The organism is Streptomyces exfoliatus (assembly GCF_000725545.1).
GTDB lineage: Bacteria > Actinomycetota > Actinomycetes > Streptomycetales > Streptomycetaceae > Streptomyces > Streptomyces exfoliatus.
In genome coordinates this window covers 1-56,857 of record NZ_JNZP01000004.1, presented here as the reverse complement: position 1 = coordinate 56,857, position 56,857 = coordinate 1, and the positions used below count along the sequence as shown (strand labels likewise).

Annotated in this window: 47 protein-coding genes, 3 tRNA genes and 2 pseudogenes (1 of these 52 cut by a window edge); 27 read left to right on the top strand and 25 right to left on the bottom strand. The window is 71.4% G+C overall.

Going from position 1 to position 56,857, the window contains the following annotated elements; genetic code table 11:
• Positions 1-1,149, bottom strand: the 5' portion of a protein-coding gene (locus IO20_RS0106540; protein WP_030550344.1) for an MFS transporter. The gene continues 252 nt to the left of window position 1, outside the view; only the first 1,149 of its 1,401 coding nucleotides appear in the window; its start codon is at positions 1,147-1,149; the stop codon falls past the left edge of the window.
• 160 nt (positions 1,150-1,309) lie between these two features.
• Here IO20_RS0106540 and IO20_RS0106535 point away from each other — a divergent pair, with 160 nt between their 5' ends.
• The 4 genes from IO20_RS0106535 (at position 1,310) to IO20_RS0106520 (ending at position 8,100) form a co-directional block, all read left to right on the top strand.
• Complete coding sequence (locus IO20_RS0106535) at positions 1,310-2,173, top strand: MmyB family transcriptional regulator (RefSeq protein ID WP_106978594.1); 864 nt, start codon at positions 1,310-1,312, stop codon at positions 2,171-2,173.
• A gap of 63 nt (positions 2,174-2,236) precedes the next feature.
• Complete coding sequence (gene dusB, locus IO20_RS0106530; protein ID WP_037634784.1) at positions 2,237-3,373, top strand: tRNA dihydrouridine synthase DusB; 1,137 nt, start codon at positions 2,237-2,239, stop codon at positions 3,371-3,373.
• A 356-nt stretch (positions 3,374-3,729) separates the two neighbouring features.
• Positions 3,730-6,441, top strand: a complete 2,712-nt coding sequence (gene ppdK, locus IO20_RS0106525; RefSeq protein WP_030550338.1) for a pyruvate, phosphate dikinase — start codon at positions 3,730-3,732, stop codon at positions 6,439-6,441.
• A 624-nt stretch (positions 6,442-7,065) separates the two neighbouring features.
• Positions 7,066-8,100, top strand: a complete 1,035-nt coding sequence (locus IO20_RS0106520) for an ArsR/SmtB family transcription factor (protein WP_030550336.1) — start codon at positions 7,066-7,068, stop codon at positions 8,098-8,100.
• On the opposite strand, the gene IO20_RS0106515 is transcribed toward IO20_RS0106520, so the two are convergent.
• The gene (locus IO20_RS0106515) at positions 8,070-9,230 is read right to left on the bottom strand and encodes an alkaline phosphatase PhoX (protein ID WP_030550334.1); all 1,161 of its coding nucleotides are present in this window, start codon (positions 9,228-9,230) and stop codon (positions 8,070-8,072) included. The genes IO20_RS0106520 and IO20_RS0106515 overlap by 31 nt on opposite strands.
• Positions 9,231-9,436: 206 nt before the next feature.
• On the opposite strand from IO20_RS0106515, the gene IO20_RS0106510 reads away from it, so the two are divergent.
• The 3 genes from IO20_RS0106510 (at position 9,437) to IO20_RS0106500 (ending at position 11,534) form a co-directional block, all read left to right on the top strand.
• Positions 9,437-10,483 (top strand): hypothetical protein, encoded by a 1,047-nt coding sequence (locus IO20_RS0106510; protein ID WP_030550333.1) that lies wholly within the window; start codon positions 9,437-9,439, stop codon positions 10,481-10,483.
• Positions 10,484-10,552: 69 nt separating this feature from the next.
• Positions 10,553-10,999 (top strand): group III truncated hemoglobin, encoded by a 447-nt coding sequence (locus tag IO20_RS0106505; protein WP_030550331.1) that lies wholly within the window; start codon positions 10,553-10,555, stop codon positions 10,997-10,999.
• A 121-nt stretch (positions 11,000-11,120) separates the two neighbouring features.
• The gene (locus tag IO20_RS0106500) at positions 11,121-11,534 is read left to right on the top strand and encodes a VOC family protein (protein WP_030217285.1); all 414 of its coding nucleotides are present in this window, start codon (positions 11,121-11,123) and stop codon (positions 11,532-11,534) included.
• A gap of 40 nt (positions 11,535-11,574) precedes the next feature.
• On the opposite strand, the gene IO20_RS0106495 is transcribed toward IO20_RS0106500, so the two are convergent.
• The 6 genes from IO20_RS0106495 to IO20_RS0106470 form a co-directional block, all read right to left on the bottom strand.
• The gene (locus tag IO20_RS0106495; protein WP_030550329.1) at positions 11,575-12,336 is read right to left on the bottom strand and encodes an SDR family NAD(P)-dependent oxidoreductase; all 762 of its coding nucleotides are present in this window, start codon (positions 12,334-12,336) and stop codon (positions 11,575-11,577) included.
• Positions 12,337-12,360: 24 nt separating this feature from the next.
• Positions 12,361-13,824, bottom strand: coding sequence for an MFS transporter (locus tag IO20_RS0106490; RefSeq protein WP_078946007.1), 1,464 nt, complete (start codon positions 13,822-13,824; stop codon positions 12,361-12,363).
• A 106-nt stretch (positions 13,825-13,930) separates the two neighbouring features.
• On the bottom strand, positions 13,931-14,515 hold the full coding sequence (locus tag IO20_RS0106485; RefSeq protein WP_030550325.1) for a TetR/AcrR family transcriptional regulator: 585 nt from the start codon (positions 14,513-14,515) through the stop codon (positions 13,931-13,933).
• A gap of 37 nt (positions 14,516-14,552) precedes the next feature.
• The gene (gene nirD, locus IO20_RS0106480; protein ID WP_030550323.1) at positions 14,553-14,912 is read right to left on the bottom strand and encodes a nitrite reductase small subunit NirD; all 360 of its coding nucleotides are present in this window, start codon (positions 14,910-14,912) and stop codon (positions 14,553-14,555) included.
• A complete protein-coding gene (nirB, locus tag IO20_RS0106475) occupies positions 14,909-17,461 on the bottom strand; it encodes a nitrite reductase large subunit NirB (RefSeq protein ID WP_425423699.1) in 2,553 nt (850 codons plus the stop codon). The genes nirD and nirB overlap by 4 nt, the downstream gene beginning before the upstream one ends.
• Before the next feature lies 1 nt (position 17,462).
• Positions 17,463-18,653 carry an NAD(P)/FAD-dependent oxidoreductase gene (locus tag IO20_RS0106470; RefSeq protein WP_030550319.1) on the bottom strand — a complete coding sequence of 397 codons (1,191 nt, stop codon included), beginning with the start codon at positions 18,651-18,653 and terminating at the stop codon, positions 17,463-17,465.
• A gap of 190 nt (positions 18,654-18,843) precedes the next feature.
• Here IO20_RS0106470 and IO20_RS0106465 point away from each other — a divergent pair, with 190 nt between their 5' ends.
• Positions 18,844-19,629 (top strand): sulfite exporter TauE/SafE family protein, encoded by a 786-nt coding sequence (locus tag IO20_RS0106465; RefSeq protein WP_030550317.1) that lies wholly within the window; start codon positions 18,844-18,846, stop codon positions 19,627-19,629.
• A gap of 4 nt (positions 19,630-19,633) precedes the next feature.
• Here IO20_RS0106465 and IO20_RS0106460 read toward each other — a convergent pair whose 3' ends face one another.
• The 3 genes from IO20_RS0106460 to IO20_RS0106450 all read right to left on the bottom strand — a co-directional run bounded on the left by IO20_RS0106460 (position 19,634) and on the right by IO20_RS0106450 (position 21,939).
• A complete protein-coding gene (locus IO20_RS0106460; RefSeq protein WP_030550315.1) occupies positions 19,634-20,251 on the bottom strand; it encodes a class F sortase in 618 nt (205 codons plus the stop codon).
• Between the two features lie 172 nt (positions 20,252-20,423).
• Positions 20,424-20,930, bottom strand: coding sequence for a hypothetical protein (locus tag IO20_RS0106455; protein ID WP_030217249.1), 507 nt, complete (start codon positions 20,928-20,930; stop codon positions 20,424-20,426).
• Between the two features lie 247 nt (positions 20,931-21,177).
• Positions 21,178-21,939, bottom strand: a complete 762-nt coding sequence (locus IO20_RS0106450; protein ID WP_030550313.1) for an aminotransferase class IV — start codon at positions 21,937-21,939, stop codon at positions 21,178-21,180.
• Positions 21,940-22,030: 91 nt separating this feature from the next.
• On the opposite strand from IO20_RS0106450, the gene IO20_RS0106445 reads away from it, so the two are divergent.
• Genes IO20_RS0106445 through cutA form a run of 4 tightly spaced genes read left to right on the top strand, consistent with a single transcriptional unit; the run spans position 22,031 to position 27,059 of the window.
• Positions 22,031-22,687, top strand: a complete 657-nt coding sequence (locus IO20_RS0106445) for an NADPH-dependent FMN reductase (protein ID WP_030550312.1) — start codon at positions 22,031-22,033, stop codon at positions 22,685-22,687.
• Positions 22,688-22,699: 12 nt separating this feature from the next.
• Complete coding sequence (locus tag IO20_RS0106440; RefSeq protein ID WP_030550310.1) at positions 22,700-24,433, top strand: ABC transporter ATP-binding protein; 1,734 nt, start codon at positions 22,700-22,702, stop codon at positions 24,431-24,433.
• Positions 24,430-26,334, top strand: coding sequence for an ABC transporter ATP-binding protein (locus IO20_RS0106435; RefSeq protein WP_030550308.1), 1,905 nt, complete (start codon positions 24,430-24,432; stop codon positions 26,332-26,334). The genes IO20_RS0106440 and IO20_RS0106435 overlap by 4 nt, the downstream gene beginning before the upstream one ends.
• Entirely contained in the window at positions 26,331-27,059 is a 729-nt protein-coding gene (gene cutA, locus IO20_RS42135) for a divalent cation tolerance protein CutA (RefSeq protein ID WP_030550306.1), read from the top strand. The genes IO20_RS0106435 and cutA overlap by 4 nt, the downstream gene beginning before the upstream one ends.
• Here the strand turns inward: cutA and IO20_RS0106425 are convergent.
• The 3 genes from IO20_RS0106425 to IO20_RS0106415 form a co-directional block, all read right to left on the bottom strand.
• Positions 27,046-29,151 (bottom strand): molybdopterin oxidoreductase family protein, encoded by a 2,106-nt coding sequence (locus tag IO20_RS0106425; protein ID WP_030550304.1) that lies wholly within the window; start codon positions 29,149-29,151, stop codon positions 27,046-27,048. The two genes, cutA and IO20_RS0106425, sit on opposite strands and share 14 nt — an antisense overlap.
• A 171-nt stretch (positions 29,152-29,322) precedes the next feature.
• Positions 29,323-30,012, bottom strand: coding sequence for a SanA/YdcF family protein (locus IO20_RS0106420; protein ID WP_051874482.1), 690 nt, complete (start codon positions 30,010-30,012; stop codon positions 29,323-29,325).
• 38 nt (positions 30,013-30,050) lie between these two features.
• Complete coding sequence (locus IO20_RS0106415; protein WP_030550299.1) at positions 30,051-30,773, bottom strand: aquaporin; 723 nt, start codon at positions 30,771-30,773, stop codon at positions 30,051-30,053.
• A gap of 260 nt (positions 30,774-31,033) precedes the next feature.
• Here IO20_RS0106415 and IO20_RS42130 point away from each other — a divergent pair, with 260 nt between their 5' ends.
• From IO20_RS42130 to IO20_RS0106385, 6 genes are all read left to right on the top strand, one after another.
• Complete coding sequence (locus tag IO20_RS42130; protein ID WP_051874481.1) at positions 31,034-31,258, top strand: GNAT family N-acetyltransferase; 225 nt, start codon at positions 31,034-31,036, stop codon at positions 31,256-31,258.
• 66 nt (positions 31,259-31,324) lie between these two features.
• Positions 31,325-32,245, top strand: coding sequence for a sirohydrochlorin chelatase (locus IO20_RS36285; protein WP_078946006.1), 921 nt, complete (start codon positions 31,325-31,327; stop codon positions 32,243-32,245).
• 35 nt (positions 32,246-32,280) lie between these two features.
• Positions 32,281-33,621, top strand: a complete 1,341-nt coding sequence (locus IO20_RS0106400; RefSeq protein ID WP_030550295.1) for a deoxyguanosinetriphosphate triphosphohydrolase — start codon at positions 32,281-32,283, stop codon at positions 33,619-33,621.
• A gap of 120 nt (positions 33,622-33,741) precedes the next feature.
• Positions 33,742-35,001, top strand: coding sequence for an NAD(P)/FAD-dependent oxidoreductase (locus IO20_RS0106395; RefSeq protein ID WP_030550293.1), 1,260 nt, complete (start codon positions 33,742-33,744; stop codon positions 34,999-35,001).
• 29 nt (positions 35,002-35,030) lie between these two features.
• Positions 35,031-36,929, top strand: coding sequence for a DNA primase (gene dnaG, locus IO20_RS0106390; protein WP_030550291.1), 1,899 nt, complete (start codon positions 35,031-35,033; stop codon positions 36,927-36,929).
• 53 nt (positions 36,930-36,982) lie between these two features.
• Positions 36,983-38,047: an RNA polymerase sigma factor gene (locus IO20_RS0106385; protein WP_245684885.1), complete on the top strand. Its 1,065-nt coding sequence runs from the start codon at positions 36,983-36,985 to the stop codon at positions 38,045-38,047.
• Here IO20_RS0106385 and IO20_RS0106380 read toward each other — a convergent pair.
• The 5 genes from IO20_RS0106380 to IO20_RS0106360 form a co-directional block, all read right to left on the bottom strand.
• Positions 38,044-39,231 carry a TerD family protein gene (locus IO20_RS0106380; protein WP_245684884.1) on the bottom strand — a complete coding sequence of 396 codons (1,188 nt, stop codon included), beginning with the start codon at positions 39,229-39,231 and terminating at the stop codon, positions 38,044-38,046. The genes IO20_RS0106385 and IO20_RS0106380 overlap by 4 nt on opposite strands.
• Positions 39,232-39,290: 59 nt before the next feature.
• Entirely contained in the window at positions 39,291-41,222 is a 1,932-nt protein-coding gene (locus tag IO20_RS0106375; protein WP_030550287.1) for an ABC transporter ATP-binding protein, read from the bottom strand.
• Positions 41,222-42,955: an ABC transporter ATP-binding protein gene (locus IO20_RS0106370; protein ID WP_030550286.1), complete on the bottom strand. Its 1,734-nt coding sequence runs from the start codon at positions 42,953-42,955 to the stop codon at positions 41,222-41,224. The genes IO20_RS0106375 and IO20_RS0106370 overlap by 1 nt, the downstream gene beginning before the upstream one ends.
• 107 nt (positions 42,956-43,062) lie before the next feature.
• Positions 43,063-44,502 carry an FGGY family carbohydrate kinase gene (locus IO20_RS0106365; protein WP_030550285.1) on the bottom strand — a complete coding sequence of 480 codons (1,440 nt, stop codon included), beginning with the start codon at positions 44,500-44,502 and terminating at the stop codon, positions 43,063-43,065.
• A 30-nt stretch (positions 44,503-44,532) separates the two neighbouring features.
• A complete protein-coding gene (locus tag IO20_RS0106360; RefSeq protein ID WP_030550284.1) occupies positions 44,533-44,844 on the bottom strand; it encodes a hypothetical protein in 312 nt (103 codons plus the stop codon).
• A 136-nt stretch (positions 44,845-44,980) separates the two neighbouring features.
• Here IO20_RS0106360 and IO20_RS0106355 point away from each other — a divergent pair.
• From IO20_RS0106355 to IO20_RS0106345, 3 genes are all read left to right on the top strand, one after another.
• A tRNA-Asn gene (locus tag IO20_RS0106355) sits at positions 44,981-45,053 on the top strand.
• Between the two features lie 5 nt (positions 45,054-45,058).
• Positions 45,059-45,131: transfer RNA gene (locus IO20_RS0106350), tRNA-Asn, on the top strand.
• 165 nt (positions 45,132-45,296) lie between these two features.
• A tRNA-Ile gene (locus IO20_RS0106345) sits at positions 45,297-45,373 on the top strand.
• A 490-nt stretch (positions 45,374-45,863) separates the two neighbouring features.
• Here the strand turns inward: IO20_RS0106345 and IO20_RS42125 are convergent.
• Both IO20_RS42125 and IO20_RS42120 read right to left on the bottom strand, forming a co-directional pair.
• A pseudogene (locus tag IO20_RS42125) lies at positions 45,864-46,014 on the bottom strand (IS5/IS1182 family transposase); the annotation flags it as partial.
• A gap of 113 nt (positions 46,015-46,127) precedes the next feature.
• A pseudogene (locus IO20_RS42120) lies at positions 46,128-46,382 on the bottom strand (transposase family protein); the annotation flags it as partial.
• A gap of 351 nt (positions 46,383-46,733) precedes the next feature.
• Here IO20_RS42120 and IO20_RS0106335 point away from each other — a divergent pair.
• Together IO20_RS0106335 and IO20_RS0106330 are read left to right on the top strand one after the other, a co-directional pair.
• Positions 46,734-47,099, top strand: a complete 366-nt coding sequence (locus IO20_RS0106335) for a hypothetical protein (RefSeq protein ID WP_157850740.1) — start codon at positions 46,734-46,736, stop codon at positions 47,097-47,099.
• Between the two features lie 200 nt (positions 47,100-47,299).
• The gene (locus tag IO20_RS0106330; protein ID WP_030550282.1) at positions 47,300-49,783 is read left to right on the top strand and encodes a tetratricopeptide repeat protein; all 2,484 of its coding nucleotides are present in this window, start codon (positions 47,300-47,302) and stop codon (positions 49,781-49,783) included.
• Between the two features lie 366 nt (positions 49,784-50,149).
• On the opposite strand, the gene IO20_RS40220 is transcribed toward IO20_RS0106330, so the two are convergent.
• Complete coding sequence (locus tag IO20_RS40220) at positions 50,150-51,496, bottom strand: hypothetical protein (protein ID WP_157850736.1); 1,347 nt, start codon at positions 51,494-51,496, stop codon at positions 50,150-50,152.
• Positions 51,472-51,654, bottom strand: coding sequence for a Dickkopf N-terminal cysteine-rich domain-containing protein (locus IO20_RS0106320; protein WP_030550280.1), 183 nt, complete (start codon positions 51,652-51,654; stop codon positions 51,472-51,474). Before IO20_RS0106320 ends, IO20_RS40220 begins: the two co-directional genes overlap by 25 nt.
• A 512-nt stretch (positions 51,655-52,166) precedes the next feature.
• Between IO20_RS0106320 and IO20_RS0106315 the strand changes: the two genes are divergently transcribed.
• On the top strand, positions 52,167-53,051 hold the full coding sequence (locus IO20_RS0106315) for a hypothetical protein (protein WP_030550279.1): 885 nt from the start codon (positions 52,167-52,169) through the stop codon (positions 53,049-53,051).
• A gap of 76 nt (positions 53,052-53,127) precedes the next feature.
• Here IO20_RS0106315 and IO20_RS0106310 read toward each other — a convergent pair whose 3' ends face one another.
• Positions 53,128-53,865, bottom strand: a complete 738-nt coding sequence (locus tag IO20_RS0106310) for an SCO6745 family protein (protein ID WP_051874480.1) — start codon at positions 53,863-53,865, stop codon at positions 53,128-53,130.
• Positions 53,866-53,944: 79 nt separating this feature from the next.
• Here IO20_RS0106310 and IO20_RS0106305 point away from each other — a divergent pair, with 79 nt between their 5' ends.
• Positions 53,945-54,850, top strand: a complete 906-nt coding sequence (locus tag IO20_RS0106305; protein ID WP_157850734.1) for a LysR family transcriptional regulator — start codon at positions 53,945-53,947, stop codon at positions 54,848-54,850.
• A gap of 100 nt (positions 54,851-54,950) precedes the next feature.
• On the opposite strand, the gene IO20_RS0106300 is transcribed toward IO20_RS0106305, so the two are convergent.
• Positions 54,951-55,391: an MmpS family transport accessory protein gene (locus IO20_RS0106300; protein WP_245684882.1), complete on the bottom strand. Its 441-nt coding sequence runs from the start codon at positions 55,389-55,391 to the stop codon at positions 54,951-54,953.
• Positions 55,392-55,642: 251 nt separating this feature from the next.
• On the opposite strand from IO20_RS0106300, the gene IO20_RS41220 reads away from it, so the two are divergent.
• Both IO20_RS41220 and IO20_RS41215 read left to right on the top strand, forming a co-directional pair.
• A complete protein-coding gene (locus IO20_RS41220; RefSeq protein ID WP_245684881.1) occupies positions 55,643-56,722 on the top strand; it encodes a hypothetical protein in 1,080 nt (359 codons plus the stop codon).
• The coding region (locus IO20_RS41215) for a DNRLRE domain-containing protein (RefSeq protein WP_245684887.1) at positions 56,623-56,857 on the top strand (235 nt) is incomplete at its 3' end. The genes IO20_RS41220 and IO20_RS41215, both read left to right, overlap by 100 nt.

Sequence of the window (56,857 nt, the reverse complement as noted above, 5' to 3'; positions counted from 1 at the left end):
GAGGCCCTGGCCGAGCCCCGCGACGGCCATCCCCGGCAGCAGCAGCCAGACCGAGAGGTCCGGCCAGGCGCGCCAGACGGTCACGGCGAGCAGTCCGATGCCGAGGGCCTGCACCACGCCGCCCGCCGTCACCACCCGCGTACCCCACCGCCGTACGAGCCGGGGACCCGCGAGCGAGGCCGCGAAGAACGCCACCGCCATCGGGGCGAGCGCCAGGCCCGAGACCACCGCGCCGAGCCCCAGGCCCTGCTGGAGCGCCACCGCGATCACGAACACGAAGCCGCCGAAGCCCATCGAGAGCGGCAGGATCAGCACGAGCCCGCGCCGCAGCGGGACCAGGCCGAGCAGGCTCGGGGGGACCAGGGGAGTACGCCCCGCGCGGTCCGCCCGCAGCTCCACCCGCCAGAACGCCCACACGGCGACCGGGAACACGGCCAGGGCGATCCAGGTCCACAGCGGCCAGCCGGCCGCCCTGCCCTCCGTCAGCGGGGCGAGCAGGGTGAGCAGCGCGGCGCCGAGCAGCAGGGTGCCCGGCACGTCCACGGGGGCCGGGCGCTCGGACCGGGTCTCCGGGACGGTGCGCAGGGCGAGGACCAGGCCCGCCACCGTCACCGGCACGTTCACCAGGAACACCGCCCGCCAGCCGGAGCCCGCGAGATCGGCGGCGACGAGCACCCCGCCCAGGATCTGGCCCACCATCATCGAGAGGCCCACGGTCGCCCCGTACAGACTGAGCGCCCTCGCCCGCCGCGGGCCCGACGTCGAGGAGTGGATGGTCGCGAGGACCTGCGGGAGCATCAGGGCCGCCGCGGCGCCCTGGGCCACCCGCGCCCCGACCAGGGTCCAGGCGCCGGGCGCGAGACCGCAGGCGAGGGAGGTCAGGCCGAAGGCCGCCATGCCGGCGAGGAAGAGCCGGCGGCGGCCGAAGAGGTCGCCCAGCCGCCCGCCGAGGACGAGCAGCACGGCGTACGACAGTCCGTACCCGGCGACGACGAGTTCGAGCAGGGCCGGTCCCGCGGCGAGGTCGTGGTCGATGGACGGCAGGGCGACGTTGACGACGGAGAAGTCGATCAGGGGGAGCGAGGCGCCGAGGAGCACGGTGAACAGACCGAGCCGGCCGAGGGCGGGCGTGGTGACGTGGCCGTCCAGGGCGGTCGTGCGGGCCGGAGAAAGCGGTGCGGGAGTCGGAGTCGTGGTCACCCCCTGACCATCCGCCGCCACTCAGCCTGGTACCAGAGTGTCTTTATCCTGGTACAACCACCACCTGGCAACGGCCTGAGGGCCCCGGCACCCTGGAGACGTGACGACGATGACGACGGCCGCCCCCGGCACCCGGCGGCACGAGCTCGCCGCCTTCCTCCGCAGCCGCCGCGAGCGCATCACGCCCGAACAGGTCGGCCTGCCGAGAGGGCGTCGCCGCCGCACCCCCGGACTGCGCCGCGAGGAGGTCGCCCAGCTCTCCGCCGTCGGCGTCACCTGGTACACCTGGCTCGAACAGGCCCGGGACATCCAGGTCTCCCCGCAGGTCCTCGACGCCCTCGCCGACGCCCTGCTCCTCGACCCGACCGAGCGGAGCCACCTCTTCGCCCTCGCGGGACAGGCCGACCCGCGCCCCGGCGCCGTCTCCCCGGCCGTGACCCCGGCCCTGCGGGCGCTCCTGGAGCAGCTGGAGCCCGTCCCCGCCGCCGTCCAGAACAGCCGCTTCGACTTCCTCGCCCACAACCGGACCTTCGGGCGGCTCTTCTGCGACCTGGACGCCCTGCCCCGCGAGGACCGCAACTCCCTCTGGCTGGCCTTCACGAACGACGACTTCCGGACGGCGGCCACCGATCTGCCGGAGCTCCTGCCCCTGCTCGCGGGGAAGCTCAGGGCCTCCATGGCCGAGCACCTGGCGGAGCCCGCCTGGAAGGCGCTGGTACGGCGGCTCGAAGAGGCCTCGCCGGAGTTCCGGGAGATCTGGGCCCGGCATGACGTGGTCGCCCCCGGCGGGCGCACCAAGGTCGTCCGCAACGCCCACGTGGGCCTGCTCCGGTTCGAGCACACCAACCTCTGGCTCGGCCCGACCCCCGGGCCGCACCTCGTCACCTACGTCCCGCTCGACGACGAGACCAGGGCCGGTGTCGAGCGGCTCCTCGGCATCGTGGTCCGCGAGCGGGCGGGGGTACGGCTGTGAGCTCGGCCATGCGCGGACGGTACGGCTGACGGAAGGCGGCCGGGGTGCGGGACAATGGGGTCCATGACCGCGTTCACCCCTCTTGCCATCGGGCCGCACATCGTGCAGCCGCCGGTGGTGCTCGCCCCCATGGCCGGCATCACCAACGCCCCCTTCCGTACCCTCTGCCGCGAGTTCTCCGGCGGCAAGGGGCTGTTCGTGAGCGAGATGATCACGACGCGCGCCCTGGTCGAGCGCAACGAGAAGACGATGCAGCTGATCCGCTTCGACGCGACGGAGCAGCCGCGCTCGATCCAGCTGTACGGGGTCGACCCCGTGACGGTGGGCAAGGCCGTGCGGATGATCGTCGAGGAGGACCTGGCCGATCACATCGACCTGAACTTCGGCTGCCCCGTCCCCAAGGTGACCCGGAAGGGCGGCGGCTCGGCCCTGCCCTACAAGCGGCCGCTGCTGCGCGCGATCCTGCACGAGGCCGTGACGGGCGCTGGCGACCTGCCGGTCACGATGAAGATGCGCAAGGGCATCGACGACGACCACATCACGTACCTCGACGCGGGCCGGATCGCGGTCGAGGAGGGCGTCACGGCGATCGCCCTGCACGGGCGGACCGCCGCCCAGCACTACGGGGGCACCGCCGACTGGGACGCCATCGCGCGCCTCAAGGAGCACGTGCCCGAGATCCCGGTCCTCGGCAACGGCGACATCTGGTCGGCCGACGACGCCCTGCGGATGATGCGGGAGACGGGCTGCGACGGCGTGGTCGTCGGGCGCGGCTGCCTGGGCCGGCCGTGGCTCTTCTCCGACCTGGTGGCGGGCTTCGAGGGCACGGGTACGTACGCGCAGCCGGGGCTGCGGGAGGTCGCGGACGCGATGGTGCGGCACGCGCGGCTGCTCGGCGAGTGGCTGGGCGACGAGGCACGCGGTGTCATCGACTTCCGCAAGCATGTCGCCTGGTACCTGAAGGGCTTCTCGGTGGGTTCCGAGATGCGCAAGAAGCTGGCGATCACCTCGTCCCTGGACGAACTGCGCGCTCAGTTGAGCGAGCTGGACCTGGACCAGCCGTGGCCGGTGGGCGCGGACGGTCCCCGGGGCCGTACGTCCGGAAACAACCGAGTCGTCCTGCCGGATGGCTGGTTGAAGGACCCCTATGACTGTGCCGGCGTGAGCGAGGACGCCGAGCTGGACACGTCCGGCGGCTGAGATGAGGGCATTCCTGGGGAGTGATCCTCGCCACCCCTGAGGGGGGTGCCGCTCACATGAGCAGGTTACGGCCGACTGCACCGCCTGAAGGGGTGGCACTGGGTGCCACCCCTTTTGCGTTCAAGACTTGAACGCAAATGCACGAATGCGCGCTCACGTGAGCGATGAAATACTGGTTTGGGTCAAGGAGCCTTCGGGCCGTGAAAGCGGAAGCTTCTGCTCGGTAACTTTCGAAGTGCTGGCGGACGGGTGGTTAAGACCGGGTGTCCGCTAGGCGTACCTCCCCAGAAGCCTTCGATCTGGGTATGTTCCTCGCCGTCAGGGCAGCCAACCGAGTCATCGAGGAGTCGGGACCCGTGTCGGAAAACAATGATCAGAAGTTCGTGTACGACTTCACCGAGGGCAACAGGGACCTGAAGGACCTGCTCGGTGGCAAGGGCGCGAACCTGGCCGAGATGACCAACCTCGGTCTCCCGGTCCCCCCCGGCTTCACGATCACCACCGAGGCGTGCAAGGTCTACCTCGAGAGCGGTTCGGAGCCTGTCGCGCTCCGCGACGAGGTGTCCGCCCACCTCGACGCCCTCGAGCAGAAGATGGGCAAGAAGCTCGGCCAGGCCGACGACCCGCTGCTGGTCTCGGTCCGTTCCGGAGCCAAGTTCTCCATGCCGGGCATGATGGACACGGTCCTCAACATCGGCCTCTCCGACGAGTCCGTCGTGGGCCTCGCCCGCCAGGCGGACAACGAGCGCTTCGCCTGGGACTCGTACCGCCGGCTCATCCAGATGTTCGGCAAGACCGTCCTCGGCGTCGACGGCGAGCTCTTCGAGGAGGCCCTCGACGAGGCCAAGGCCGCGAAGAAGGTCGCCAGCGACACCGACCTGGACGCCGCCGACCTGAAGAAGGTCGTCAAGCACTTCAAGAAGATCGTCAAGGCCCAGACCGGCCGCGACTTCCCGCAGGACCCGCGCGAGCAGATGGACCTCGCCATCGAGGCCGTCTTCAACTCCTGGAACACGGACCGCGCCAAGCTGTACCGCCGCCAGGAGCGCATCCCGGGCGACCTCGGCACCGCCGTCAACGTCTGCTCGATGGTCTTCGGCAACCTCGGCCCGGACTCCGGCACCGGTGTCGCCTTCACCCGCGACCCCGCCTCCGGCCACCAGGGCGTCTACGGCGACTACCTGCAGAACGCGCAGGGCGAGGACGTCGTCGCCGGTATCCGCAACACCGTGCCGCTGGCCGACCTCGAGTCGATCGACAAGACGTCGTACGACCAGCTGATGCACATCATGGAGACCCTTGAGACCCACTACAAGGACCTCTGCGACATCGAGTTCACCATCGAGCGCGGTCAGCTCTGGATGCTCCAGACGCGCGTCGGCAAGCGCACCGCCGGTGCCGCCTTCCGCATCGCGACCCAGCTCGTGGACCAGGGTCTGATCGACGAGGCCGAGGCGCTCCAGCGCGTCACCGGCGCCCAGCTCGCCCAGCTGATGTTCCCGAAGTTCGACGAGGACGCGAAGGTCGACCAGATCGGGCGCGGCATCGCCGCCTCCCCGGGCGCCGCCGTCGGCAAGGCCGTCTTCGACTCGTACACCGCCGTCAAGTGGTCCCGGTCCGGCGAGAAGGTCATCCTGATCCGCCGCGAGACCAACCCGGACGACCTGGACGGCATGATCGCCGCCGAGGGCATCCTCACCTCGCGCGGCGGCAAGACCTCGCACGCCGCCGTCGTCGCCCGCGGCATGGGCAAGACCTGTGTCTGCGGCGCCGAGGAGCTCGAGGTCGACACCAAGCGCCGCCGGATGACCACCTCCGACGGCCAGGTCGTCGAGGAGGGTGACGTCGTCTCCATCGACGGCTCCACCGGCAAGGTCTACCTCGGTGAGGTACCCGTCGTACCGTCCCCGGTCGTCGAGTACTTCGAGGGCCGGATGCACGCCGGCGCCGACGACGCCGACGAGCTCGTCGCCGCCGTCCACCGGATCATGGCCTACGCGGACCGCGTCCGCCGCCTCCGGGTCCGCGCGAACGCCGACAACGCCGAGGACGCGCTGCGCGCCCGCCGCTTCGGCGCCCAGGGCATCGGCCTGTGCCGCACCGAGCACATGTTCCTCGGCGAGCGCCGCCAGTACGTCGAGCGGCTGATCCTCGCGGACACGGACGCCGAGCGCGACCAGGCCCTCGAAGCCCTGCTGCCGCTCCAGCAGACGGACTTCGTCGAGCTCTTCGAGGCCATGGACGGGCTGCCCGTCACGGTCCGGCTGCTCGACCCGCCGCTGCACGAGTTCCTGCCCGACATCACCGAGCTGTCGGTGCGCGTCGCCCTCGCGGAGTCCCGCAAGGAGCCGCACGAGAACGACCTGCGCCTGCTCCAGGCCGTGCACCGGCTGCACGAGCAGAACCCGATGCTGGGTCTGCGCGGCGTCCGCCTCGGTCTGGTCATCCCCGGCCTGTTCACCATGCAGGTCCGGGCGATCGCCGAGGCCGCGGCCCAGCGCATCGACGCCAAGGGCGACCCGCGCGTCGAGATCATGATCCCGCTCGTCGGCACCGTCCAGGAGCTGGAGATCGTCCGCGAGGAGGCCGAGACGGTCATCGCCGAGGTCCAGGCCCGCACGGGCGTCGAGCTCAAGCTCGCGCTCGGCACCATGATCGAGCTGCCGCGCGCCGCCGTGACCGCCGGTCAGATCGCCGAGGCCGCGGAGTTCTTCTCCTTCGGCACCAACGACCTGACGCAGACGGTGTGGGGCTTCTCCCGCGACGACGTGGAGGCCTCGTTCTTCACCGCGTACCTGGAGAAGGGCATCTTCGGCGTCAGCCCCTTCGAGACCATCGACAAGGACGGTGTCGGCGCCCTGGTGCGCAGCGCCGTCCAGGCCGGCCGGGCCACCCGCCCCGACATCAAGCTCGGTGTCTGCGGCGAGCACGGCGGCGACCCGGAGTCGGTGCACTTCTTCCACGAGGTGGGTCTCGACTACGTCTCCTGCTCGCCCTTCCGGATTCCGGTGGCGCGGCTCGAGGCGGGCCGCGCGGCCGCCGAGTCCAAGGGCAGCGACAGCCGCTGAGCCCTGCTGACCCCCGGTTCAGGAGTGGCGGTCGGGCCCTCCTGAACCGGGATCCAGGTACGGCCGCCGGATCCTGCTGAACCCCCGTTCAGCAGCGGATTCACCGGAACCCCCGGGGTCGCCGCCGGTCAGCTTTCCACCCTCACCGGCGGGCGGCGGCTCCGGATTCACAGGAGACGGGACGGACACCTTTGTGCGGAGGTGTCCGTCCCGTCGTTTTTCACCCTGAACGCGGCCGCTCATTCGCGTGATCGTCGGCCAGATGTGAGTTCGTGTTCAATTACGGCCGATTGAATTATTGGCCGTTGAACTTTTCCGTTTACCCGCCGCAAAGAACGGGGCGGGCGCGACCCCCGGATCCCCACCCGGAGGCCGCGCCCTTTACCGATGTCGGGCAGGTGAGCCGCAACCCTCGCCGACCGCCGCCGGACGGGCAAAGCCCCCCACGGTCTTCACCACGTCACCTCGGTCCTGAAGGTTTCCTGCCCGACCCGTACAGCTTTTCGGTTCCGGGCCGATCGCCGCGATGCTTTTCAACTGTGGCTGAAACACCCTGGTAACGTGCAGTGATGCTGTGCATACTCGTCGTCGGGGGTGGTTGCGAGTGCACAGGTGGGGACGTTCATGCTGCGGATTCATTTCACAGGAAACGACTTGGCGGGGGTGCGTACGGCCGCCCGGCCGGATGTTCTGTGGGAAACGATTCTGAGCTTTCACCGTTTAAGAGACCGGCGCGGCCACGTCGTCTTCGGAGAATGGCGCTCCGAAGCCCGGATGCGGCTCGGCGGTGAGACCCGGCTCCTCGCCGCGCTCGTTCCGAGCCGCGGCTATTTTCCCGACTTCCTGACGCCGGCCGAGGGCGTCCAGGGGCTCGACGAGGGCCTCCAGGCGATCCGCGCCACCGACCCCGGGCGGCTGCGCGCCGAGCTGTCGCTGCTCGCCGCGGACCGCTCGGGGGCCCGGACCGTACCCCACTCGCTCCGTGCCCTCGCCGACGGCGGCGCGGAGCCCTTCGACCGGCTCGTGGGGGCCCTGCGGAGCTACCACCGGGCGGCCGTCGAGCCGTACTGGCCGCACATCAGGGCCCGGGTCGAGGCCGACCGCGCCCGGCGCGGGCGCGCCCTCCTGGACGGCGGCGCCGACGAACTCCTCGCCTCGCTGCCGCCGATGCTGCGCTGGCGCGCGCCCGTCCTGGAGGCCGACTACCCGGTCGACCGGGACGTCCACCTCGACGGGCGTGGACTGCTGCTCCAGCCCTCGTACTTCTGCCGGGGGACCCCGGTCGTACTGCGCGATCCCGCGCTGCCGCCCGTCCTCGTCTACCCCGTCACCCACGGCGAGGCGCCGACCGTCCGCGCGCCGGGCGGCTCCTCGCTCGCCAAGCTGGTCGGTCAGACCCGCTCGGCCGTCCTGCACGCCATCGGCGACGGCGGGACGACCAGCGAGCTGGCCCGCAGGGCCGGGGTGTCGCTCGCCTCGGCGAGCCAGCACGCGGGCGTGCTGCGCGAGGCCGGGCTCATCGCGACCCTCCGCCACGGCAACGCGGTCCTGCACACCCTGACGCCGTTGGGCGCCGCCCTGCTCGGCGGCGCCCAACGGACGGTGGAACCGGGGTGCTACGCGCGGAGCTACGCGCGGAACGGGCCGGTCACCTCGTAGGTGATGCCGCCGGAGGAGCTGCCGCTCGTGCCCCGCTGGCTGGAGAAGTACAGCCGCTTGCCGTCGGGGGAGAAGGCGGGGCCGCAGATCTCGGAGGAGGACTGGCCGTTGATCCGCAGGAAGGGCGCCACGACGTCGTCCGGGGTGATGACGCAGATCTCCATGTTGCCGCCGTCCTCGGCGACGAAGAGGTCACCGGAGGAGGAGCCGGTGACGTTGTCGACACCCGTGAGCGGGGCGCCGCCGCCGGAGACCAGCGAGTCGTCGTAGGCCAGTTCGTAGGTGCTGTTCGCCAGGTTGAGCTGCCACAGCCGGTTGTCGCCCTTGGTGGTGAACCAGACGGTGTCGTTGGCGTAGTGGCAGCCCTCGCCGCCGTTGAACTTCTTGGCGGCCGAGACCTGGTAGCGGGTGGCGGTGGGGGAGCCGTCCACGTCGGGCACGTTCTGCCAGGTGAACGAGCCGGAGGTGGCGGTCCCGGCCACGAGCACCTGGAGGGTGCCGGCGGAGAGGTTGCCCCAGGTGGACGGCACGAAGCGGTAGAGGCAGCCGTCGGACTTGTCCTCGGTCAGGTAGATCACCCGGCGGACCGGGTCGGCGGCCGTCGCCTCGTGGTTGAAGCGGCCCATCGCGGGCCGGCGCACGGCGGCGTTCACACCCCACGGGTCGGTCTCGTAGACGTAGCCCGTGTCGACCTCCTCGCAGGACAGCCAGGTGTTCCACGGGGTGGCGCCGCCCGCGCAGTTGCGGTTGGTGTTGGAGAGGATGCGGTACGCCGAGGTGACGGTGCCCGAGGAGTTGAACTTCACCGCGCTCGCGCCGCCGGTGCTGGAGATCTCCGAGTTGGAGACGTAGATCCAGCCGGTGCCGTCGGCGAAACAGGCGCCGCCGTCGGGGGCGTTGTGCCAGGTGTACGAGGTGCCGGCCACGGTCTGGCCGGACCGGGCGATGATCCGGCTGGTGAAACCGGCGGGCAGCTGGATGCCGTTGGCGTTCGCGGCGCCGAGCGCCCCGTACGGGCCCGCGCCCGGCTGGGCGGGGGCCGCGTAGGCGGCGCCGTGCATCAGGGTGCCGCCGAAGGCCGCCGCCGACGTGCCGATGACCGCTCCACGCAGGAAACTGCGTCGCTCCACGTCTCACTCCAGAGAAGGGTGGTGAACCGCCCCGCCAGGCCGGTCGGCGGCGGGGTCGCGCGCTTCCGGAACTTAGGAGTACGGAGTTGACTGTGCATCAACAAGCGGTGAAGGGGAAGCGGCGGGCACCGGGAGCTTGGGAGCCGGGGGCGAGAAGCGCCGGAACCGGGGCCGCCGGTGTCGGTGCGGGGCGCTAGGTTCCCGCCATGAACGTCGACGCACGCCTGCTCGATTCGGTCGCGCTCCCGGGAGCGCGCGAACTGGTCTGTGGCCTGCCTTTCGAGCGCCGTGGGGCCGGTTGCGGCAGGGCCCTGTTCCTGCACGGAGCGGAACTCGAGGTCCACGACCTCGGGGCCCTGTTCGCCGGTGACCGGGCGCCGGCCGCCGTCTTCCCGCTGCCGTGGCCAGGCTGGGGCGGGGGAGCCCACTCGGTGGCCCCGGACGGCACCTTCGCCGCCTTCTCCGGACAGAGGTCGGTGCGCGCCGTGGACGCCGACGGCGCTACGCGGTGGACGTACGGGCACGCCTGCTGGGACCAGCTGGTCGGCCACCCGCACACCGGCGACGAGCGACAGGTCTGCACGGGGAGCGAGTCCGGCTCCTGCCGGGTCTCCGACGACGGACGGTACGTGTGGGCCCATGTCGTCCTGGAGGCGGGCGACGACCCGGACGACTACCAGGAGGGCTGGGTCGTCCTCGACGCCCGGGACGGCCGCGAGCTGGCCCGGCTTCCCCTGCCGGACAGCGTGGCCTCCGGCTCGTGGCACCTCAGCCACCCCGACGGCGTGCACATGGGCCTCTGCGTCGGCATGGGACAGGACGGCGTCCTCGTGTACTGGGGACGCCGGGACGGGCGGGAGCTGACCGTCCACCACGAGCTGAACGACGGCCTCGACCGCATCCTGTACGACGTCCACCCGGACCACCCCGGATTCCTGACCCTGGAGCACAACGGCAACGACCTCCAGCTGCACGCCCTCGACGGCACGGTCCTCGCGGAGAACGACGAGCTGCGGTGGGACCACTCCTGCGGTTTCCTCGACGGCGACACCGTCATGGCCACCAGCGACGTCGGGTACGGCGCAGACCCCGGGGAACAGGCCACCTGGCTCCTCGCGGCCCGCACCCTGGAGACGCGCGGACGCGTCCGCTACCCCGGGGGCGCGACCGACGGCCCGGTCCGCCCCCTCGGCGACGGCAGCTGGCTCACGTACGACGCCACGACGGACACCGTCCACCGCTGGACGGTCTGAGGCCTCTGCGGCGCCCCGGAGGACCTTCGTCACTTGGGTGTGCGGGGGCCTCCGGGGACACTGGGGGGCATGCCTGCCACCAGGGACATCCGCGACCGCGACGACCTCGACGTCCTGCTGCGCCGTTTCTACGGCGCGGCCTTCGCCGACCCGCTCATCGGGCCGTTCTTCACCGAGATCGCCGGCACCGACCTGGAGCTCCACCTCCCGCGGATCACCGACTTCTGGGAGCGTGCCCTCTTCCGTACCGCCGCATACGGGCGCGACGCCTTCGCCCCGCACGCCGCCCTCCACTCCGCCAGGGCCCTCACCGCCGCCCACTTCGGGCGCTGGGTGCAGCTCTGGCGCGCGACCGTCGACGGCCTCCACGCGGGGCCGCGGGCCGAGCGGGCCAAGGCGCAGGGCGAGCGGATCGCCCTCGCCATGCTGCGGCGGCTCGCCGGGCCGACGCCGGAGACCGGCGGGAGCGGGGGATTCGTCCCCTTGGCGGCACTACGGCTCCGCTCGGTGGCCTGAGCGGAGAAATCTTCGAAGAATCTTCCGGAGAGCGATGAGTTCCGAGCAGGATGCCCGTCTCACCTCTTGAACGCGCCGGAACGCAGCGAGCGGGCCGGACCGAAGGAAGAGAGAGAACACCATGGCCCCGCAGATGATCTTCGTGAACCTGCCCGTGAAGGACCTCGACGCCAGCAAGGCGTTCTACGAGAAGCTCGGCTACTCCATCAACCCGCAGTTCAGCGACGAGACCGCCGCGTGTGTGGTCATCAGCGACACGATCTTCGCGATGCTGCTCACCGAGGAGAAGTTCAAGAGCTTCACCGCCCCGGGCAAGGACATCTCCGACGCCACCAAGGCCACCGAGGTGCTCATCACCCTGAGCGCCGAGAGCCGCGCGAAGGCCGACGAGCTGGCCGACGCGGCCCTCGCCGCCGGCGGCAGCCCGGCGAAGGAGCCGATGGACATGGGCTTCATGTACGGCCGCTCCTTCGCCGACCTGGACGGCCACCACTGGGAGGTCTTCTGGATGGACCCGGCGGCCACCCAGGGCTGAGCCCCGCCACCCAGGGCTTGGCCCCGGGCCCCGGCGTACGTCAGGCGGAGACCCCGCCGTCGATCACCAGGTCGGTGCCGACGGCGGAGCCCGCCGCGTCGGAGGCGAGATAGAGCACGGCCGCCGCGATCTCGTCCGCCGACGAGATCCGGCCGAGCGGCGACTCCTCCTTCATCCGGACCGCCCGCTCCGCCTCGGTCTCGCCGGGAAGCAGCGACATCGTGGACTCCGAGGCACCGGGGCTGACCGCGTTGATCCGGACGCCGTCGGCGATGTGGTCCAGGGCCGCGGCCCTGGTCAGGGCCGAGACGGCCGCCTTCGACACCTGGTAGCCGAAGACCCCGGGGATCCGGACGTGCGGGCCCAGGTTGGACGAGATGTTCACGATCGCCCCGCCGCCGTGCGCCCGCATGTGCGCCACCTCGGCCTGCAGGGCGTGCAGCACCCCCGTCACGTTGATGTCGAGCAGCGTCTGCCAGTCCTCCAGCGGGAAGTCGGCCGCGCTGTGACCGCCCCGGAAGACGCCGGCGTTGTTCACGGCGACGTCGAGACCCCCGAAGAGCTCCACCGTGCGCCGGACCAGTTCCCGCGTGGACTCGGCGCCGGACACGTCGGCCGTGACCGCGGCCGCGGTGCCTCCGGCGGCCTCGATCAGGGCGACCGTCTCTTCGAGGGGCCCGGCGGTACGGCCTGCGACGACGACCTTGGCGCCCTCGGCGGCGAAGGCGAGCGCGATGGCCCGGCCCAGACCTGAGCCGCCGCCGGTGACGAGGACGGAGCGGTCGGTGAAGCGTGCGGACATCATGAGACTCCCTTGGGGATGCGTTTACTTGACGCGGAGCGTGACGGCGGCGAGGACGGTGAACAGGACGGCCGCGGCCGCCAGCGACACCGCGTCGCCGCCGAGGGTGAGCAGTGCGGCGAAGAGCACGGTCGGCCCGAGCTCCATCGCCGTGTTCAGGACGCCGCCCGCGAGCCCCGCGCGGTCCGCGGGGACGCCCTCGACGGCGAGCACGGCGGCGCCCGCGAAGGACAGCGCGCCACCGGCCGGCAGCAGCAGGAGGCCGGGCAGCAGCCCGTACGCGTACGGGACGGAGCCGTCGAAGCCGGTCGCGGCGAGCAGGCCGAGCCCGGCGGCGGCCGTGCCGAGCCCGGCTCCGGTCACCCGCCCGGGGCCGTACCGCCCGATCAGCGGGCCCGCGAGCCGGCCCGAGCCGAGCAGCGCGACCGCGAAGGGGACGAAGGCGGCGGAGGTGAGCAGCGGGGACCAGCCTCGCCCCTCCTGGAGGGCGAGCGACAGCAGCACGAAGACCGTGGCCGTTCCGGCCGCCGTGAGCCCGATCGCCGCGAGGCCCAGGGCGCGGCGGCCGTCGCGCAGGAAGTCCGGCGGCAGGAGGGGGTCGGCCGTCCGCCGCTCCACGGCCGCGAAGGCCGCGAGGAGCGCGAGGCCGGTGAGCAGCGGGACGAGGACCGGTGCCGAGCCCCAGGCATGGGCGTCGGTGAGGACGAGTCCGAAGCTGGCGAGTGTGATCCCGGCGGTCGCGAGCAGCGCGCCGGGCAGGTCCAGGGCCCGGTCCGTGCCGGGCGGGGGCGCGGGCTGCGGTCGAGGCGGGGTCGCGGGCTGCGGCCCGGTCTGCGGTCCCGGCGGGGTCGGGGGCAGCAGCCGGGGCGCGAGGAGCAGCGCGGCGAGGGCCACGGCGACCGGTACGGCGAAGGTGCCGCGCCAGGAGGTGGCGGCAGCGATCACCCCGGAGAGCAGGTTCCCCGCGGTCGCGCCGAGCACGGAGAGCCCGCCCCAGGTGGCCATCGCCCTGCCGTACGCGACCGGTGCCGGGAACAGCGCCCGGAGTACGGCCATCGCGGCCGGGGCGACGAGGGCCGCGCCGACGCCCTGCGCGAAGCGGGCGGCGAGCAGCGCCTCGTATCCGGGGGCGAGCGGTGCGAGGGCGGAGGCGGTGCCGAAGAGCAGGAGCCCGGCGGTGAGGGTCCGGCGTCCGCCGAACCGGTCGGCGAGCCGGCCGCCGAGCAGGAGCAGTCCGGCGAAGGTCAGCCCGTAGGCGGCGCTCAGCAGGATCAGGTCGGCGCGGTCGAGCCGGAACTCGGCGCCGATGCGGGGGAGGGGGACGGCGAGGGCGGCGAGTGTGAAGATGAGCGTCATCTGCACGCCGCCGAGGAGGACGAACCCGCCGCGGGTGCGGGGCCTCCCGTCGGGCGTCGCAGGGCTGCCGGGAGTGCCGGGCCGCTCCTGACCGGTCGTTCCGTCGTGCTCGCGAGCCTGCGCCGCCTGCATGGATCCATCCCCCTGAGCCTGCCGTATTTGACCGTACGTTCCAATATGAGGGCCGAAGAAAAGGGCGCCCACGGGGGCGCCCGCTCCTCGGTCGAGCAGTGTTCGTTCAGTCCAGCAGGCTCAGCGCCTGTTCCGTCGCGTCCCGCACCCGGGCCGGATCGCTCGACACCTTGCCGACCACCCGGATGCCCTGCATCAGGACGAGCAGCATCCGGGACAGCGCCCGCGGGTCCCGGTCGGCCGGGAGTTCGCCCCCGGCGCGGGCCCGGGTGAGCGCCGCGTACAGGAGCGTCTCGATCAGCTCCCAGCTCAGCTCGACCCGGCGGGCGACGGTGGTGTCGCGCGGCCCCAGTTCCGCCGCCGCGTTGGTGACGAAGCAGCCGTTCAGGCGTTCCTCGTCCGCCGACGCCTGGGCGGCGAAGCGGCGGACGAGCCCGCGGACGGCCGGCAGGGCCGGGCCCGGCGCCGAGAGCTCCTCGACCATTTCCGGGTCGCGGGTCTCCAGGTAGCGGTCCATCGCCTTCAGGTACAGATCGTGCTTGTTCCCGAAGGTCGCGTAGAGACTGGCCCGGCCGATGCCGAGGTGCTCCACGAGGTCCGACAGGGTCGTCGCCTCGTAGCCCCGCGCCCAGAACAGCCCGAGGGCTGCGTCGAGCGCGGCGTCGGGATCGAATTCCTTGGTCCTGGCCACGAGAAGACCGTACGGCTATGTGGAACGAGCGGTCAAGTCACTTGCCGCGTACGGGATAGACCGCCACCGCGACCTCGTCGTCGTCCAGGCACCGCCCCGTCTCCAGGTCGAAGCGCTGCTTCAGGAGCGGCGAGGCCACGAACGGCCGCCCGTCCACCGAGCCGACCAGCCCCCGGGACAGCACCTGGGCCCCCGTGAACGGGTCACGGTTGTCGATCGCGTACACCCGCCCCGACCGGCCGCGGAAGACCGCCACCTGCCGGCCGTCCGGCAGCAGGGCCGCCACGCCCCGCCCCGGCGTCAGCCGGGACTCCTCGCAGACCGGCACCCAGGAGTCGTCGGAGGAGCGGATCTCGAGTGTCTTCGTCGTGGTGGGAGAGCTGAGAGTCGTCGTCATCGGGAAGCCCCTTCCAGCGTGCTGTTCGTCCTGCCGAGCGTCAGGATCGTGAGGTCCGGCTTGATCTGGTCGCGCTCCGGCACGAACCGGACCGAGGGGTCCGGCGCGTCCGGCGCGTTCACGAAGGACACGAAGCGCCGCAGCCGCTCCGGGTCGTCCAGGGTCTGCGCCCACTCGTCCTGGTAGTCGTCGACGTGCGCCGCCATCAGCGCCTCCAGCTCGTCGCAGAGCCCGAGCGAGTCGTGCACCACCACGTCCTTGAGGTGGTCGAGCCCGCCCTCCAGGCGCTCCAGCCACGTCGACGTCCGCTCAAGACGGTCCGCCGTCCGGATGTAGAACATCAGGAACCGGTCGATCAGGCGCACCAGTTCGGCGTCCGACAGGTCCTGCGCGAGCAGGTCCGCGTGGCGCGGGGTCGCGCCGCCGTTCCCGCCGACGTACAGGTTCCAGCCGTTGGCCGTCGCGATGATCCCGAAGTCCTTCGACTGCGCCTCCGCGCACTCGCGGGCGCAGCCCGAGACCGCCGACTTCAGTTTGTGCGGGGCGCGCAGGCCCCGGTAGCGCAGCTCCAGCTGGATCGCCATCTTCACCGAGTCCTGGACGCCGTACCGGCACCAGGTCTGCCCCACACAGGACTTCACCGTGCGCAGCGACTTGCCGTACGCGTGCCCGGACTCGAAGCCCGCGTCCACCAGGCGGGTCCAGATCGCCGGGAGCTGGTCCACCCGGGCGCCGAAGAGGTCGATCCGCTGGCCGCCGGTGATCTTCGTGTAGAGGCCGAAGTCGCGGGCCACCTCGCCGATCACGATCAGCTTGTCCGGGGTGATCTCACCGCCGGGAATGCGCGGCACGACCGAATAGGAGCCGTTGCGCTGCATGTTGGCGAGGAAGTGGTCGTTGGTGTCCTGGAGCGAGGCCTGCTCGCCGTCCAGGATGTAGCCATTGTTCAGCGAAGCGAGGATCGAGCCGACGGTCGGCTTGCAGACCTCGCAGCCCTCCCCGCCCTTCGCCGCGTCCCGCCCGTGCGAGTCGAGCAGCGCCGCGAACGAGGTGATCCGCAGGGTGCGGGCGATCTCGTACAGCTCGCTGCGCGTGTACGAGAAGCAGCCGCAGAGCCCCTTGTCCTTGGGCGCCGGCAGCAGCTTCTCGATCACCTTCACGCAACTGCCGCAACCGGTACCGGCCTTGGTGCACTTCTTCACCTCGGCGAGCGACTCGCACTGGCCGATCGCGTGCTTCGTCACGTTGTGGCAGGAGCAGATCACCGCGTCGTCCGGCAGCGACGAGGGACCGAGCGCCACCGGCGCGCCCGCGCCCGCCGGAAGCACCAGCTGCTCGGGGGAGACCGGCGGCACCGTTCCGGTGAGCGGCCGGAGCAGCCCGTACTGCTCGGCGTCGCCGACCAGGACGCCTCCGAGCAGCACCCCTTCGCCGGAGATCACGAGCTTCTTGTAGACGCCCGAACGGGAGTCGGAGTAGACGACGTCGAGGCAGCCCTCGGCCGTGCCGTGCGCGTCACCGAAGGAGGCCACGTCCACACCGAGCAGCTTCAGCTTCGTCGACATGTCGGCGCCCGTGAACCCGCTGACCGTCTCGTCCGTCGCGTCGGCGATCACCGCCGCCGCCGTCTGCGCCATCTCGTAGCCCGGCGCCACCAGGCCGTACACCCGGCCGTCGGAGGCCAGCGCGCACTCGCCGATCGCGAAGACCGCCGGGTCGGACGTACGGCACAGCTCGTCGACCGCGATGCCGCCGCGCTCCCCGACGGTGAGGCCGCAGTCGCGGGCCAGCTGGTCCCGGGGGCGGACACCGGCCGAGAAGACCACCATGTCGGTGGCGACCTCCGAACCGTCCGACAGCTTCATCCCCGTCACGGCGCCGTCCGCCGTCACGACCTCCTGCGTGCCCGTCCCGGTGTGGACGGTGAGACCCATCCGCTCGATCGTGCGGAGCAGCGCCGCGCCGCCGCCCTCGTCGACCTGCACCGGCATGAGGCGCGGCGCGAACTCCACCACGTGGGTGTCGAGGCCGAGCCCCTTCAGAGCGCCCGCCGCCTCCAGGCCGAGCAGACCGCCGCCGACGACCGCGCCGGTCGTCGCCGTCTTCGCGTACTCCTCGATCGCGAGCAGGTCCTCGATCGTCCGGTAGACGAAGCAGCCGCGGGCGTCCTTGCCGGGCACCGGCGGGACGAACGGGTACGAGCCGGTGGCGAGCACGAGCGAGTCGTACGCGAAGACCTGCCCGGAGCGGGCGGTGACCGTACGGGCCTCCCGGTCCACCGACTCCGCCGGGTCCCCGACGTACAGCTCGATGCCGTGCTTCTCCATGAAACCGGCCTCGACCATCGACAGGTCGTCGGGGGTCTTGCCGGAGAAGTACGAGGTCAGCTGCACCCGGTCGTAGGCGGGACGCGGCTCCTCGCAGAGGACGACGATCCTGGCCCGCTCGGTGACGCCACGGTCGGCGAGCGACTCCAGGAACCGCTGGCCGACCATTCCGTGGCCGACCAGGACGATCGTCGGGGTGTGCGCGGTCATGTCAGCGCTCATGTCAGGAGCCTCCGTCGTGGGTGAGCAGGTGGAGCAGGGGGGCGTCGGGGAGGGCTTCGTCGCCCTCCCACGCCTGGGCGAGCGAGCCGACCGCGGCCAGATCGCCGAGGAGGACGCCCCCGACGAGCCGGTCCCCGCGGACGACGACCTTGCGGTACGCGCTCCGCGTGGCGTCGGTGAGCTGGACGACGTCGTCGCCCGGCCGGGGGGTGGCGTCGCCGAAAGCGGCGAGGTCGAGAGGGCGGGCGCCGCCGAGCGTGAGCCGGGTGAGGGCGCGGGTGCCGGTGTAGCCCGCCGCGGGGACGACGCGGGCGAGGACGTCCGCCAGGACGTCGGCCTGTTCAAGGGCCGGGCCCGCGAGGCCGTACACGCGGCCCGCGTGCTCAGCGCAGTCGCCGATCGCGTGGATGTACGGGTCCGAGGTGCGCAGCTCGTCGTCGACGACGATCCCCGTGCCGACGTCGAGCCCCGCCTCCCGGGCCAGGGCCACCCTGGGGCGGACCCCGCAGGCCAGGACCACGACCTGGGCGTCGAGCACGAAGCCGTCGGCCAGCTCGACCGCCGTCACCGACCCGTCCCGCTGCCGCAGGCCGCTCACCCGGCACTCGGTGTGCACCTCGACCCCGAGGGACTCCACGTGCTCGCGCAGCAGGCCGGAGGCGTGCTCGTCGAGCTGGCGCTCCATCAGGCGCTCGCCCTGCTGGGTGAGCACCACCTCCGCGCCGAGGGCCGCGAGGGCCCGCGCCGCCGAGACCCCGAGGAGCCCGCCGCCGATGACCACCGCCCGCGTCCCGGGCCGGACCCGGTCGCGCAGCGCGAGGCAGTCGTCGAGGGTACGGAAGGCGTGGACGCCCTCCGGGGGCTCCGCCCCGCGCAGGCCGCGCAGCGGCGGCAGCACCGGGTTGGAGCCCGTGGCCAGGACCAGCCGGTCGTAGCCGACGACCGAGCCGTCCGCGCACTCCACCGTCCGCGCCGCCCGGTCGATCCGCACCGCCCGCACCCCGAGCCGCGCCGGCTCGCGGGTCCCGGGCAGGGCGATGACCTCGGAGGCGTACCGCCCGGCGAGGACGTCGGCGAGCAGCACCCTGTTGTAGGGGGCGTGCGGCTCCTCGCCGAGGAGGGTGACGGGCAGGCGCTGGGCGAGCCGGGCGCCCGCCGTTCCGCCCCCGACCACCACGATCCGTGTACTCATACCGGGAAGCGTGCGCGGCCGGTGTTACCCGACGGCATCCCGACTGTTTCCCGTACGGAACGCTGATCTCCGTCCCGGCCCCGGCCCGCTGTGAGGGCGTGGGGCGACCGACCGGCCGCAACCTCAGAGATTGCTCAACGATCAGGGGATCGATGGACGGGCCATCCATCCCGTCCCTACGCTCACGACCATGCCCGAGATCACCCTGACGACCCTTGTCCTGCTCTGCCTCGCCGCGCTCGTGGCGGGCTGGATCGACGCCGTGGTCGGGGGCGGCGGACTGCTCCTGCTGCCCGCCCTGCTGCTCGGGCTGCCGAACGTCCCGCACACGTACGCCCTCGGCACCAACAAGGCCGTCGCGATCGTGGGCACCACCGGGGCCGCCGTCACCTTCGTCCGCAAGGCGCCGGTCCAGGTGTGGACGGCGGTACGGGTCGGGCTCGCGGCCCTCGCCGGGTCCATGGGCGGGGCCTTCTTCGCGGCCGGGATCAGTGACGCCGTCCTACGCCCCGTGATCATGGTGGTGCTCGTCGCGGTGGCGGCCTTCGTCATCCTGCGGCCCTCCTTCGGAGCACGCCCTGAGGGGGCGGACCGGGCGCCGCTGACCCGGGCGAGGGTCGTCACCGCGATCGTCGTGGTGGGCGGCGGGATCGGCTTCTACGACGGCCTGTTCGGGCCCGGCACGGGCACGTTCCTCGTCCTCGCCCTGACCGCGGTGCTCCACCTCGACCTGGTGACGGCCTCCGCCACCGCCAAGATCGTCAACGTCTGCACCAACGCCGGTGCCCTCGCGATGTTCGCCTACCAGGGCAGCGTGTACTGGCAGCTCGCGGCCGTCATGGCCGTATTCAATCTGGCGGGCGGGATGCTCGGGGCCAGGATGGCGCTGAGCAAGGGCACCGAGTTCGTGCGCGGGGTGCTGCTCGTCGTGGTCTTCTCGCTGGTCGCGAAGCTGGGCTTCGACCAGTGGGCGTGACCGGCTACCTGACGCCGATGAGGTGGCCGAAGGCGACCACGTTCCCCTGGTAGCCGTTCTTCTTCGAGAAGCCGCCGCCGCAGGTGATCACCCGGATCTCGGCCCGGTCGGCCTCGTCGTACACCTTCCGGTCCGGGAAGTCCTTGTTCTCGTACACCTCGACCGCGTCGACGGTGAACACGGCGGTCCTGCCGTCCTGCCGGTCGACCTCGATCCGGTGGCCCTTCTTCAGCGCGCCGAGCGTGTAGAAGACGGCGGGCCCCTCGGCGTTGTCGACGTGGCCCGCGACGATCGCCGTGCCCTTGGCCCCGGGCGGCGTGCCGTCCTCGAACCAGCCGGCCATGTTCCGGTTCCCGGCCGGCGGTACGTCGAGCGAACCGTCCGCGGCCAGGCCGAGCCCCATCATCGGGGTGTCCACGTCGGTCTCCGGGATGCGCAGCCGGACCGGCGCCGAAGGCGGCAGCGGGTCGGCGGCGGCGTCGGTGTGCACGCTCGGCCCGGCGGCGAAGGCCTGGGCGGCCGAGGGCACGGGGGGAGTGACGTGCTCCGAGCCGTTCTGGACGAGCCAGATGCCGACGCAGGCGGCCACGGCTATGCCCCAGCCCTTGCTCCTGTTGCTCACGGTGTCCCCTCGGTCGGTTCGCGTTCCCTGCTGCTGGGGGATGTGGCCCTGCCCCCGCCGGGCCGTATGCGGGCGCGCGGCGGGGGCAGGACAGGCGGGTGGTCTCAGGACCTGCCTTCCGGATCATGCCGGGCTCGCGGGGCCTGATCCGGCCTGACCCGAAAGGCAGGCCCTAGTGCCCCTGCGCGCCGCTCGCCCGGCGGCGCAGGAGCAGGACCCCGCCCACGGCAGCCGCGGCCAGCACCGCCGCACCTGCCGTGACCTGGGCGGTGTCGGGGCCGACGCTGCCCCCGACGCCGGTCTGGACATGGCCGCTCGGACGCCGGTGCTTGACGATCAGATCGCCCCGGGCCGTCTTGCCGTTGTCGCAGGCCACGCTGATGCCGTACGTGCCGGGCTTGACGTGCTCCGGCACGGTGAACTGTCCGACCACGACTTCCTTGTGCGTGCTCGGGTTCAGGTGGAACTCGCCCGCGCCCAGCGAGTTCGCGTCCCCGACCCCGCGGCCGTGCTTGCCGCAGGCGAGGGTGTTGACGGTGACGGTGGTGCCGGGCGTGGCCTCGGAGGGGTAGATCTCGAGCGTCTCGGAGTTTCCGGCGTACGCCGGGGGGACGGCGAAAGCTCCGATCGCCGCGACCGTCAGCGCGGTGCGGGTGAACAGACGGACAGTGGTGCGCATGGGGGGCCTCCGGGGCGCGCGAGCGGTCGAGCGGATCGGGCCTCCCGGGAGGGACTTCCCGAACGGCCTTCTGTGACCGAGATAAGAGCCGTCACGCGCCGCGCGCCTGCTGATGAGGCATCAGGATTGGGCCGTCCGATACGGTGTGTCGCCTGGATCCCGGACGTTTACGCAGGTCAGGAGGGGTTTCGGTGCGTCAGCTGACGCTCCGTGCCGAACGGGTGACCGGCCACCCCTCGCGCCCCGCTCACAGCGCGTCCCACTCCACCGCGTCGTACGCCGCGAGGACCCGCCCCATCAGCTCCTCGTCCACCCCGTACGTGACCTCGTCGATCGACGTCACGGGTGCGATCGAGCGGGAATTGGTCACCAGGGCGGCCCGGTAGCCCGACAGGCCGGCCCGGGTGACCGGACGCCGGACCGAGCCGAGGCGGGTCTCCAGGAGGCTCATGGTGATCCCCTCCAGGCAGGGCGCCGACGGCCAGACCAGGGAAGTGCCGTCCCAGAAGGCGATGTTGGTGATCGCGCCCTCCGCGATCTCGCCGGACGGGGAGGTCAGCGCGGCCTCGTCGTAGCCGGCGCGTACGGCCGCCTCGCGGTGGTAGCTCTGGCCGAAGCCGCCCAGGTGCTTGATGTGCGGCGCGGGGCGCCAGTACTCGACGGTCGTCAGCCGCTGCGGGGCGCCGGGGCCGTCCGGGGCCGGCGCGGCGACGGTCACCGCGACGCGGACGCCCGGGTACACGTACACCCGCGCCGAGGCGTCCCGCCGCCCGGCCGCCTCCAGGGCTCCGGCGATCAGCGCGCGGACCCGCTTCCCTTCGAGGTCCCGGCCGAAGAGCTCGCGGGTGGAGCGGTCGAGGCGGGCGAGGTGCAGGCCGAGGCCCTTCACGCGGCCGTCCCGCACCTGCATGGCGGTGAAGTGGCCGAAGCCGCTCATGAGCGCGGCGAGCAGGCCGGGGTCGGCCGCCGGGACGCCGTCGATCTCGATGTGTTCGGGCGGGGTCGTCATGCCCTCACCGTACGGCCGGAAAAAGAGACTTGAAGACGATCGGCGATCACCGCTTGACCTCAACCAAACTTGAGGTACCACGATCAAGGGCATGGACATCACGAGCGCCGCAACGGCCACCGCTTCCACCGCCCCCTCCACCGCCTCCCTCTCCACCGGCTCCCACGCCCCCGCCCCCCTCTCCCTCGCCCTCGTCGTCGCCAGCGACCGCGAAGGCCGCTTCGCCCCCGTCATCACCGACTGGTTCCGCTCCCGCCTCGCCGAGCGCGAGGACTTCACCGTCACCGTCGTCGACCTCGCCGAGATCGACCTCCCCACCTCCCTCTCCCACAACCCGTCCCCGGCCGTCCGCGCCGAACTCGCCAAGGTCACCCCCGTCCTTGAGGCAGCCGACGCCTTCGTCGTCGTCACCCCCGAGTACAACCACTCCTTCCCCGCCGCCCTCAAGAACCTCATCGACCGGCACTACACCGAGTGGCAGGCCAAGCCCGTCGGCTTCGTCTCCTACGGCGGCATCTCCGGCGGCCTGCGGGCCGTCGAGCAGCTCCGCCAGGTCTTCGCCGAGGTGCACGCCGTCACCGTCCGCGACTCCGTCTCCTTCCACTCCGCCTGGGGACTCTTCGACGAGGAGGGACGCCACAAGGACCCGGCCGGCGCCGAGGCCGCGGCCAAGGTCCTCCTCGACCAGCTCGGCTGGTGGGGCCGCGCCCTCAAGGACGCCAAGGCCGTCCGCCCGTACGGCGCGTGAGGGACCGTCACCATGCTGCTGCGGCTCCTCGTCCCCCGCCTCAGGCCCTACCGGCCCCTCCTCGCCCTCCTCGTCGCCCTCCAGCTGGTCCAGACCCTGTCCTCCCTCGCCCTGCCCACCCTCAACGCCGGCGTCATCGACCAGGGCGTCCTGCGCGGGGACACCGACCGTGTCCTCGGCGGCGGCGCCACGATGATCGCCGTCACCCTCCTCCAGGCGGCGGCCGCGGCCGCCGCCACCTACACCGGCGCCAGGATCGCCATGGGCGTCGCCCGCGACCTGCGCTCCGAGGTCTTCCGCCGGGTCCAGGACTTCTCGGCGCGGGAGCGGGGCCGCTTCGGCGCCGCCTCCCTCATCACCCGCACCACCAACGACGTCCAGCAGATCCAGACGTTCGCCGTCCTCGTCCTGACCATGCTGGTCGCCGCGCCGCTCCTCTGCTTCGGCGGCATCGTCATGGCCCTGCGCCAGGACGTGCCCCTCGCCCTGGTCCTGCTGTTCTTCATGCCCGTGATGGCGGGCGCCGTCGGCGCCGTCGTGCTGCGCATGCGCCCCCTCTTCCGCGGCATGCAGGAGCGCGTCGACCGCGCCAACCGGGTGCTGCGCGAGCAGATCACCGGCGTCCGGGTGGTCCGCGCCTTCGTCCGCGACCGGCACGAGCGGGAACGGTTCGCCGCCGCCAACGACGACCTGCTCTCCGTCGGCCTCCGGGCAGGCCGGCTCCAGGCCCTCATGTTCCCGACCGTGCTCGTCGTCTGGCAGCTGACCACGGTCGCCCTCGTGTACGTCGGCGCCGGCCGCATCGACACCGGCGACCTCCAGCCGGGCGGGCTCGTCGCCTTCCTCGGCTACCAGCTCCAGATCTCCATGTCCGTGATGATGGTCCTCTTCATGCTCATGCACATGCCCCGGGCCGAGGCGGGCGCCGAGCGCGTCCGCGAGGTCCTGGCGACCGAGTCCAGCGTGGTGCCGCCGAAGGATCCGGTGAAGACCCTCGACCCGCAGGGGCGCCTGGAGGTCAGGAGCGCAGGCTTCCGCTACCCGGGCGCCGAGGAGCCGGTCCTCAAGGACGTCGGGCTCGTCGCACGACCCGGCGAGACCACCGCGATCATCGGCTCCACCGGCAGCGGGAAGTCCACGCTCCTCGGGCTCGTGCCCCGGCTCTTCGACGCCACCGGCGGAGAGGTCCTCGTCGACGGCGTCGACGTCCGCCGGCTCGACCCCGAACTGATGGCCAGGACCGTCGGACTCGTCCCCCAGAAGCCGTACCTGTTCTCCGGGACCGTCGCCACCAACCTCCGGTACGGCAGACCCGACGCCACCGACGAGGAACTCTGGCACGCCCTGGAGGTCGCCCAGGCCGCCGGCTTCGTACGCGAACTCGACGACGGCCTCGACGCGCCCGTCTCCCAGGGCGGCACCAACTTCTCCGGCGGCCAGCGGCAGCGCCTCGCCATCGCCCGGGTCCTCGTCGCCCGCCCCCGCCTCTACCTCTTCGACGACTCGTTCTCCGCACTCGACCCCCGCACGGACGCCCGGCTCCGCGCCGCCCTCCGGGAGGAGACGGCCGACGCGACCGTCGTGATCGTCGCCCAGCGGGTCTCCACCATCCGCGGCGCCGACCGGATCGTCGTCCTCGACCGCGGCCGGAACGTCGGCACCGGCACCCACACGTCCCTGATGGCGGACAACCCCACGTACCGGGAGATCGTCCTCTCCCAGCTCACCGAGGAGGAAGCCGCATGAGCACCGCCACGGAGAGCCGCGCGGACGGCACCGGAAACACGCGCACGACGGAGAAGCCGGCCACCGCCCCCGCCCGCACCGGCCCCCCTCCGCAGCGCGGCCCCGGCCTCCCCGCCGCCCCCGCCCTCGAACGCTCCCTCTCCTTCCGCGCCTCCGGCCTCCGCCTCCTGCGCACCCTCACCCCCGACCGGCCCCGGCTCCTCGCCGTCCTCGCCGCCGGCGCCACCGCCGTCGCCCTCACCGTCCTCGGCCCGCTGCTCCTCGGCCGCGCCACCGACCTCGTCATCACCGGCGCCACCGGGCCGGCCGGCGTCGACTTCGCGGCCGTCGGCCGGGTCCTCGCCCTCTCCGTCCTCGTCGTCGCGGGCTCGTCCCTGTTCACCTGGGCGCAGCTGCGGATCGCCACCACCGTCGTCCAGCGCGCCGGGCACCGGCTCCGGGAGCGGGCCCAGCACAAGCTGGCGAAGCTGCCCCTCACCTATCTCGACCGGCAGTCGCGCGGCGAGGTCCTCTCCCGCACCACCAACGACATCGACAACATCGTCCAGACCCTCCAGCAGGCCTTCAGTCAGATGATCAGGGCCCTCCTCACCCTGGTCGGCGTCCTCGCGATGATGTTCTGGATCTCCCCGGTCCTCGCGCTCGTCGCCCTCGCCACCGTGCCCGTCTCGGTCGCCGTCGCCGCCCACGTCGGCCGCCGCGCCCAGCCGCAGTTCGTGAAGCAGTGGGCCGTCACCGGCCGACTCGGCAGCCACGTCGAGGAGATGATCACCGGCCACACCGAGGTCGTCGCCTTCGGGCGGCGCGCCGAGGCCGTGCGCCGCTTCGACGAACTCGGCGAGGAGCTGTACCGGGCGAGCTTCCGGGCCCAGTTCGTGTCCGGATTCATCCAGCCCGCCCTGACCCTCGTCGGCAACCTGAACTACGTCGTCATCGCCGTGGTCGGCGGACTGCGGGTCGCGAGCGGCACCCTCTCCGTCGGCGACGTCCAGGCCTTCATCCAGTACTCGTACGACTTCAACGGCCCCATCACCCAGGTCGCCGCCATGGCCAACCTCCTCCAGTCGGGAGTGGCCTCGGCCGAGCGCGTCTTCGACCTCCTCGACGCCGAGGAGGAGTCCCCGGACCCCGAGGCACCCGAGAAGCCCGCCGCACTCCGCGGCCGGGTCTCCTTCGAGAAGGTCGCCTTCCGCTACGAGGACGGCAAGCCGCTCATCGAGGACCTGTCGCTCACCGTCGAACCCGGCAGGACCGTCGCGATCGTCGGCCCCACGGGCGCGGGCAAGACGACCCTGGTCAACCTGCTGCTCCGGTTCCACGAGGTCACCGGCGGCCGGATCACCCTCGACGGCGTCGACACGGCCGCGATGACCCGGGAGGAACTGCGCTCCGGCATCGGCATGGTCCTCCAGGACACCTGGCTGTTCGGCGGCACCATCGCCGACAACATCGCCTACGGGGTGCCCGGCGAGGTCTCCAGGGAGCGGATCGTCGAAGCGGCGCGGGCCGCGCACGCCGACCGGTTCGTACGGACCCTGCCCGCCGGGTACGACACCGTCCTCGACGAGGACGGCGGAGGCCTCAGCGCGGGGGAGAAGCAGCTGATCACGCTGGCCCGCGCGTTCCTCTCCGAGCCGGTGATCCTCGTCCTCGACGAGGCCACCAGCTCCGTCGACACCCGCACGGAACGCCTCGTCCAGCAGGCGATGTCCTCCCTGCGCGCAGGCCGCACCAGCTTCGTCGTCGCCCACCGGCTCTCCACGATCCGCGACGCGGACACCATCCTGGTCATGGACCGCGGCGCCATCGCCGAACAGGGCACCCACGAGGAGCTGCTCGCCGCCGGCGGCCCGTACGCCCGCCTGCACGCGGCCCAGTTCGCCCTTACCGTGGAGACGTGATCGTCACCGTCACCACCACCACCGACGCGCGCGCCAAGGCCGACGCCCTGGCGCGCGGCGCCGTCGAGACCCGGCTCGCCGCCTGCGCGCAGATCGTCGGGCCCGTCACCTCCGTCTACCACTGGCGGGGCGCGATCGAGACCGCCGAGGAGTGGCAGGTGGTCCTCAAGACCACCGAGGCCCGCTACCCGGCCCTGGAGGCGCACCTCCTCGCCGCCCACGACTACGAGACGCCCGAGATCCTCGCCACCCGGGTGAACAGGGTCGCCGAGGGCTACGCCCGCTGGGTCGAGGAGGAGACCGCGGCGGCCGTGGTCCCCGAGACCCCGGCGGGCGTAGCCCTCGGCGAACGACCGTTCTTCATGTACGGGACGCTGCGCCCGGGCGCGTACAACCACGACCGGTTCCTCCGCGGCCGGATCGGCACCGAGGCGGACGCCGTGCTGCACGGGGCGGTCCTGCACGACGGGCCCGGCTATCCGTACGCCGTCCCGGCGGACGGGGGCCGGGTGGTCGGCTCCCTGCTCACGCCCTCGCCCGGCTCGTACGGCGAGCTGTTCGGCCTGCTCGACCGCCTCGAGCTGCCCGTCGGGTACGAGCGGGTGGCGATGGACGTCGTACGGGTACGGGACGGGGCGCGGGTGTCCGCCTGGGTGTTCCTGGCGGCGCCGGACGCGCCCCTCGGCCCGGTCATCGAGAGCGGCGACTGGTTCAGCCGGCCGTAGCGTCCCCGGAGGCGACCGGCTCCAGACGGACCGCGCACACCTTGAACTCGGGCATCCGGGAGACCGGGTCGAGCGCCGGGTTCACCAGGGTGTTGGCCCGGCCCTCACCCGCCCAGTGGAACGGCATGAAGACGGTGTCCGGCCTGATCGCCGTGGTGATCCGGGCCGGTGCGACGGCCCGGCCGCGCCGCGAGACCACCGCGATCCGCTCGCCCTCGGCCACCCCGAGCCGCTCGGCGACCCGCGGGTGGAGCTCCACGAAGGGGCCGGGCGCCGCCGCGTTCAGCTCGTCGACCCGCCGGGTCTGCGCCCCCGACTGGTACTGGGACACGACCCGGCCGGTGGTGAGGACGACCGGGTACTCGGCGTCCGTCTCCTCGGCCGCCGCCCGGTGCACCACCGGCACGAACCGGGCCCGCCCGTCGGGCGTCGCGAACCGGTCCAGGAACAGCCGGGGCGTCCCCTCGTGTTCGGGGGTCGGGCAGGGCCAGAACACGCCCTGCTCCTCCTCGATCCGGCGGTAGCTGATGCCCGCGTAGTCGGCTGGCCCGCCCGCGGAGGCGCGGCGCAGCTCCTCGAAGACCTCCTCGGGGTCGGCGGGGAAGCCCTTCTCCCAGCCGAGGAGCCCGGCGAGCGCGTGCAGCACCTCCAGGTCGCTGCGGACCCCGGCGGGCGGGGTGAGGGCGCGCCGGCGGAGCAGGACCCGGCCCTCCAGGTTGGTCATGGTGCCGGTCTCCTCCGCCCACTGGGTGACGGGCAGCACGACGTCGGCGAGCGCGGCGGTCTCGGAGAGCACGACGTCCGCGACGGCGAGGAAGTCGAGCGACCGCAGCCGCTCCTCGACGTGCGCGGCGCGCGGCGCGGAGACCACCGGGTTGGAGCCCATGAGGAGCAGGGTCTTCACGTCGCCGCCGAGCGCGTCGAGGAGCTCGTACGCGCTCCGCCCGGGTCCCGGCAGCGATTCGGGCTCCACGCCCCACACGCCGGCGACGTGCGCGCGGGCGGCCGGGTCGTCGAGCTTGCGGTAGCCGGGCAGCTGGTCGGCCTTCTGACCGTGCTCGCGGCCGCCCTGGCCGTTGCCCTGGCCGGTGAGGCAGCCGTAGCCGCTGAGCGGTCGGCCCGCCTTTCCGGTCGCCAGGCACAGGTTGATCCAGGCGCCGACGGTGTCCGTCCCCTTGGACTGCTGCTCGGGGCCGCGCGCGGTCAGGACCATGCCCGTGGGCGCGTCCGAGAACAGCGCGACGGCCTCCCTGATCTGCGGCACCGGCACGCCGGTGATCCGCTCGACCTGCTCCGGCCAGTGGGACATGGCTCCGGCCCGCGCGGCCTCCCAGCCGGAGGTGCGAGCCGCGACGAACTCCTCGTCGACGCGCCCCTCGCTCACCACGAGGTGCAGCATGCCGAGGGCGAGCGCGAGGTCGGTGCCGGGGCGCGGCGCGAGGTGCAGATCGGCCTGTTCCGCGGTGCGGGTGCGGCGCGGGTCGATGACGATCAGCTTCCCGCCGTTCTCCTTGAGCTCGGTGAGGTAGCGGAGGGCGGGCGGCATGGTCTCGGCGAGGTTGGAGCCGACGAGGATGACGCACCCCGTCTTCGGGATGTCCTCCAGGGGGAAGGGGAGTCCCCGGTCGAGGCCGAAGGCCCTGCCGTGCGCGGCGGCGGCCGACGACATGCAGAAGCGGCCGTTGTAGTCGATCTGCGAGGTGCCGAGGACGAGCCGGGCGAACTTCCCGAGGGTGTACGCCTTCTCGTTGGTGAGGCCGCCGCCGCCGAAGACCCCCACGGCATCGGGTCCGTGGTCGGCGCGGGTCCGGCGCAGCCCGTCGGCGACGGCGGCGAGTGCCTCCTCCCAGGTCGCGGGTGCCAGGACCCCCGTGTCAGGGCATCGGACCAGGGGCTCGGTGAGCCTGACCCGGGAGGAGAGTACGGAGGGGGCGGTGCGGCCCTTGCCGCAGAGCGCGCCCCGGTTGACGGGGAAGTCGGTCCGGTCGACCACCTCGGCGGGCAGCTCCGGGTCGCCGGTGGGGCGGAGCGACATGCCGCACTGCAGGGCGCAGTAGGGGCAGTGGGTGGGTACGGCGGTGACCTCGGACATGCCGCAAGCGTGCGTCAGCCGTGTTACGCGGGGCGGCGCCGCGTATTACGGGCGGGGGGCTCTCCGCTCAGCTTCCGCTCGGTGGCGGGGTGAGGCGCTGCGGGTCACGGCCGGGCGGGAGGCGAGTCCGGCTGCGGGTCAGGGCCGCCCGCGGGTGAGTCCGGCTGCGGGTCACGGCCGGCCGGGAGGCGAGGCCAACGCCTCGGTGACGCCCTTCTCCGCCGGCCCGAGGAACTGCGGGTCGGGCCGCAGGGCGGCGTCCAGGGAGGCCTTCCCGGCGGCGAACAGCTCCCGGGTGGTGCCGTAGTACCAGGTGGCGTCGTGGGGTTCGGGGACCCCGACGCCGTATGCGTCGACGCCCGCGCGCCCGCACAGCGCGACGGCCCGCTTGATGTGGAAGTCCTGGGTGACGAGCACGGCCCGGTCGACCCCGAAGACCTTCCGGGCCCGGACGCAGGAGTCCCAGGTGTCGAAGCCCGCGTAGTCACTGACGATCCGCCCGTCCGGCACCCCGCGCGCGGTGAGGTACGCGCGCATGGCGCTGGGTTCGTCGTACGCGGTCCTGCTGTTGTCGCCGGTGACGAGGAGGACCCGGACCTTGCCCGTCCGGTACAGCTCGGCGGCGGTGTCGAGCCGGTGCGCGAGGTACGGGGTGGGGCGCCCGTTCCACAGCCCGGCGCCGAACACGACGGCGACGTCCCGGGCGGGCACGTCGGCGGTGGTACGGAGCTTCCCCGCGGCGGCGGTGTGCATCCAGGTGGACGGGAGGAGGGCGAGGACGGCGCCCGCCATGAGGGCCTGGACGGCACGGCGGCGGGCCCGGGTGGTGCGCGGGATCAACCGGGTGAGCCGTGCCGGCATGCGGGAACCTCCGTGGAGCGTGGATCGGTGTCGGTGTGTCACCCCGTCCGACGCGCTTCGGCGCCATTCGGTTCGCCGGCGGTCCGGTGTGTTCCGTACAACACACCGGCCAGGACCATCCCGAGCAGCATCCCGAGCAGCTGGGCGGCGGCGAAGGCGGGCACGGAGGCGGGCGCGATCCCGGTGAAGGAGTCGGAGAAGGAGCGGCCGAGGGTGGCGGCCGGGTTGGCGAAGGAACCGGACGAGGTGAACCAGATCGCGGCGCCGATGTACCCGGCGACGGCGACGGGGGCGAGTCCGGGCCGGCCGATGTGGCGCAGCCCCTGCACGACGAGAACGAGCCCGGCGGTGGCGACGGCCTCGCCGAGCAGCAGGTGCGGCGCCGAGCGCGGCTCGGTCGCCCAGGCGCCGGGCGCCCGGCCGAACATCGCCTCGGCGAGCAGGGCCCCGGCGACGGCACCGGCGAGCTGGGCGGCGATGTAGGCGAGGGCCTCGCGCCCGCCGCGCTCGGGGCGCCGGGACCACCACTCCGAGAGGGTCACGACGGGGTTGAAGTGGGCTCCGGAGAGCGGCCCGATGAGGGCGATGAGCAGCCCGAGGCCGAGCGCGGAGGCGGCGGCGTTGGCGATCAGCCGGACGCCGATGTCCTGGCTGAGGGAGTCGGCGCGGATGCCGGAGCCGACGACGACGGCGACGAGGGCGGTGGTGCCGATGAACTCGGCGGCGACGCGCCGGGGGAGTGCGGGCGGGGACATTCTCATAGTGGAAAAGATATTCCGTGATTCGGAAGGAAAAAAGGGGGCAGGGGAGGTGCGAAGTCCCCGAACGATCCGCGCCATGAAGACCGACGACCCCGCCGACCTCGACATCCGCCGGGCCGTCGACTCCGACGCCGCCGAAGCGGCCGACGTATGGCTGCGCTCCTCCACGGCGGCGCTCCCGGACGTGCGCAGGGGCGCACACGGGCGAAGAGGTCAGGGCGTGCTTCCGGCACGTCGTCGTCCCCGGCCAGGAGACCTGGGTGGCCACCCTGGAGGGCGCGGTCGTCGGCCTCCTCGTCCTCGACGGCGACGAGCTGGACCAGCTCCACGTCGACCCGCCGTGGCGCGGCCACGGCATCGGCGACCGGCTCGCCCGGGGGCCTGGGCCCGATCACCCCCGTGTGGGCAGTCGTCCGGCCGGGCGGAACGACTGTCCGCAACGGGGGCGGGGCACCGCCCCGGCGGGTCGGGACCGGGCGGTGTGAGGTCACGGCAAAGACCCGTCACCCACCCGAAACGGGCAGGCAACGTGCCGCCGTCAGGATCGGTCCATGACGGAGCCGGACAGCACGTTCGACAGCGCCGCCGAGCTGCTCGGAAGAATCACCGAGCAGCTCGGGATCCAGCTCGGCCACGTGCATCCGTACGCCCGTCGGCCACGGAAGCACGACGAGGAGGCACACCCGCCCATGAACGTCCCCACCCTCGTCACGCCCGCCGTCGCCCGCGCGGCGACCGCCCCCACCCTCGTCGCCGTCGGCCACGGCAGCCGCGACCCCCGCGCCCGAGCCACCCTGAACCGGCTCCTCGACCGGGTCCGTGAGCTGCGGCCCGGCCTCGACGTGCGGCTCGCCCACATCGAGCTGAACGCCCCGCTCCTCGACACCACCCTCGCGGAGCTGGCCGCCGAGGGCAGGGACGCCGTCCTCGTCCCCCTCCTCTTCGCCCCCGGGTACCACGTCACCCACGACCTGCCCGCGGCCGTCGCCGCCGTACCCGCCCTCCGGGCCCGCGTCGCCGAACCCCTCGGCGCGCACCCGCTCCTCGTCGAGGCCCTCGCCGACCGGCTCGCGCAGGCCGGCTGGACCCCCGAGGACGGCACCTCGCGCGCCGCCGGGGTGGTCCTGGCCTCCGCGGGCTCCCGCGACCCCCGGTCGGGCGCCGAGATCCGCCGTATCGCCGCACTCCTCGGCGAGCGCCTCGGTGGCGCCCCCGTCGTCCCCGCGTACGTTTCCGCCGCCACGCCCACGGTCGCCGAGGCCGTCCGCACCCTCGCCGCCCGCGGCCGGCACCGGGTCGCCGTCGCCTCCTGCTTCACCGCCCCCGGCCTCTTCGCCACCCGCGCCGCCGCCGACGCCCCCTGGATCGCCGCCGCCCCCCTCGGCGCCCACCCGGCCCTCGCCCGCCTGGTCCTGCACCGCTACGAGCGGGTCCGCACGACCCTCCCGGTGAGGGAACTCGCCGCCGTTTGAGTGCTTCTGTCGGTCCCTCCGGTTACCGTCGGTGCATGGAAGGCATCGCAGACAGCAAGGACACCCCCGGCACCACCGACACCCCCGGCAGCACCGACACCCCCGGCTACGACTCCGCCGCGACCGACCGCTGGGCCGCGGAGCCCGACAAACGCCCCGGACGCACCGCCTTCCAGCGCGACCGCGCCCGCGTGCTGCACTCCGCCGCGCTCCGCAGGCTCGCCGGCAAGACCCAGGTCGTCACCCCCGGCACCCGCGGCAACGCCTGGGACGCCAGCCCCCGTACCCGGCTCACCCACTCCCTGGAGTGCGCCCAGGTCGGACGCGAGCTCGGCGCCGCCCTCGGCTGCGACCCCGACCTCGTCGAAGCCGCCTGCCTCTCCCACGACATGGGCCACCCGCCCTTCGGGCACAACGGCGAGCAGGCGCTCAACGACGTCGCCAAGGACTGCGGCGGCTTCGAGGGGAACGCCCAGTCGCTCCGCCTCCTCACCCGCATCGAGCCCAAGCGCTTCGTGAAGGACGCCGACGGCGAGCAGGTCAGCGTCGGGCTCAACCTCACCAGGGCCGCCCTCGACGCCGCCACCAAGTACCCCTGGGCCCGCGGGGCCCACCCCGAGGACCCGGGCTCGCCCAAGTTCGGCGTGTACGAGGACGACCTGCCCGTCTTCGCGTGGATCCGGCAGGGCGCCCCCGCCCACCGCAAGTGCTTCGAGGCCCAGGTCATGGACTGGTCCGACGACGTGGCCTACTCGGTGCACGACTTCGAGGACGGCCTGCACGCCGGACACATCGACCCCAACCTGCTGCTCGCCGAGCCCGAGCGCGCCGACATCTTCTCCGTCGCCATCGGCCGCTACGTACCCGAGGACACCGACCCGAGGGAACTGGCCGAGGCCCTCGACCGGCTCCTCGACCAGGAGTGGTGGCCGCACGGCTACGACGGCTCGGCCGTCGCCCAGGCCCGCCTCAAGGACGCCACCAGCCAGCTCATCGGCCGCTTCTGCCTCGCCGCCGAGGCCGCCACCCGGCAGACCTGGGGCTCCGGCCGCCTCACCCGCTACGGCGCCGAGCTCGTCGTCCCCCGCGAGACCCGCAACGAATGCGCCGTTCTCAAGGCCGTCGCCGACCGGTATGTGATGCAGCGCGCCGAGCAGGAGGCCCTCCGCGCCGACCAGCGGATCGTCGTCGCCGAACTCGCCGAGGCCCTCGTCCTGCGGGCCCCCGACGGCCTCGAACCGCAGTTCCGGTCCCATTTCGACGCCGCGCGCGACGACCGGGCCCGCAAGCGCGTCATCGTCGACCAGATCGCCTCCCTCACCGACGCCTCCGCCCGCCACCTCCACGCCTACCTCCGCCCGCCCCGTTCCTCGTAAGCGGCCCTCTTCCCGTCACACCGTCCGTGCGGGACGCTCGCATGCACGCCCCGAGGCGGTACGGCCCGGGGAACGCCCGGGGGCGTAGGTTGGAACCGGTCGCAAAGAGGAGGAAACGACGTGGTCGACGCAGATCAGACCTTTGTCATCGTCGGCGGGGGCCTGGCAGGGGCCAAAGCGGCGGAGACCCTGCGGGCCGAGGGGTTCAACGGCCGGGTGATCCTCATCGGCGACGAACGCGACCACCCCTACGAGCGCCCACCCCTGTCCAAGGGCTACCTCACGGGCTCCAAGGAACGCGACAGCGTCTTCGTCCACGAGGCCCCCTGGTACGCGGCGAACGACATCGAACTGCACCTCGGGCAGTCCGTCACCGCCATAGACCGTGAGGCCCGCACCGTCCGCCTCGGCGACGGCACCGTCATCCGCTACGACAAGCTGCTCCTCGCCACCGGCGCCGAGCCGCGCCGCCTCGACGTCCCCGGCACCGAGCTCGCCGGCGTCCACCACCTGCGCCGGCTCGCCCACGCCGACCGGCTCCGTCAGGTCCTCGCCGGCCTCGGCCGGGACAACGGCCACCTGGTGATCGCGGGCGCCGGCTGGATCGGCCTCGAAGTCGCCGCGGCCGCCCGCGGCTACGGCGCCGAGGTCACCGTCGTCGAATCCGACCCCACCCCGCTCCACCGGGTCCTCGGCCCCGAGCTCGGCCAGCTCTTCGCCGACCTCCACACCGACCACGGCGTCCGCTTCCACTTCGGCGCCCGGCTCACCGAGATCATCGGCCAGGACGGCATGGTCCTCGCCGTCCGCACCGACGACGGCGAGGAGCACCCGGCGCACGCCGTGCTCGCCGCGATCGGCGCCGCCCCCCGCACCGCCCTCGCCGAGAACGCCGGGCTCGCCCTCGTCGACCGCGCCGACGGCGGCGGCGTCGCCGTCGACGAGTCGCTGCGCACCTCCGACCCCGACATCTACGCCGCCGGTGACGTGGCCGCCGCCCACCACCCGCTCCTGCACACCCGGCTCCGGGTCGAGCACTGGGCCAACGCCCTCAACGGCGGCCCGGCCGCCGCCCGCGGCATGCTCGGACAGCACGTCTCCTACGACCGCGTCCCCTACTTCTTCACCGACCAGTACGACCTCGGCATGGAGTACTCCGGCTGGGCGCCCCCCGGCTCGTACGACCAGGTCGTCGTCCGCGGCGACACCGGCAAGCGCGAGTTCATCGCCTTCTGGCTCAAGGAGGGCCGGGTCCTCGCGGCCATGAACGTGAACGTGTGGGACGTCACAGACCCCCTCCAGACGCTCATCAGGTCCCGCAAGGCCGTGGACCCCGACGCCCTCGCCGACCCCTCCGTGCCCCTGGACGGCCTGATCTGATCACCCCCGCGCCCACGTAGACTTCATGCGTGGCAGGCAGGATCAACGATGACGACGTGAAGACGGTCCGGGACGCGGTCCCGATCGACGCCGTCGTGTCCGAGTACCTCCAGCTCCGCAACGCGGGCGGCGGCAACCTCAAGGGCCTCTGCCCCTTCCACGACGAGAAGTCGCCCTCCTTCCAGGTCAGCCCCAGCAAGGGACTCTTCCACTGCTTCGGCTGCCAGGAAGGCGGCGACACCATCGCCTTCGTGATGAAGATCGACCACCTCTCCTTCTCGGAGACGGTCGAGCGCCTCGCCGCCAAGGCGGGCATCACCCTGCGGTACGAGGAAGGCGGCTACAACCCCGGCCACCAGCGCGGCGAACGCATCCGCCTGGTCGAGGCGCACAAGGTCGCCGCCCAGTTCTACGTCGACCAACTCGACTCGCCCGAAGCCGAGATCGGCCGGAAGTTCCTCGCCGAGCGCGGCTTCGACCAGTCCGCCGCCGCGCACTTCGGCGTCGGCTACTCCCCGGCCGGCTGGGACCACCTCACCCGCTATCTGCGCGGCAAGGGCTTCTCCGACAAGGAACTGATCCTCTCCGGGCTCTCCCAGGACGGCCGCCGCGGCCCCATCGACCGCTTCCGCGGCCGCCTCATGTGGCCGATCAAGGACGTCGGCGGCGAGATCGTCGGCTTCGGCGCGCGCAAGCTCCGCGACGACGACAACGGCCCCAAGTACCTCAACACCCCCGAGACCCCGATCTACAAGAAGTCCCAGGTGCTCTACGGCATCGACCTGGCCAAGAAGGACATCGCCAAGGTCAGCAGGGCCGTCGTCGTCGAGGGCTACACCGACGTTATGGCCTGCCACCTCGCCGGCGTCACCACCGCCATCGCCACCTGCGGCACCGCCTTCGGCGGCGACCACATCAAGATCCTCCGTCGGCTCCTCATGGACAACGGCTCGGCCCGCGTCATCTTCACCTTCGACGGCGACTCCGCGGGCCAGAAGGCCGCCCTGCGCGCCTTCGAGGACGACCAGAAGTTCGCCGCCGAGACGTACATCGCCATCGCCCCCGACGGCATGGACCCCTGCGACCTGCGACTCGCCAAGGGCGACGAGGCCGTCGCCGACCTCGTCCAGCCCCGTACCCCGCTCTTCGAGTTCGCCCTCCGCCAGATCGTGAAGCGGTACGACCTGGAGACCCCGGCCGGCCGCGCCGCCGCCCTCGACGAGGCCGCGCCCGTCGTCGCCCGCATCAAGAACATCGGCGCCCAGCACGAGGTCGCCGTCCAGCTCGCCGGCATGCTCGGCATCCTCGACACCCAGTTCGTCGTCAAGCGCGTCGCGCAGCTCGCCCGCTGGGCCCGCGACCGCGGCGGCAAGGGCCCCGAGCGGCAGTCCCCCCAGCGCGGCTACGACACCGGGGCGGCGCCCGGCGGCCCCACCGGGCCCTCCGGGCCCGCGCTCAACCTGCGCAGCCCCGCCCACCGCACCGAGCGCGAACTCCTCAAGCTCGCCCTCCAGCGGCCCGAACTGGTCTCCCCGGCCTTCGACGCGTACGGCGCCGACGAGTTCACCGCCCCGCCCTACGCGGCCGTCCGCCAGTGCGTCCAGGACGCGGGCGGCGCCACCGGCGCCCCCTCCGACTACCTGGACACCGTCCGCGAGGCCGCGCCCAACGACACCGTCCGCGCCCTGGTCACCGAACTCGCCGTCGAGACGATCTTCGCCAAGAACGTCGACGAGGCCTACGCGGGCGACCAGCTCGTCACCGTCCGCCTCCGCGCCGTCGACCGCCGCATCCGCGAGGTCCAGGGCACCCTCGCCCGGCTCGGCCCCAACGGCGACCCCGAACAGCTCGCCGCCGTGCAGAACGAACTGTGGGTCCTCACCCAGTACGGCCAGTCCCTGCGGAACAACGGCGCCGCCGCGCTCTGACGTTCGGTGACCCGGCGGTCTCAAAAAGTCACCGCACGCCCCTCGTGGCGGCGATGTGTCGTACCCCACACTGGGTGACGGAGCCGTTCCGCCCCGCCTGGAGGTCGCCCGCCGTGCAGACCGAGACCCAGACCACCCCACCGGACGAGCAGGCCGAACTCGCCGAGGTCCCGGTCCAGCGCCGCCGCCCCGACCCCGGCGGCAACGGGCCCTCCTCCGACCTCTTCCGCCAGTACCTCCGCGAGATCGGCCGCATCCCGCTGCTCACCGCCGAGGAGGAGGTCGACCTCGCCCGCCGGGTCGAGGCGGGGCTCTTCGCCGAGGAGAAACTCGCCACCACGCCCGACCTGGACTCCCGGCTCGCGGGCGACCTGGACCGGCTCGTCGTCCTCGGCCGGATCGCCAAGCGCAAGCTCATCGAGGCCAACCTCCGCCTCGTCGTCTCCGTCGCCAAACGGTACGTGGGCCGCGGCCTGACCATGCTCGACCTCGTCCAGGAGGGCAACCTCGGCCTCATCAGGGCCGTCGAGAAGTTCGACTACGCGCGCGGCTACAAGTTCTCCACGTACGCCACCTGGTGGATCCGCCAGGCGATGTCCCGGGCCCTCGCCGACCAGGCCCGGACCATCCGCGTCCCCGTGCACGTCGTCGAACTCATCAACCGGGTCATCCGCGTCCAGCGCCGCATGCTCCAGGAACGCGGCTACGAACCCACCGCCGAAGAGGTCGCCGCCCAGCTGGACCTGGCCCCCGAACGCGTCGGCGAGGTGCTCCGCCTCGCCCAGGAACCCGTCTCCCTGCACGCCCCCGTCGGAGAGGAGGACGACGTCGCCCTCGGCGACCTCATCGAGGACGGCGACGCCACCTCACCCGTCGAGTCCGCCGCGTTCCTGCTGCTCCGCCGCCACCTGGAGGACGTGCTCTCCACCCTCGGCGAACGCGAACGGAAGGTCGTCCAGCTCCGCTACGGCCTCGACGACGGCAGGCCCCGCACCCTGGAGGAGATAGGCCACATCTTCGGCGTGACCCGCGAACGCATCCGACAGATCGAGTCCAAGACACTCGGCAAACTCCGCGACCACGCGTACGCGGACCAGCTGCGCGGCTACCTCGACTAGTCGACCTCCCCGACCTTGAGGGTCCAGGGGCCGGCCGCGTAGTAGCGCAGCATCAGCGGGCCCGCCGAGAGCGGAACCGACCGTCGCATCCTTCCGTTGCTGGTGAACAGCAGCCGGTTGTCGCTCGGCACGCTCGTGCAGCCCTTCACCTCGTACGTGTAGAGGCTGGCGTAGCCGCCCTCGATCTCGGTCGTGCCGAAGAAGTCGATCCGCAGGTCGGCGTTCCCGCCGGTGTACAGGAGCGCCTCGGGACCGTAGCCGTGCAGGACGTCCTCGATGCGGCGGGCCGCCGCGACCGGCTTCACCCGCAGTACCCACCGGCCCGTGGCGGTGAGCCGGAAGCGCAGCGGACGGCCCCTCGGGGCGTCCATGATCCTGCTGCCCTGGAAGTCGGGCAGCGCGGAGGCGAAGAGGAAGTCCTCGTCCTTGTTCTTCGCGTCGAGCGGATAGAGGGAGACGTACCCCTCTCCCTCGTGCGCCAGCTCGACGAGGACGGGACCCGAGGGCGAGGGGTCGACGGTGATCACCTGGTGGCCGTGGCCCTCGGCGGTGAACGGCTCGAAGACCTCGCCGAACCCCCAGCCCTCGACCAGGCGGTACGGCCGTTCCGGCGGCGGGAAGAGCCCCGGCACGTACCCGCCGGGTGTCGGCACCTGTCCCCGCATCTTCACCACGCCGGTCAGCCGGACCGGCCCGAGGACCGGCACCCGCTCGTCCTCGGTGACCTCGACCCCGTACGCCGTGACGAGGCCCGCGAGCCCGGCGCCGTACCCCTCCCCGAGGCCGTCGAACTTCCAGCCGCCCGCCTCCCGGTAGAAGGCACCGAGGGCGAGGGCGGGCAGGTCCGCCGCTTCCGTCGGCGCGTACGAGAGGACGGCCGAACCGTCCGGGGCGACCGCGTCGAGCGACGGGGGCTCCCCGAAGCCGCCGTGTCGGCTCCACCCGGCGACGACGATCCGCTCGACCTCGGACTCGACCCCGTTCAGATCGAGTTCGAGCTCCGAGGGGCCCAGCCGTACCGCCCCCGACGGGTGCGAGGGCTGCCCCTCGAAGACCAGATCCGCGTCCCCGCGGACCCGTCCGGACCCGTCGAGGAGCAGCGCGGCCGTCTCCGCCCCCGGTATGCGCACCCGGAGGGCGACCGAGGGCACCCAATAACCCTTGTTCTTCACCGATTGACCCATGCCGCACATCATGCGGCACGGGTCATCGGCGAGTCGATCATGCCGAGCGATCAACCGGATCAGTCGACCTCGGCGACCGCCTGGGCGAACTGCGCCGCGTACAACCGGGCATACGCCCCGCCCGACGCCAACAGCTCCTCGTGCGTGCCCTGTTCCACGATCGAACCGTTCTCCATCACCAGGATCACGTCCGCGTCCCGGATCGTGGAGAGCCGGTGCGCGATCACGAACGACGTGCGCCCGTGCGCCAGTCGGGCCATCGCCTTCTGGATCAGGACCTCGGTACGGGTGTCGACCGAACTGGTGGCCTCGTCGAGGACGAGGATCACCGGGTCGGACAGGAACGCCCGCGCGATGGTGATCAGCTGCTTCTCGCCCGCGCTGACCCCCGCCCCGTCGTCGTCGATGACCGTGTCGTACCCCTCGGGCAGGGTGCGGACGAACCGGTCGGCGTGCGCGGCCCGCGCCGCCTCCTCGATCTCCGCCCGCGTCACCTCGCGCGTCGCGCCGTACGCGATGTTTTCGGCGATGGTGCCGCCGAACAGCCAGGTGTCCTGCAGGACCATGCCGATCCCGCTCCGCAGCTCCTCCCGGGACATCTTCGCGATGTCCGCCCCGTCGAGGGTGATCCGGCCGCCCGTCACCTCGTAGAACCGCATGAGCAGGTTCACCAGGGTCGTCTTGCCTGCGCCCGTCGGGCCGACGATCGCGACCGTCTGCCCCGGCTCCACCGCGAGCGACAGGTCCTCGATGAGCGGCTTGTCGGCCTCGTAGCGGAAGGACACGTCCTCCAGGGCGACCCTGCCCTTGAGCTCCGTGGGCGTCTCGCTCTCGCTCTTCGGGGCGTCCGGCTCCTGCTCCTCGGCGTCGAGCAGCTCGAAGATCCGCTCGGCCGAGGCGACGCCGGACTGCACCAGGTTCGCCATCGACGCGACCTGCGTCAGCGGCATGGAGAACTGCCGCGAGTACTGGATGAAGGCCTGCACGTCACCGATGGAGAGGGTGCCGCTCGCCACCCGCAGACCGCCGACCACGGCCACCAGGACGTAGTTGATGTTCGAGATGAAGAACATCACCGGCTGCATCACGCCGCTGTTGAACTGCGCCTTGAACCCGGCCTCGTACAGCGCCTCGTTCTGCTCGCGGAAGTCCCGCGCGGACTCCTCCTGCCGACCGAAGACCTTCACCAGGGTGTGCCCGCTGTACATCTCCTCCACGTGCGCGTTGAGCGTGCCCGTGGACCTCCACTGCTGCACGAAGTGCGGCTGCGAGCGCTTGCCGATCCGCGCCGCGACGAAGACCGACACCGGCACCGTGACCAGCGCCACGAGCGCGAGCAGCGGCGAGATCCAGAACATCATCGCGAGCACGCCGACGATGGTGAGCAGCGAGTTGATCAGCTGCCCCATCGACTGCTGGAGCGTCTGCGAGATGTTGTCGATGTCGTTGGTCGCCCGGGACAGCACCTCGCCGCGCTTCGCCTTGTCGAAGTACGACAGGGGGAGCCGCGACAGCTTCGTCTGGACGTCCTCCCGCATCCGGTAGACCGTCCGGTTGATCACCTTGATCGACATGCGGGTGGACACCAGCATGAGCAGACCCGCCGCCACGTAGACGCCGAGGACGACGAGGAGCACGTCGCCGACGGCGGAGAAGTCGATCCCCTGCCCGGGCGTGAAGTCGACCCCGGACAGCATGTCCGCCATGCCGGAGTCGCCCGCGGCGCGCAGGTTCGCGATCGCCTCCGCCTTCGTGCCGCCCTCGATCTGCCGGCCGACCACGCCCGCGAAGACGAGGTCGGTCGCCTTGCCGAGGATCTTCGGGCCGACCACGGAGGCCGCCACCGACAGCGCGACGGCGATCATCATCACCCAGAGCGCGCCGCGCTCGGGCGCCAGCTGCTTGAGCAGCCGCTTCCCCGAGCCCTTGAAGTCCATCGACCGCTGGTCGGGGCCGCCTCCGGCCATCATGCGTCCGCCAGGACCGGCCATCAGGCTGCCTCCGCCTCGGTGAGCTGGGAGAGGACGATCTCCCGGTACGTCTCGTTGTCCGCCATCAGCTCCTGGTGCCGTCCGGTGCCGACGACCCGGCCCTCGTCGAGGACGACGATCCGGTCGGCGTCCCGGATGGTGGAGACCCGCTGGGCGACGATCACGACGGTCGAGTCGGCCGTCTCCTCGGCGAGCGCGGCCCTGAGCAGGGCGTCCGTCTCGTAGTCGAGCGCGGAGAACGAGTCGTCGAACAGATAGATCTCCGGCCGCTGCACCAGCGTCCGCGCGATGGCGAGCCGCTGCCGCTGCCCGCCGGAGACGTTGGTGCCGCCCTGGGCGATCGGGGCGTTCAGCCCGTTCTCCAGGTTCCGTACGAAGTCGGCGGCCTGGGCGACCTCCAGGGCGTGCCAGAGTTCCTCGTCGGTGGCGTCGGGCTTGCCGTACCGCAGGTTGGTGGCGACGGTCCCGGAGAACAGGTACGGCTTCTGGGGGACGAGCCCCACCGTCCTCGCCATCAGCCCGGGATCGAGCTTCCGCACGTCGACGCCGTCGACGAGGACCTCTCCTCCGGTGGCGTCGAAGAGCCGGGGCACGAGCCCGAGGAGCGTGGACTTCCCGCTGCCGGTCGAGCCGATGATCGCCGTGGTCTCACCGGGCCGTGCGACGAGCCCGACGTCCTTGAGCACGGACTCCTCGGCACCCGGGTAACGGAAGTCGGCGCTCCTGACCTCCAGATGCCCCCGCCGGTCCAGGGTCTTCACCGGCTCCACCGGCGGCACCACGCTCGACTCGGTCCCGAGGACCTCCTCGATGCGCTCCGCGCAGACCTCGGCCCGCGGCACCTGCATGAACATGAAGGTGGCCATCATGACCGCCATCACGATCTGCATCAGATAGGCAAGGAACGCGGTCAGCGCACCGATCTGCATCCCGCCGCTGTCGATGCGGTGCGCACCGAACCAGACGACGGCGACGCTGGAGATGTTCACGACGGTCATCACCGTCGGGAACATCAGCGCCATCAGCCGGCCGGTGGCCATCGACACGTCGGTCAGGTCGGCGTTGGCCCCGCGGAACCGCTCCTCCTCGTACGTGTCCTTCACGAACGCGCGGATCACCCGGTTGCCGGTGATCTGCTCCCGCAGCACCCGGTTCACCGTGTCGAGCCGCTCCTGCATCGTCCGGAAGAGCGGCCGCATCCTCCGCACGATCAGCGAGACGGAGATCCCGAGGACCGGCACCACGGCGAGCAGGACACCCGAGAGCGGCACGTCCTGGCCGAGGGCCATCACGATGCCGCCGACACACATGATGGGCGCGGAGACCATCAGGGTGAACGCCATCAGGACCAGCATCTGGATCTGCTGCACGTCATTGGTCGTACGGGTGATCAGCGAGGGCGCGCCGAAGTGCCCCAGCTCCCGCGCCGAGAACGACTGCACCCGGTCGAAGACCGCGGCGCGCACGTCCCGGCCCAGGGCGGAGGCCGTCCGGGCGCCGTAGAACACGGCCCCGATGTTGCAGACGACCTGGACGACGGAGACGCCGACCATCAGGGCGCCGAACCGCAGGATGTAACCGGTGTCCCCGTCGACGACACCGTTGTCGATGATGTCCGCGTTCAGGGTCGGCAGATAGAGGCTCGCGCAGGTCTGCAGGAACTGCAGCAGCACGAGCAGGGCGATCGGTTTTCGGTAGGGCCCGAGGTGGGTTCGCAGGAGTCTTATGAGCACGGCTCCTACTATCGCCCGCGGCCCCGGACCGTTACGACTCGGTTTATCGGCGCGGTGCGAGCCCTGGCGAAGACTTTACGAAGGCGTGCACTCCCGGAGCGGGGACCTCACGAACCGAACGCGCCGGGGTGGATCTGCTCCCGGGTCGCCACGTACTGCTGCCGCACGGCCTGCCCCGCCGCCAGTTCCCCGCCCGGCTCCAGGACCTGGGCGGCGGCGCCCTGCCAGGCCGGGGGAGCGGAAGGCGACAGCGTGCCCCGGGCCACCCCGAGGGCCCAGGCCGCCTGCCGCGCGGCACCGAGCGCCGCGTAGTCGGCCGGCTGGGGGACGACGACCTGTGCGCCGAACAGCGCCGGCGCGAGCGCCTGCACGGCCGGCAGCGCGGCCGCCGCGCCGAGCAGGAAGACCCGCCGTACGTCGACGCCCCGACCGCGCAGCACGTCCATGGCGTCGGTGAGCGCGCAGAGCATCCCCTCGAACGCCGCCCGCGCCAGGTGCTCGGGCTTCATCGACTCGCGCCGCAGCCCGCTGAGCGTGCCCGCCGAGTGCGGCAGGCTCGGAGTCCGCTCGCCCTCCAGATAGGGCAGCAGGACAAGACCCGAGGCGCCCGGGGTCGACTTCAGGGCGAGCGCGGACAGCTCGTCCAGGGAGTCGGCGCCCAGCATCTCGGCGGTGCCGCGCAGTGCCCGTACCGCGTTGGAGGTGTGGACGACCGGCAGGTGCATGCCGGTGGCGTCGGCGAAGGAGGTGATCATGCCGCCGGCGTCGGCGAGGGCCTCGTGGTGGACGGCCATCACGGAGCCGGACGCGCCGAGCGAGACCACCGCGTCGCCGGGACCGAGCCCGAGGCCGAGCGCGGCGGCCATCGTCTCTCCCGTACCGGCGGAGACGAGGAGGCCCTCGGGGGTGATGCCGGCCGGGTCCGCGGGGCCGAGGACCTCGGGCAGCACGGCCTGGTGGCCGAGCGCCAGCTCGACCAGGTCGGGGCGGTACGTGCCGGTGCGGGCCGACCAGTAGCCGGTGCCGGAGGCGGCGCCGCGGTCGGTGGTGCGCCGGGCGGGCCTGCCGAGGAGCTGCCAGACCAGCCAGTCGTGCGGCTGGAGGACCATCGCGATCCGCCGGGCGTGCTCGGGTTCGTCACGGGCCAGCCAGCGCAGCTTGGCGACGGGCTGACCGGCGCCGGGCACCGAGCCGACGGCCTCGGCCCAGGCCTGACGGCCGCCGAGCGCCTCGACGAGGTCGGCGGCGGCGATCTGGGCCCGCTTGTCGTTGCGGACGAGCGCGGGCCGCACCAGGCCGCCCTGCGCGTCCAGCGGCACGAGCCCGTGCTGCTGCGCGGACACGCCGATGGCCTCCACGCCCTCCAGGAGCCCGCCGGTGGCGGCCTCCCCGAGCGAGAGCAGCCAGTTCTGCGGGTCGACGTCCACGGCCTTCGGTTCGCCCGGATGCGGGGCGTACCCCTGCCGCAGTACGGCACCCGTGTCCGTGTCACAGACGACGATGCGTGTGAACTCCGCTGAGCTGTCGAGTCCGGCGACTATCCCCATGACACATGATTCTGCCGCACGTGGGGCGGTTCAGGTGTTACTGGTGCCCCACTCGTCGTCCGGGACCTTCCCGTTGCCCATGCTCCGCGCCCGCATCGCGTGGACCCGGTCGGTCACGGAGGACGGCAGACGGTCGCCCATCTTGTCGCCCACGACGTGCGCGGCCTTGCCCGCGACCTGGCGCCCGGTCTGGGCGGCGGACTCGGCGGCGTTGCGCACGGCCGGGTTCTGGGAGAAGTCCTTGGCGGACTTCTTCATCTGCTCGTACCGCTCGCGACCGGCACGCGTGCCGATCACGTAACCGAGGGCGAGTCCCACGACGAACGTCAGCTTGTACCGCACGGCTGCGATCCTTCCCTGGAGGCCCTGGGGATACCGATTGGCGGAGCACCCCCCTGCTTGCGCTAATGTATGTCTCGCAGCGAGCGAGCGCCCCCCCGGTTCAGCCGGACTGGGTACGTTCGGTGCAACGCAGCAATCCCCTGTAGCTCAATTGGCAGAGCAGTCGGCTGTTAACCGGCAGGTTACTGGTTCGAGTCCAGTCGGGGGAGCGCGATCCCCTGTAGCTCAATTGGCAGAGCATTCGGCTGTTAACCGGAGGGTTGCTGGTTCGAGTCCAGCCGGGGGAGCGAGACGGAAGAGGACCCTTCGGGGTCCTTTTTCGCGTCCCCGGGAACCATGCCGGGCGCGCCGGGGTCTTCATGGTCAGCAGAGCCGATCTTCCGGAGCAGGAGATCGTATGAGCGGCTATGCTGCGGCAGACGGCGCGCACACATGTACGCGCCTCACCGATCGGGGCGGTAGCTCAGCCGGTTAGAGCAGCGGACTCATAATCCGTCGGCCGTGGGTTCGAGTCCCACCCGCCCCACCAAAGAAAAACGTTCTGACCTGCGGAAGCGCCTCTGGAGGGGTTTCCGCGTGCAGTGATCGCCTCTCGTTGGTGCGGCGAAACTGGTGCCCTGGGGTCGCCTCGCCGGGTCCGTGCCTTCTTGACCTGCGGTTTCGGATGGAACGCAACCGTGGGACCGATATCGATGATCCCACGGCGATCCCACGGCTCCTGCGTGTGACACGCCGCACACCACGACGAATATATGCGCCCTTGTCGGCACTCCATAGATCAGGTGGTCGAAGGCTTGCCGGTAGGGCATCCGGGGCGCCTGTCCGGTCGGTAGCCGAGGCCGTGGGTAGCGGCGCGGAGTCGGGGATCTCATGGGAAGGCGTGCGGCGGTGCAGGAAGCGGCGTCTCTGCCTCCCCCGCAGCCGGCCCTGTAGTTCGTCGATCTGGGTGTGGAGGTCGTCGGCCAGGGTCGAGGTGGTGTTCTCCTGGATGCCGAGCGTGTCGAAGAGGGGCTGGATGTTCACGCGGCCGCCGTCCGCGGAGCGTGCCAAGCAGGGGGTGTTTGCGCCGCTCAGGCGGCGGTCCGTGATGTGGGTCATCGCCCAGTAGGCGCGGGAGGCGGAGGAAGCCGGGCGGTGTTCGTAGTCGCGGACCGGGCGCCGGTGCAGTATTGAGCCTGCGCCATCTTGAACATGCAGGTCAGTGGGGTGGCGTGATCCTCGTGAGGCGTACTCGTCCAGGTCGTGGGTGGCTGTCTGTGCTCTTGATCGTCTGTCAGGCGCTCGACCATCTTGTCGTGGCGGGCGGCGGTGGGGTCGCGGGTCCGTCCCGGACGGGCTGCGGAGATCCAGATCAGGCGGCCCCGATCGTCGGTGATCGCAAGGAAGCGCAGGCCGTGGCGGTGGTGCGTTCCTGGGCAGTTCAGGCGGTTCGCCGTCCCGGTGCGGCGAGTGGTGGGGATGAGGGTGCCGTCGATCAGGACGACCTCGCCGCCCCGCTTCGCGATCTTCTTGAGGGCGCGGTCCAGACGGGGCGCCAACGACGTCCTGCAGCCCTGTGAGCGTCTCGGCCACCTGACCGATCTCGCTCCGGCAGCGCGCGGCCTGCGCCCGGCACTCCAGAGCCTTCTCGCTGCCCGGCCCGTCCACCCGCCCGTAGGCGCTCGCGAGGGCCTCGAACTGGGGCAGCGGGGCCCCGATGGTCTCCCGCCAGTGGCAGAGCGACCGTGCCTCTTCTCGATTGATCCGCAGCCGCGCCAGTCCTGCAGCGCTCGAGCGACATCTCATGTCGTGCTGAGACTGATCGTTACGCCCCAAACGCCTAGAGAATCGGTGGCGGAAATTGACGCGGCCGGATCCCCTGAGAGTCCTTGATGGGCCATCATAAGGTCATGACTAACTGGCAGTTGCTGCGCCTGGTCGGCGGAATCGCGGGTGTCATCGCTCTGGCCGTGTTCATGACGCTTCTGGGCCTTGACCGGGCTGACAAGCTGAGTAGCGTGCTGAGCCTGTTCGTCACCGTCGCTGGTTTCGTACTGTCGCTGGTGGCGCACTTGCGACAGACGCCGGTTGACACGGCGGTGGCGCGCGGCGGGGCGATCGCTGCGGCCGGGAGTGTGCGAAATGCCCGGGCTCGGAGCGCCGGCGCAGCGTGGCAGCCGGATTCGGCGCCTGCAACTGGGATCCGGGCGGAAGGCGGGTCGATCGCTGCCGGTGGGGATGTCGATGGTTCGTCGGCGTACGAAGGTCCCCGGTGAGTGCCGGGTGGTGGCGTCGTGGTTCAGGCCGTGACAAGCGGCAGGGGCGCGGGGGGCTGAGCGCGGAGCAGGGCTCGATCGCCGCCGGCGGGAACATCGCCCACGCAGTTGCCCTGCAGGTGGGCCAGCTGGTCGTGCAGGCTCCGGCAACCGAACCCCGGCAGTCGGCCTCTGCGGCGCAACCACCTCGCGAACTTCCCATGAGGGAAACGCTGGCCGGCGAGACCGCCGGCCTGGACGGTCTACGCGCCTATCTCCGGGACGTGCCAGTACCCGACAGTCGCTCGCTCCCGTCAAGTGCCGCTGCGGGGCAGTCGAAACTCGTTGTCGTGCATGGCCAGCCCGGGGTGGGAAAGACGGCCCTGGCAGTCAATGCCGCGTACGAGGTGAAGGACGCCTACCCGGACGGTCAGATCTACCTCGAACTCCATGGTGACAAGGCGACTCCGAGGAGCAGTTCCGATGCACTCGGTCACATGCTCCTCCGCAGTCTGCACGTGGACCCGAAGGATGTGCCGAACTCCGTCGACGACCGGGCGGCGATGTTCCGGACACTCACTGCAGATATGCGACTGCTTGTTGTCCTGGACAACGCGCACAGCAAGGATCAGATCGAGCCTCTGCTCCCCACTGGACCCGGTTGCTCGGTGCTGATCACCTCTCGACGCGCGCTCTCTTTCAACAGCATCACCCAGCGGGAGCCGCTGCCGGTGCGTCTGCCAAACGATCAGAACGCGCTTGCCGTGCTCGCGCACTACGCGGGGCAGGAACGCGTTGCCGCCGAGATGACGGCGGCAATGGACATTCTTCGATTTTGCAGCAACCTCCCGCTGGCCTTGCGGCTGGTCGGCTGCAAGCTGAAGGAATCGGGCCACAGTCTTGGCCGTATGCGGCAGGCCCTGGTCGATGAAACAGACCGCCTGGAGAGCCTGGGACGTCTCGACAACAGCAGGCTGACTGCCTGCTTCACCTTGAGTTTCCAGGGCCTCACGCCGACTACCCGTTCCTCCTTCGCTTTGCTCGCCTCATTGCCTCCAGGCCGGTTGACGGACTGGCATCTCACCCGGCTCGCGACCACCCGCGCGGCCGGACTTGCGGCCGGTGACGAACTGCTCGAGGTCGCGTTGATGGAGAGGCTGGAAGAGGAAGACGGCGGCGGTGACTCCGAGAGCAGCTACCGCATGCACGACTTGACGCGTCTCTTCCTCACCCGTCAGTACGAGCAGATGCCGCCGGAGGAACAGAACGCTCTGGAGGAACGTCTGGTCCGGGCCTACAGGGACGCTGTTGTCTATTGGGCAGCTCAGCGCGCCCCGGAGCTGCGCACCGAGGTGGACCCTCAGCGCATGTCCGACCTCTCCGGAGCGTCGGTCACAGCCGCTGAGTGGGTCGCCGACGAGCAGGAGCGTCTCCTTTGGGCGCTCGACCACGCACGAACCCTTGGGCTGAACGCGGTTGCTGGGGAGATTGGAGAGGCGCTGTCGTACTTCCTTGACGACATCACCCTGGCTCCGAATTCCGCTGAGTGGATCTTTGAGGTTGCTGGGGAGACGCGGCCGCGGGTGCTGGCCGGTCTCCGCAGAGCACGCGCGATGGCTTCCCTCGCCGAAGGCAACCCGGACCGGGTGCTTTCGCTTCTGCCCTTGAGCAGCGACGACGCAGTGGAGAGGTCCAGGGACCGGGCCCTATGGGCCCGGGACGCAATGGTGGTTGCCCGGGCGCACTCCATGAAGGGGGACTACCGCACCGCTCTTGACCGTATGACGACCGCAGTGGACGAGCTGCGGGTGGTTGGCGATTCCTGGCATACCCTCGGTTCCCTCGAGCTGCTGGGGGAGCTGCAACGCTGGCGTGGGAAACCCGAGCTGGGCGAGCAGAGCCAGCGGGAGGCCTTGCGCCTCGCCGAACAGGCGGGTGACCTGAGGGCACGGGCACGTCTGCGGCGCACCCTCGCCGAGACGCTCGGTTATCTACGCCGCCCGTCGGAGGCGGCCTCTCTGCTCGAATCGGCCAGGGATGACTTCAGGCTTCTCCGCGACCGCCGTTGGGAAGGTGCCACGGAGTACGCCCTCGGCAAGATCTATCGACTTCTTGGAGAGCGCCAGAAGGCGCTCGACTGCTACAGCCGGGCGGAGGGTATCTTCGGCCGGATGGGGGAGCGGCTGTGGCTCGGCCGGGTGAACAACGCCCGGATCCGTGTCCTTGCGGGCATGGGACGGCTTGATGATGCTGCCGCCACTGCCCGCCAGGCGATCTCGCTGTTCGAGCAGTTGGACGACCACATGTGGGTGGCGCACACCCAGCGGGACGTCGGCTGGCTGCAGTTGCGTGCTCGACGCCCTCAGGACGCCGAGGCGCCGCTCACGCATGCCGTGGACGCTTGTGCTGCAGCCGGCGACTCCTATGCGGGTGCGATGGCACGTCACCTGCGAGGCGTGGCCTATCGCGAACTCGGCCGGTACACGGAGGCGCACGCGGATTTCGACGCCGCGCTGGCGATCTACAGGTCCGGTTCGTACGAGTGGAACGAGGCCGCGATCGCCCACGACGTGATCCGCACCCTCCGATTGGAAGGCCGCACGGAAGAGGCTGACATCATGGAACGGGACGTGTCCGTCGACAACCCGACCTTTGAGCGTATGCGCGGCCGGGACGGAGCGGTCGCGGTGCCGGACGAGGACTGACCCAGCCTGTCGGAAACTGATGTCCGCTTGGCGTTCAGGATCACACTCCGCCCAGAGGGGCCTGCCGGGCCTGCCGCCATCGCGGCGTGAAGGCCCCCAATGGTCAGCCAAGGCCCTCGACCAGGAGCAGGTCGCGCCTGCCCTCGCCGCAGTCCTGGCTCGCTGCCCCGTGCCCGCTGGTGATCACCGCAGCGCAACGGCACCCAAGCCCACGAGCTGCTCGCCCGGCCCGGCCAGGACCTCGACGTCGCCCGAGAACAGGCCCCGATGGACGACATCGCCCCCGTCCTTGTCGACGGGCTCATGGCCAGGCAGGAATGAGAGGTCAGCATCCTCACAGAGGTCCTCCCCCAGCCCCTGATCTCGTCAGGTGCCAGGCGAGTCGGCAAGCAGATGGTCGAGGGCCTGGCGCCACGTACCGACGTGCACCGGCAGGGTCTTAAGGGTTTCTGCCAGCGAGCAAACGGAATCGGGTGTGGCAGGACGATGGACCCAGTTGACGATCTGAGCCAGCAACTGAGCATGCGTCCCCGACCCGGTCGAAGCTGACTGAGACAAGATGCTGTTGACTGGAACATCCCGCTCCCGGCTTGCGGGCGAGCCGGTCAACACCGGTCTTCCTCCCGACGGCGGAAGGCGCAGGGTGGTGAACGGCCTTGGGCAGAGGCGCCAGCCGGCACGCTCAAGCCTCGTTGAGTGCGCGACGAGGTCCGACAGCCAATTCCGCGGCAGCAGGACTGCGCGTCCAGCCCGGTGCACAGCCGCCGCGCACAGCAGCGTCGTCTCGCCGGGGTTGGGAAGTCCGTAACCCGTCAGCACTTGGGCCAAGGTCTGTCTCAAAGCCTCTGCCGTCCGGGCGCGAGTGAGGAGTTCGCCGCCCCGGTAGAACAGGTAAAGCGATTGTGGCCGTTCCACGGTCAGTGTGACGGGTGTGTAGGCGCCCTGGTGCCCCTCACCGGTCACCGATCGGACCAACTCGAGTATGTCGTCGCCGCCCCGGACCGCGATGCCCACGGCGCGGCCGCCGTCCACCGGAGCGGTCACCAACGCGTCTACTGGCGCTTCGGCGACCTTGAGGGAGCAACTGGTAGGAGCTTCGATCACCGTTGCCATGGCGTTGCCGCCGCTGAGCTGCACCAACTCGGCGCTGACCTCGGGGAACCCCACAACGAACCTGGCGGGGCTGCCGGGTGACAGAAGCCAGCCACTCGGAGTCCCGAGATGTGCCGTCCTGCGTCCGAGTGCCGCAAGTCGTTCTCGGACCTGCGGCGGGACAGGCAAGCCCAGCAATTCGTCCCGCACGTCTTCGAGTAGAAGTACGGAGGAGTTCAAGCGGGTCACGACGGAGGCATTCGCGGCGAGGTCGGCCGACAGCTGCGTGCAGAATCCGCACTCCGACGACATGGCCACCACCAACACGCGATGCGGCACTGCGACATCGTCAGCCTGCGCCCGCATTTGAGTCGAGTCGGGCGTGAGAGCCGGCTGGGTGTTGCCGACGCGGACGAGCCCGGCAGCGCTCCACCTCTCGAGGCACTGCCGGTAGGCGGCGTGGTCTTCCACGGCCGGCTCCTTGCCCTGCAGCCACGGCATGGCCATCGGGGCGACGAAAGCAGCCACAGGCCGGGCGATATCCAGCAAGACGCTGCCGCGCCCGAGATCAACGCTGATTACACCATCGGCCAGTCTCAGGCCCGGGTGCATTTGAACCACGAACAGATCATGCCCGGGCAGCACTCGGAGTCCAGCCAGCAGGCACCTCCGGCGTCGGTGCAAGCAGTCGGGGCCGTGAAGACCTCGGTGAAGATTCCTTCGATGTCCGTGACCGTCTCGGCGTCGAGGGACACCAAGTCTGCCGTGAAGGTGACCATGATTCGTCCTTCTCGTGAGGAGGGCAGCCACTTCCTTGTCCCGGGCAAGCGTATGCATTCCGCTCAGTCCGAAGGTTCGCCCGGAGGATGAAGAGCACGTTCGGGATGGTAGCGCGCAGTCGCCGTTGGCCGGGGCAACTTCAAGCCACGGTTCACGCCGTTCCCGATGGCAGGAACCGCGGCCCGCGGCCATGCGACGCCTCGCGGGTCCGGCATCGGGCCGTACTCGTCGCCGTGGTCCTATTCGATGCCGCCAGGAAGTGGGATGGAGGCTGCCGCGGATGGAGTTGAACTCGTCCCAGACGGTCTTCTCAGGTCCGCCGCAGGAGTGGGGTGAGCAGCCCCAGCGGTCGGCCAGCGCCTCGACGAGCAGCAGTCCGCGACTGCCTTCGCCTTCGCCGTCGGCGGCGGCCGGGCATCTGGGCAGAGCCTCCCTTCGGGTGTCGGTGACCTCGATCCGCACGAGGTTCCCCTTGTAGCGTGAAGGCCTTGATCGCAGGGGCACCAAGGCCGTGTACAAGAGGGCCGAGCTCGGGCCGCTCGGCGAGATCCACAACCTTGTCCGGCGCGCTACCCGCGCGGCGGCGGAGGCCGCGCAGAAGAACCCCAGGGCTCCACGTGCCCAAACGAATACGCCCGCCGTCAACAGGTTCGAGTCCGACGTGCAGCGGGCGACCGCCGACCCCGGCTGGGAGCTGAAGCCCTTCGCCGCGATCACGGGGCAAGGTCCGACAGCCATGACGCGGGCCCTGTTCTACAACGTCCTCGAAAACGACCCGATCGAGATGAGTCTCCCGGAGCTCAGAGAAGCGCTGCCGGAACCCGTCGTCGCTCCGAGAGCGACGGATGCCGCCCCGGCGGGCGAGGGCGACGAGCCGGCGGCCACGGTCGCCTGGCTGAACTCTTGGCCCAACGCCTGGGACCCGTACCTCGTCGCCGTCGGCCTCAGCGTCCTCGTGGAAGAGCGGGAGTGCTCCCCGGAGTGGCACTACGAGGGCAAGATCCTCGCGCGGGGAGCGGGGCGGCTCTTTTGGCTCTACGAACGTCTTGCCCCGGTCATCGGAGTGAGGGAAGCCGTCCTCGCCGTTGTTGCCGCCGCCCCGATGCTGGTGCGCCCGGTGGAACCTGGATCCTCGACAGGCTCTGCCCGCTGTTCCTCGCCCCGCCCGTCGAGGAGACAGGCGACACGGAGGGCGACACCCCGAACGAGTGACTCGGCCGCGGGAGAGTCCTCACCGTCGCGACTACGTGGCGTATCCGCGAGCTGCGGGCGAACCTGGGCCAGTCTGGGCAGCGGTTCCGGGGGCACCGGCAGACATAGCGTCTCCAGCTATGCGGGTGCGGGACCGAGCGCGCAGCCCGAGGGAGGGGTGCAGCGAATGCTGCACGGTCCTTGATCTGCCCCCACGGTGACCTGCGACGCCGCAGCGACACGCCGGGATCACCCGGATGCTTTACGTTCCCGGCGGCCGGTCACGTGGCCGGAGCGCCGGTCAACGCGGTGACCTGCTCGGCGAATTCGGTACGTTGGCGGGCGGTCAGGGTGGCGTACAGGGGTGCCTGCAGTTCGTCCGTGAGTCGCTCGGCACGCTGCCGGCGGGAGGCCGAGGCCGGGGCCACGGGACGTGGCTCTCGCCAGCCGTAGTGGGCCGCCTGCTCGACGCCGAGGTTGACGACCATCGCCTCTCGGGCGCTCAGCCCGCTCATGCGCACCGCCGCCAGATGGCAGGCGCCACGGTGTTCCCGCAGGACGTGGATGCGCTGCATGGCCGCCCCGACCGGGTCGTCGCCGGGTACGGGCTGCGCGCGCCAGCCGGCGAACAGCGGCAGGCCGTCGGCGTCGGCGGCGTCGATCAGCCGCTGCGCCAGGCGGTTGAAGTGCTCCACGTCCGCGTGGGCGGGGATGTTCGCGCGTCCCCACGCCCGGACGGCCTGTGCGTAGCGGGCGGCGGCTTCCTCCGCCGGCATCACCGGTCGTCCGGCCCGCCAGCCGACGGTGACCAGATCGGGGCCGAGGAAGCCCTGTACCGCCTGGACCACCGAAGCCGGTGCCTCGCCGAGCACCCCGAACCGGCCACGGCAGTAGAAGCCGCGCCCCGGGGCGAACCCGGCGCGCAGGCCGATGGCGGCGGTCGTGTCGTCGGACATGAACTCGTCGCCGAAGTCGTGGATGGGCCGGGCAACCGCGGAGACGCAGTCGAAGATTTCCATGCGCCGAAGGTCGCCCCTCTCGACTCCGCAGGTCAAGGGGAGGATTCCTGACGGAACCCTTTAGGTAATCTATCGAGTCGTGCTGGATATTCGCCGTCTGTACATGCTCAAGACCGTCGCCGCCCGCGGTTCCATCACCGCGGCCGCCCAGTCCCTGTCGCTGTCTCCCGGTGCCGTGTCCCAGCAGCTGGCCGCACTGAGACACGACATGGGCGTCGATCTGCTGCGTCCCGACGGGCGAACCGTCGCGCTCACGGAGGCGGGCCGCGTCCTCCTCGAGCACGCCGACCGGATCCTCGCCGCCATGGAGGAGGCCGAGTGCGCCGTCGCAGCGGTCAAGGGCACTGTCGGGGCCACCGCCACGCTTGCCGCGTTGCCGTCGACCGTCGCCAGGATCGTCGCCCCCGCGCTGACCGCCCTGGGCTCCCGGCATCCGCAGCTCGCCGTGACCTGTCTCGTCAGCGACCAGGCGCAACTGCGGGAACTCGCGCTCGGCACCGTCGATGTGGTGCTGGGGCAGCGCTATCACCACCTGCCGGAGACCCGGCCCGCGGGCGTCGAGGTGTCGCCGCTGCTCGACGATCCGCTGCTCGTCGTCACCGCCGCCGACGGATCCGGCGAGCGCCCCGTCGCCCTGCGCGACCTTTCCACGCACCACCTCGTCGTGCCGCCGCCGACCACGGACTGCGGACAGGCCGTCCTGCACGCCTGCCAGCAGGCCGGCTTCACGCCCACGACGCGGTACGTCACCGCCGACATCGCCGCCCAGCTCGCCCTCGCGCGGGCCGGCCTCGCCACCGCCCTCGTCCCCCGGACGGCCATCGACCCGGCCACACCCGGAATCCGCACGGCGCCCATCGAGGACCACCCGATTCTGCGCCTCCTGTTCGCCGCGACCCGTCGCACGGAGACGGCCGACCCGACGAACACGGCCATCATCGAGGCATTGCGCGCGCAGCGCGACAGAATCGCAGGAGAGGATTGATTCCGGGAAGGTCTTGTAAACCATTTGCCGAGAGCGGGAACGCAGTCGGGGAACGCTTCAAGGTTTCGGGTGAATTGGTCCTTCGGGATTTGGGCGATGTTTATTCCTGTGCCGTCTGAGCCTCTGCCGCGCATGTGGCGCGGCCGAATGCGCCCGTGGTGGTGGCGCGCTGGACGTGCTTGTTCCGGATCGCGAGTGCGCAGGACGCCTGTCCGCCCTTGTCGTCGAGGACGACGGTGACGGTCGGGGCCTTCCCGAGGGGCATCTGGACCGACTTGGTCCAGGGGAGCGTGACGCTGCTCTCGACGGTGGCCGTATCGGTCTTGTCGGGGGCGAGATAGGAGATCTCGGCCGTTCCCGTTCCCGTGACCTCGTACTTCACCTCGGCCGTCGGTACGGCCGCCGGCTTCGGCTGTTCGTCGGTGTCGAGGATGCCGTAGCCGACCAGCCCGAAGCAGGCGAGCAGGGTGACGCCGGCGATCAGCAGGCCCCGCCGGTCCGGGGAGCCCTCCGCGCTCTTGTGCTCGCTCTCCTCCCGCACCGAGCTTTCCGCAAGTTCATTGGACGACATGAGTGAGCCCGGCTTTCCGTTGGTTGGCACATGAACCGGGCGGTTATACACCACGCCACCGGCCCCGTGCGAGCGACCGGAAGAAACGGGCGAACCGCACCCCCTTTGGTCATTTATTTGTCCTTTATGTCGTGGGGGTTGCCCGGGCCTCGCGAGAGTGTTAGAACGCCTGCTGCACTGCACGTGATCAAGGTTCACGCCATCTGAGCGATCACTCCGCATTGCTCCAAGCTGGGCGGAAATCTCCGCACCAGCTCGTTCGGCATGCCCATTTCGCGTGCAGCGATGGGGGTGTGTCGATGCCGAAAGGTATTGAGGTGAAAGTTCCGTACAGGAGATACATCTCCTGTCTGGTCGTGGCGGCGGTAGCAGGCACGCTGCTGCCGCAGGCCGCCTATGGGGCTCCGCAGGCACCGGAGACGAACGACGACAAGGGCGTCTTCGACACGGTCGCGGGTTGGTTCTCGGACGACGATGAGGTCGAGGCGAAGCCCCTGGCCGACGAGGGCCGGGAGCTCCCCAGTCGGGAGAAGCTGCCGGTTGGCAAGGCGGCCGCGAAGCCGAAGCGGGTTGCCGAGCTGACGGGGAAGCGTTCGGCGAACGCGCGGTACTGGATGCTGTCCGACGGGCGGGTGCAGGCCGAGGTGTCGGCCGTGCCGACCGGGTACCTGTCGGGGAAGTCCTGGAAGGACATCGACCCGACGGTCGTCGCCTCCGATGCCAAGGGCTTCGCGTTCTCCAACACGACGAACGTCACCCGGAGTTCTTTCGGTACGGACGCCGATCGGCTGCTGCGGTTCGAGGCCGGCGGTCACACGGTGACCCTGGGTCTGGAGGGTGCGGGGAAGCTCGCTCCGGTCGCCGAGGGTGACACCGTCACGTACAAGGACGCGGTGCGCGGTGCGGATCTGTCGTACGTGGTCGGTCCTGGGCGTGTGAAGGAGAACATCGTCCTGGACGCGAAGCCGTCCGGTCCGGTGTCCTTCACCTTCACCCTTGACGCCGGTGGGCTGACGCCCAAGGCGAACAAGGACGGTTCCATATCGTTCTTCGGTGAGGGTGCGGACCCGGTCCTGGTCATTCCTGCGGCGTTCATGACGGACGCGAGGAAGGACGCGAAGGCTCCTTACGGTTCCGGTTACAGCTCGGCCGTGCGATCTCGTCGGACGGTCCGACGACGAATTACAAGGACAACTGGCGTCTGTCGGTCGGTAACACCAGTACGGGCACCTCGCGTGCGCTGCTGCGGTTCCCGGTGGGCAGTATTCCGGCCGGCACGAAGATCGATTCGGCTGATCTGAAGCTGTATTTCGATCAGTTTCACACGACGGGTGATTCCGAGGTCCAGCTGGAGGCGCACCGCGCCACCCAGGCGTGGAGTGAGGAGACCGCGACGTGGAACAGTGCGAACACGTTCACCGGTGAGCTGTCGGGTA

Excerpts from the sequence above, each read along its gene's own strand:
- IO20_RS0106440 (WP_030550310.1), top strand. The coding sequence starts at position 22,700 with ATGCTGCTGCGGCTCCTCGTCCCCCGCCTCAGGCCCTACCGGCCCCTC.
- IO20_RS0106415 (WP_030550299.1), bottom strand. The coding sequence starts at position 30,773 with ATGAGAATGTCCCCGCCCGCACTCCCCCGGCGCGTCGCCGCCGAGTTC.
- IO20_RS0106510 (WP_030550333.1), top strand. The coding sequence starts at position 9,437 with ATGAACGTCGACGCACGCCTGCTCGATTCGGTCGCGCTCCCGGGAGCG.
- IO20_RS0106435 (WP_030550308.1), top strand. The coding sequence starts at position 24,430 with ATGAGCACCGCCACGGAGAGCCGCGCGGACGGCACCGGAAACACGCGC.
- IO20_RS0106335 (WP_157850740.1), top strand. The coding sequence starts at position 46,734 with ATGACTAACTGGCAGTTGCTGCGCCTGGTCGGCGGAATCGCGGGTGTC.
- IO20_RS0106445 (WP_030550312.1), top strand. The coding sequence starts at position 22,031 with ATGGACATCACGAGCGCCGCAACGGCCACCGCTTCCACCGCCCCCTCC.
- IO20_RS0106330 (WP_030550282.1), top strand. The coding sequence starts at position 47,300 with ATGAGGGAAACGCTGGCCGGCGAGACCGCCGGCCTGGACGGTCTACGC.
- IO20_RS0106380 (WP_245684884.1), bottom strand. The coding sequence starts at position 39,231 with ATGGGTCAATCGGTGAAGAACAAGGGTTATTGGGTGCCCTCGGTCGCC.
- IO20_RS0106310 (WP_051874480.1), bottom strand. The coding sequence starts at position 53,865 with ATGGAAATCTTCGACTGCGTCTCCGCGGTTGCCCGGCCCATCCACGAC.
- IO20_RS0106385 (WP_245684885.1), top strand. The coding sequence starts at position 36,983 with ATGTGTCGTACCCCACACTGGGTGACGGAGCCGTTCCGCCCCGCCTGG.
- IO20_RS0106465 (WP_030550317.1), top strand. The coding sequence starts at position 18,844 with ATGCCCGAGATCACCCTGACGACCCTTGTCCTGCTCTGCCTCGCCGCG.
- IO20_RS0106520 (WP_030550336.1), top strand. The coding sequence starts at position 7,066 with ATGCTGCGGATTCATTTCACAGGAAACGACTTGGCGGGGGTGCGTACG.
- dusB (WP_037634784.1), top strand. The coding sequence starts at position 2,237 with ATGACCGCGTTCACCCCTCTTGCCATCGGGCCGCACATCGTGCAGCCG.
- IO20_RS0106450 (WP_030550313.1), bottom strand. The coding sequence starts at position 21,939 with ATGACGACCCCGCCCGAACACATCGAGATCGACGGCGTCCCGGCGGCC.
- IO20_RS0106425 (WP_030550304.1), bottom strand. The coding sequence starts at position 29,151 with ATGTCCGAGGTCACCGCCGTACCCACCCACTGCCCCTACTGCGCCCTG.
- IO20_RS0106455 (WP_030217249.1), bottom strand. The coding sequence starts at position 20,930 with ATGCGCACCACTGTCCGTCTGTTCACCCGCACCGCGCTGACGGTCGCG.
- IO20_RS0106320 (WP_030550280.1), bottom strand. The coding sequence starts at position 51,654 with ATGGTCACCTTCACGGCAGACTTGGTGTCCCTCGACGCCGAGACGGTC.
- IO20_RS0106365 (WP_030550285.1), bottom strand. The coding sequence starts at position 44,502 with ATGGGGATAGTCGCCGGACTCGACAGCTCAGCGGAGTTCACACGCATC.
- IO20_RS0106470 (WP_030550319.1), bottom strand. The coding sequence starts at position 18,653 with ATGAGTACACGGATCGTGGTGGTCGGGGGCGGAACGGCGGGCGCCCGG.
- IO20_RS0106400 (WP_030550295.1), top strand. The coding sequence starts at position 32,281 with ATGGAAGGCATCGCAGACAGCAAGGACACCCCCGGCACCACCGACACC.
- IO20_RS0106505 (WP_030550331.1), top strand. The coding sequence starts at position 10,553 with ATGCCTGCCACCAGGGACATCCGCGACCGCGACGACCTCGACGTCCTG.
- IO20_RS0106375 (WP_030550287.1), bottom strand. The coding sequence starts at position 41,222 with ATGGCCGGTCCTGGCGGACGCATGATGGCCGGAGGCGGCCCCGACCAG.
- IO20_RS0106535 (WP_106978594.1), top strand. The coding sequence starts at position 1,310 with ATGACGACGGCCGCCCCCGGCACCCGGCGGCACGAGCTCGCCGCCTTC.
- nirD (WP_030550323.1), bottom strand. The coding sequence starts at position 14,912 with ATGACGACGACTCTCAGCTCTCCCACCACGACGAAGACACTCGAGATC.
- nirB (WP_425423699.1), bottom strand. The coding sequence starts at position 17,461 with ATGAGCGCTGACATGACCGCGCACACCCCGACGATCGTCCTGGTCGGC.
- IO20_RS0106495 (WP_030550329.1), bottom strand. The coding sequence starts at position 12,336 with ATGTCCGCACGCTTCACCGACCGCTCCGTCCTCGTCACCGGCGGCGGC.
- IO20_RS0106420 (WP_051874482.1), bottom strand. The coding sequence starts at position 30,012 with ATGCCGGCACGGCTCACCCGGTTGATCCCGCGCACCACCCGGGCCCGC.
- IO20_RS36285 (WP_078946006.1), top strand. The coding sequence starts at position 31,325 with ATGACGGAGCCGGACAGCACGTTCGACAGCGCCGCCGAGCTGCTCGGA.
- IO20_RS0106490 (WP_078946007.1), bottom strand. The coding sequence starts at position 13,824 with ATGCAGGCGGCGCAGGCTCGCGAGCACGACGGAACGACCGGTCAGGAG.
- IO20_RS0106500 (WP_030217285.1), top strand. The coding sequence starts at position 11,121 with ATGGCCCCGCAGATGATCTTCGTGAACCTGCCCGTGAAGGACCTCGAC.